The sequence below is a fragment of the Neopusillimonas maritima genome (assembly GCF_003576595.1).
In the GTDB taxonomy this organism is placed as follows: domain Bacteria; phylum Pseudomonadota; class Gammaproteobacteria; order Burkholderiales; family Burkholderiaceae_B; genus Neopusillimonas; species Neopusillimonas maritima.
In genome coordinates, this window is sequence record NZ_NQOU01000001.1 from 818,392 (window position 1) to 875,297 (window position 56,906).

General features: G+C 53.9%; 55 protein-coding genes and 1 tRNA gene (2 of these 56 only partly in view). 29 read left to right on the forward strand and 27 right to left on the reverse strand.

Annotation, left to right across the window (positions count from 1 at the left end):
- Positions 1–777 carry the 5' portion of a substrate-binding domain-containing protein gene (locus CJO09_RS04025; protein ID WP_119441159.1) on the reverse strand. 330 nt of this gene lie to the left of the window's left edge, so only the first 777 of its 1,107 coding nucleotides appear in the window; its start codon is at positions 775–777; the stop codon falls past the left edge of the window.
- 138 nt (positions 778–915) lie between these two features.
- Between CJO09_RS04025 and CJO09_RS04030 the strand changes: the two genes are divergently transcribed.
- The 5 genes from CJO09_RS04030 to CJO09_RS04050 are packed head-to-tail and all read left to right on the forward strand — an operon-like array spanning position 916 to position 6,979.
- Complete coding sequence (locus CJO09_RS04030) at positions 916–1,413, forward strand: formate dehydrogenase subunit gamma (protein ID WP_119441160.1); 498 nt, start codon at positions 916–918, stop codon at positions 1,411–1,413.
- A gap of 2 nt (positions 1,414–1,415) precedes the next feature.
- Positions 1,416–2,981, forward strand: coding sequence for a formate dehydrogenase beta subunit (locus tag CJO09_RS04035; RefSeq protein ID WP_119441161.1), 1,566 nt, complete (start codon positions 1,416–1,418; stop codon positions 2,979–2,981).
- 14 nt (positions 2,982–2,995) lie between these two features.
- The gene (fdhF, locus tag CJO09_RS04040) at positions 2,996–5,863 is read left to right on the forward strand and encodes a formate dehydrogenase subunit alpha (RefSeq protein ID WP_119441162.1); all 2,868 of its coding nucleotides are present in this window, start codon (positions 2,996–2,998) and stop codon (positions 5,861–5,863) included.
- Between the two features lie 10 nt (positions 5,864–5,873).
- Positions 5,874–6,734 carry a formate dehydrogenase accessory sulfurtransferase FdhD gene (gene fdhD / locus CJO09_RS04045; RefSeq protein ID WP_119441163.1) on the forward strand — a complete coding sequence of 287 codons (861 nt, stop codon included), beginning with the start codon at positions 5,874–5,876 and terminating at the stop codon, positions 6,732–6,734.
- Complete coding sequence (locus tag CJO09_RS04050; RefSeq protein WP_119441164.1) at positions 6,731–6,979, forward strand: formate dehydrogenase subunit delta; 249 nt, start codon at positions 6,731–6,733, stop codon at positions 6,977–6,979. The genes fdhD and CJO09_RS04050 overlap by 4 nt, the downstream gene beginning before the upstream one ends.
- Here CJO09_RS04050 and CJO09_RS04055 read toward each other — a convergent pair.
- The 3 genes from CJO09_RS04055 to CJO09_RS04065 all read right to left on the reverse strand — a co-directional run bounded on the left by CJO09_RS04055 (position 6,976) and on the right by CJO09_RS04065 (position 8,740).
- Positions 6,976–7,443 carry a universal stress protein gene (locus CJO09_RS04055; RefSeq protein ID WP_119441165.1) on the reverse strand — a complete coding sequence of 156 codons (468 nt, stop codon included), beginning with the start codon at positions 7,441–7,443 and terminating at the stop codon, positions 6,976–6,978. The genes CJO09_RS04050 and CJO09_RS04055 overlap by 4 nt on opposite strands.
- A 90-nt stretch (positions 7,444–7,533) precedes the next feature.
- Positions 7,534–7,875 carry a protein tyrosine phosphatase family protein gene (locus tag CJO09_RS04060; protein ID WP_119441377.1) on the reverse strand — a complete coding sequence of 114 codons (342 nt, stop codon included), beginning with the start codon at positions 7,873–7,875 and terminating at the stop codon, positions 7,534–7,536.
- A gap of 70 nt (positions 7,876–7,945) precedes the next feature.
- A complete protein-coding gene (locus tag CJO09_RS04065) occupies positions 7,946–8,740 on the reverse strand; it encodes a ChbG/HpnK family deacetylase (protein ID WP_158582705.1) in 795 nt (264 codons plus the stop codon).
- A gap of 22 nt (positions 8,741–8,762) precedes the next feature.
- Between CJO09_RS04065 and CJO09_RS04070 the strand changes: the two genes are divergently transcribed.
- On the forward strand, positions 8,763–9,161 hold the full coding sequence (locus CJO09_RS04070) for a GtrA family protein (RefSeq protein WP_119441167.1): 399 nt from the start codon (positions 8,763–8,765) through the stop codon (positions 9,159–9,161).
- A gap of 129 nt (positions 9,162–9,290) precedes the next feature.
- Here CJO09_RS04070 and CJO09_RS04075 read toward each other — a convergent pair whose 3' ends face one another.
- Positions 9,291–10,127, reverse strand: a complete 837-nt coding sequence (locus CJO09_RS04075; RefSeq protein WP_342772179.1) for a glycosyltransferase family 2 protein — start codon at positions 10,125–10,127, stop codon at positions 9,291–9,293.
- Between the two features lie 176 nt (positions 10,128–10,303).
- Here CJO09_RS04075 and CJO09_RS04080 point away from each other — a divergent pair, with 176 nt between their 5' ends.
- Genes CJO09_RS04080 through CJO09_RS04090 form a run of 3 tightly spaced genes read left to right on the forward strand, consistent with a single transcriptional unit; the run spans position 10,304 to position 12,404 of the window.
- A complete protein-coding gene (locus tag CJO09_RS04080; protein WP_119441168.1) occupies positions 10,304–10,711 on the forward strand; it encodes a group III truncated hemoglobin in 408 nt (135 codons plus the stop codon).
- Entirely contained in the window at positions 10,704–11,912 is a 1,209-nt protein-coding gene (locus CJO09_RS04085) for an NnrS family protein (RefSeq protein ID WP_119441169.1), read from the forward strand. The genes CJO09_RS04080 and CJO09_RS04085 overlap by 8 nt, the downstream gene beginning before the upstream one ends.
- 48 nt (positions 11,913–11,960) lie before the next feature.
- Positions 11,961–12,404 carry an RrF2 family transcriptional regulator gene (locus CJO09_RS04090; protein WP_119441170.1) on the forward strand — a complete coding sequence of 148 codons (444 nt, stop codon included), beginning with the start codon at positions 11,961–11,963 and terminating at the stop codon, positions 12,402–12,404.
- Here the strand turns inward: CJO09_RS04090 and serA are convergent.
- Positions 12,370–13,578 carry a phosphoglycerate dehydrogenase gene (gene serA, locus CJO09_RS04095; RefSeq protein WP_114421203.1) on the reverse strand — a complete coding sequence of 403 codons (1,209 nt, stop codon included), beginning with the start codon at positions 13,576–13,578 and terminating at the stop codon, positions 12,370–12,372. The genes CJO09_RS04090 and serA overlap by 35 nt on opposite strands.
- A gap of 180 nt (positions 13,579–13,758) precedes the next feature.
- Between serA and CJO09_RS04100 the strand changes: the two genes are divergently transcribed.
- Positions 13,759–13,950 carry a hypothetical protein gene (locus tag CJO09_RS04100; RefSeq protein ID WP_119441171.1) on the forward strand — a complete coding sequence of 64 codons (192 nt, stop codon included), beginning with the start codon at positions 13,759–13,761 and terminating at the stop codon, positions 13,948–13,950.
- Positions 13,951–13,993: 43 nt separating this feature from the next.
- Here CJO09_RS04100 and dnaQ read toward each other — a convergent pair whose 3' ends face one another.
- The 5 genes from dnaQ to CJO09_RS04125 form a co-directional block, all read right to left on the reverse strand.
- Positions 13,994–14,722, reverse strand: a complete 729-nt coding sequence (gene dnaQ / locus CJO09_RS04105) for a DNA polymerase III subunit epsilon (protein ID WP_119441172.1) — start codon at positions 14,720–14,722, stop codon at positions 13,994–13,996.
- 3 nt (positions 14,723–14,725) lie between these two features.
- On the reverse strand, positions 14,726–17,797 hold the full coding sequence (locus CJO09_RS04110) for an efflux RND transporter permease subunit (RefSeq protein ID WP_119441173.1): 3,072 nt from the start codon (positions 17,795–17,797) through the stop codon (positions 14,726–14,728).
- A 15-nt stretch (positions 17,798–17,812) separates the two neighbouring features.
- Entirely contained in the window at positions 17,813–18,928 is a 1,116-nt protein-coding gene (locus CJO09_RS04115; RefSeq protein WP_119441174.1) for an efflux RND transporter periplasmic adaptor subunit, read from the reverse strand.
- A 67-nt stretch (positions 18,929–18,995) separates the two neighbouring features.
- The gene (gene rnhA / locus CJO09_RS04120; RefSeq protein ID WP_119441175.1) at positions 18,996–19,445 is read right to left on the reverse strand and encodes a ribonuclease HI; all 450 of its coding nucleotides are present in this window, start codon (positions 19,443–19,445) and stop codon (positions 18,996–18,998) included.
- Positions 19,446–19,492: 47 nt separating this feature from the next.
- Complete coding sequence (locus CJO09_RS04125; RefSeq protein ID WP_119441176.1) at positions 19,493–20,266, reverse strand: class I SAM-dependent methyltransferase; 774 nt, start codon at positions 20,264–20,266, stop codon at positions 19,493–19,495.
- Between the two features lie 28 nt (positions 20,267–20,294).
- Between CJO09_RS04125 and gloB the strand changes: the two genes are divergently transcribed.
- From gloB to fabI, 3 genes are read left to right on the forward strand one after another with little or no spacing between them, the layout of a single operon-like run.
- Positions 20,295–21,098, forward strand: coding sequence for a hydroxyacylglutathione hydrolase (gloB, locus tag CJO09_RS04130; RefSeq protein WP_119441177.1), 804 nt, complete (start codon positions 20,295–20,297; stop codon positions 21,096–21,098).
- Positions 21,099–21,107: 9 nt separating this feature from the next.
- Positions 21,108–22,379 (forward strand): transglycosylase SLT domain-containing protein, encoded by a 1,272-nt coding sequence (locus CJO09_RS04135; protein WP_119441178.1) that lies wholly within the window; start codon positions 21,108–21,110, stop codon positions 22,377–22,379.
- A gap of 34 nt (positions 22,380–22,413) precedes the next feature.
- On the forward strand, positions 22,414–23,196 hold the full coding sequence (gene fabI / locus CJO09_RS04140) for an enoyl-ACP reductase FabI (protein ID WP_114421212.1): 783 nt from the start codon (positions 22,414–22,416) through the stop codon (positions 23,194–23,196).
- 13 nt (positions 23,197–23,209) lie between these two features.
- Here fabI and CJO09_RS04145 read toward each other — a convergent pair whose 3' ends face one another.
- The 4 genes from CJO09_RS04145 to CJO09_RS04155 all read right to left on the reverse strand — a co-directional run bounded on the left by CJO09_RS04145 (position 23,210) and on the right by CJO09_RS04155 (position 26,570).
- A complete protein-coding gene (locus CJO09_RS04145) occupies positions 23,210–23,878 on the reverse strand; it encodes a glutathione S-transferase (RefSeq protein ID WP_119441179.1) in 669 nt (222 codons plus the stop codon).
- A 5-nt stretch (positions 23,879–23,883) separates the two neighbouring features.
- Positions 23,884–24,903, reverse strand: a complete 1,020-nt coding sequence (gene trhO, locus CJO09_RS04150) for an oxygen-dependent tRNA uridine(34) hydroxylase TrhO (protein WP_119441180.1) — start codon at positions 24,901–24,903, stop codon at positions 23,884–23,886.
- A 147-nt stretch (positions 24,904–25,050) separates the two neighbouring features.
- Positions 25,051–25,209, reverse strand: coding sequence for a hypothetical protein (locus CJO09_RS15585; RefSeq protein ID WP_158536701.1), 159 nt, complete (start codon positions 25,207–25,209; stop codon positions 25,051–25,053).
- 167 nt (positions 25,210–25,376) lie between these two features.
- Positions 25,377–26,570 (reverse strand): amino acid aminotransferase, encoded by a 1,194-nt coding sequence (locus tag CJO09_RS04155; RefSeq protein ID WP_119441181.1) that lies wholly within the window; start codon positions 26,568–26,570, stop codon positions 25,377–25,379.
- Positions 26,571–26,730: 160 nt separating this feature from the next.
- Here CJO09_RS04155 and CJO09_RS04160 point away from each other — a divergent pair, with 160 nt between their 5' ends.
- Positions 26,731–27,774, forward strand: a complete 1,044-nt coding sequence (locus CJO09_RS04160; RefSeq protein ID WP_119441182.1) for a metal-dependent hydrolase — start codon at positions 26,731–26,733, stop codon at positions 27,772–27,774.
- Here CJO09_RS04160 and CJO09_RS04165 read toward each other — a convergent pair.
- A complete protein-coding gene (locus CJO09_RS04165; protein ID WP_119441183.1) occupies positions 27,723–28,622 on the reverse strand; it encodes a LysR family transcriptional regulator in 900 nt (299 codons plus the stop codon). The two genes, CJO09_RS04160 and CJO09_RS04165, sit on opposite strands and share 52 nt — an antisense overlap.
- 139 nt (positions 28,623–28,761) lie before the next feature.
- Between CJO09_RS04165 and CJO09_RS04170 the strand changes: the two genes are divergently transcribed.
- The 6 genes from CJO09_RS04170 to CJO09_RS04195 all read left to right on the forward strand — a co-directional run bounded on the left by CJO09_RS04170 (position 28,762) and on the right by CJO09_RS04195 (position 38,571).
- On the forward strand, positions 28,762–29,742 hold the full coding sequence (locus CJO09_RS04170) for a TerC family protein (RefSeq protein ID WP_245961212.1): 981 nt from the start codon (positions 28,762–28,764) through the stop codon (positions 29,740–29,742).
- A gap of 43 nt (positions 29,743–29,785) precedes the next feature.
- A complete protein-coding gene (locus tag CJO09_RS04175) occupies positions 29,786–30,844 on the forward strand; it encodes an efflux RND transporter periplasmic adaptor subunit (protein WP_119441185.1) in 1,059 nt (352 codons plus the stop codon).
- A complete protein-coding gene (locus CJO09_RS04180) occupies positions 30,841–33,930 on the forward strand; it encodes an efflux RND transporter permease subunit (protein ID WP_119441186.1) in 3,090 nt (1,029 codons plus the stop codon). The genes CJO09_RS04175 and CJO09_RS04180 overlap by 4 nt, the downstream gene beginning before the upstream one ends.
- The gene (locus CJO09_RS04185; protein WP_119441187.1) at positions 33,927–36,290 is read left to right on the forward strand and encodes a membrane-bound PQQ-dependent dehydrogenase, glucose/quinate/shikimate family; all 2,364 of its coding nucleotides are present in this window, start codon (positions 33,927–33,929) and stop codon (positions 36,288–36,290) included. The genes CJO09_RS04180 and CJO09_RS04185 overlap by 4 nt, the downstream gene beginning before the upstream one ends.
- Positions 36,291–36,309: 19 nt before the next feature.
- A complete protein-coding gene (locus CJO09_RS04190; RefSeq protein ID WP_119441188.1) occupies positions 36,310–36,855 on the forward strand; it encodes a hemerythrin domain-containing protein in 546 nt (181 codons plus the stop codon).
- A 150-nt stretch (positions 36,856–37,005) separates the two neighbouring features.
- The gene (locus CJO09_RS04195) at positions 37,006–38,571 is read left to right on the forward strand and encodes an inorganic phosphate transporter (protein WP_119441189.1); all 1,566 of its coding nucleotides are present in this window, start codon (positions 37,006–37,008) and stop codon (positions 38,569–38,571) included.
- 7 nt (positions 38,572–38,578) lie between these two features.
- Here the strand turns inward: CJO09_RS04195 and CJO09_RS04200 are convergent, their stop codons facing one another.
- Entirely contained in the window at positions 38,579–39,175 is a 597-nt protein-coding gene (locus CJO09_RS04200; protein WP_119441190.1) for a tRNA-uridine aminocarboxypropyltransferase, read from the reverse strand.
- 5 nt (positions 39,176–39,180) lie between these two features.
- On the reverse strand, positions 39,181–40,092 hold the full coding sequence (locus tag CJO09_RS04205; RefSeq protein WP_119441191.1) for a LysR family transcriptional regulator: 912 nt from the start codon (positions 40,090–40,092) through the stop codon (positions 39,181–39,183).
- A 131-nt stretch (positions 40,093–40,223) separates the two neighbouring features.
- Between CJO09_RS04205 and CJO09_RS04210 the strand changes: the two genes are divergently transcribed.
- The 5 genes from CJO09_RS04210 to CJO09_RS04230 are packed head-to-tail and all read left to right on the forward strand — an operon-like array spanning position 40,224 to position 45,305.
- Complete coding sequence (locus CJO09_RS04210; protein WP_119441192.1) at positions 40,224–41,912, forward strand: alkaline phosphatase family protein; 1,689 nt, start codon at positions 40,224–40,226, stop codon at positions 41,910–41,912.
- A gap of 16 nt (positions 41,913–41,928) precedes the next feature.
- A complete protein-coding gene (locus CJO09_RS04215; protein ID WP_119441193.1) occupies positions 41,929–42,429 on the forward strand; it encodes a cupin domain-containing protein in 501 nt (166 codons plus the stop codon).
- A gap of 46 nt (positions 42,430–42,475) precedes the next feature.
- Positions 42,476–43,495, forward strand: coding sequence for a TRAP transporter substrate-binding protein DctP (gene dctP / locus CJO09_RS04220; RefSeq protein WP_119441194.1), 1,020 nt, complete (start codon positions 42,476–42,478; stop codon positions 43,493–43,495).
- A 17-nt stretch (positions 43,496–43,512) separates the two neighbouring features.
- Positions 43,513–44,016: a TRAP transporter small permease gene (locus CJO09_RS04225; RefSeq protein WP_119441195.1), complete on the forward strand. Its 504-nt coding sequence runs from the start codon at positions 43,513–43,515 to the stop codon at positions 44,014–44,016.
- Complete coding sequence (locus tag CJO09_RS04230) at positions 44,013–45,305, forward strand: TRAP transporter large permease (RefSeq protein ID WP_119441196.1); 1,293 nt, start codon at positions 44,013–44,015, stop codon at positions 45,303–45,305. Before CJO09_RS04225 ends, CJO09_RS04230 begins: the two co-directional genes overlap by 4 nt.
- On the opposite strand, the gene CJO09_RS04235 is transcribed toward CJO09_RS04230, so the two are convergent.
- On the reverse strand, positions 45,274–45,780 hold the full coding sequence (locus tag CJO09_RS04235; RefSeq protein WP_158582706.1) for a c-type cytochrome: 507 nt from the start codon (positions 45,778–45,780) through the stop codon (positions 45,274–45,276). The genes CJO09_RS04230 and CJO09_RS04235 overlap by 32 nt on opposite strands.
- Between CJO09_RS04235 and CJO09_RS04240 the strand changes: the two genes are divergently transcribed.
- Positions 45,763–46,650 (forward strand): type ISP restriction/modification enzyme, encoded by an 888-nt coding sequence (locus CJO09_RS04240; protein ID WP_158582707.1) that lies wholly within the window; start codon positions 45,763–45,765, stop codon positions 46,648–46,650. The genes CJO09_RS04235 and CJO09_RS04240 overlap by 18 nt on opposite strands.
- A gap of 362 nt (positions 46,651–47,012) precedes the next feature.
- Positions 47,013–48,149 carry a Fic family protein gene (locus tag CJO09_RS04245; RefSeq protein ID WP_119441198.1) on the forward strand — a complete coding sequence of 379 codons (1,137 nt, stop codon included), beginning with the start codon at positions 47,013–47,015 and terminating at the stop codon, positions 48,147–48,149.
- 47 nt (positions 48,150–48,196) lie between these two features.
- Here the strand turns inward: CJO09_RS04245 and CJO09_RS04250 are convergent.
- The 7 genes from CJO09_RS04250 to tyrS form a co-directional block, all read right to left on the reverse strand.
- Positions 48,197–48,287: transfer RNA gene (locus CJO09_RS04250), tRNA-Ser, on the reverse strand.
- 63 nt (positions 48,288–48,350) lie between these two features.
- Positions 48,351–48,977, reverse strand: coding sequence for a riboflavin synthase (locus tag CJO09_RS04255; protein ID WP_119441199.1), 627 nt, complete (start codon positions 48,975–48,977; stop codon positions 48,351–48,353).
- A 52-nt stretch (positions 48,978–49,029) separates the two neighbouring features.
- Positions 49,030–50,202: a bifunctional diaminohydroxyphosphoribosylaminopyrimidine deaminase/5-amino-6-(5-phosphoribosylamino)uracil reductase RibD gene (gene ribD / locus CJO09_RS04260; protein ID WP_245961213.1), complete on the reverse strand. Its 1,173-nt coding sequence runs from the start codon at positions 50,200–50,202 to the stop codon at positions 49,030–49,032.
- 20 nt (positions 50,203–50,222) lie between these two features.
- Positions 50,223–50,672, reverse strand: a complete 450-nt coding sequence (gene nrdR / locus CJO09_RS04265; RefSeq protein ID WP_119441200.1) for a transcriptional regulator NrdR — start codon at positions 50,670–50,672, stop codon at positions 50,223–50,225.
- Positions 50,673–50,725: 53 nt separating this feature from the next.
- The gene (gene glyA, locus CJO09_RS04270) at positions 50,726–51,970 is read right to left on the reverse strand and encodes a serine hydroxymethyltransferase (protein ID WP_114421234.1); all 1,245 of its coding nucleotides are present in this window, start codon (positions 51,968–51,970) and stop codon (positions 50,726–50,728) included.
- A 67-nt stretch (positions 51,971–52,037) separates the two neighbouring features.
- A complete protein-coding gene (locus CJO09_RS04275; RefSeq protein WP_119441201.1) occupies positions 52,038–52,676 on the reverse strand; it encodes a YbhB/YbcL family Raf kinase inhibitor-like protein in 639 nt (212 codons plus the stop codon).
- Positions 52,677–52,709: 33 nt separating this feature from the next.
- Positions 52,710–53,936: a tyrosine--tRNA ligase gene (tyrS, locus tag CJO09_RS04280; RefSeq protein WP_119441379.1), complete on the reverse strand. Its 1,227-nt coding sequence runs from the start codon at positions 53,934–53,936 to the stop codon at positions 52,710–52,712.
- A 46-nt stretch (positions 53,937–53,982) separates the two neighbouring features.
- Here tyrS and CJO09_RS04285 point away from each other — a divergent pair, with 46 nt between their 5' ends.
- A complete protein-coding gene (locus CJO09_RS04285) occupies positions 53,983–55,575 on the forward strand; it encodes a M23 family metallopeptidase (RefSeq protein WP_391523621.1) in 1,593 nt (530 codons plus the stop codon).
- Positions 55,576–55,587: 12 nt separating this feature from the next.
- Complete coding sequence (locus tag CJO09_RS04290; protein ID WP_119441202.1) at positions 55,588–56,706, forward strand: anhydro-N-acetylmuramic acid kinase; 1,119 nt, start codon at positions 55,588–55,590, stop codon at positions 56,704–56,706.
- Positions 56,707–56,721: 15 nt separating this feature from the next.
- On the opposite strand, the gene erpA is transcribed toward CJO09_RS04290, so the two are convergent.
- Positions 56,722–56,906, reverse strand: the 3' portion of a protein-coding gene (erpA, locus tag CJO09_RS04295; protein ID WP_114421370.1) for an iron-sulfur cluster insertion protein ErpA. It continues 184 nt past the right edge of the window; only the last 185 of its 369 coding nucleotides appear in the window; its start codon lies off the right edge, out of view — the gene reads right to left on this strand; the stop codon is at positions 56,722–56,724.

Sequence of the window (56,906 nt, forward strand, 5' to 3'; positions counted from 1 at the left end):
TTGCGCCGTATCGATACCTAACCGGGACAGCATCAAACCAACCAACAAACGCGTACTGGAACCGGTTTGCCGGTTCACGAAACGCACATCGGGCTTAACCAGATCGGCAATGGTATGAATGCCTTTGGGGTTATCGGGGTGAACAAACATGCCGGTATCGCGCTGCGCCAGGTACACCAGGCAATGACGATCCGTATCGAGCCAAGGGTTGTAATGCGCCAGAATCGGTTGCTCGAACTCTCCTGTAGGCACCTGAAAGCCCGCTAAATCGCACTCGCCCCGATTCAATGAAGCCAAAGCCTCGATGGCGGTGCGGTAACGCAACTCGATAGAAAGCGTGTCGTGCTGCCCCGCCTGCTGAATGAGCCCTTCTACCGCAAAACCATGGCTGGCGTGCAAACGCAAGCGAGGCCGGCTTTCCGGATACAGACTGTCGAGCTCTTCCTGCAATTCCGACGACATGCTTTGTAAAGTAGGCGCCAAACGCGCATCAACGCGCCGGTTTGCCCATAACAAATGCTGGGCAAACGGTGTTAAACGGGTACCCTGACGGCGACTGGTTTCCAGTAAACTGGTGTCGAACTCTTTCTCGGCCCGGCGCAACAAGCCCCAGCCATGCCGATACGACAAACCGCTTTCACGGCACGCACCGGCAATGTGGCCCAAGGTATCAATGGCCGACAACAGGCGCAGAATATCGCCCAGGGCGAATGTCTCGCCACCTGGCTTTTCGAGCACCCATTCAGATCGCAGTCGTGCCTGGAACTTATATGTCATTTAGTTCATATTGAAACCAAGTGGTTTCCGCAGTAGATTATGGCTATACAAGACTTTTATTATGCACGTATACACATAATAAGTCATCAATTCAGACGTACTTCAGGTTTCGCGAACCTGGCTTAACAAGGATTTTCCATGACCACCCCAGCCTCTCCTGCCGCGGCGCAGCCCGCTTCAGACGCTGTGAAACAGGCCGCCCTCAATGCGGTTAACCGCTACGCCGGCCAAAAAGGCAACCTGCTTCCCGTATTGCACGATATCCAACACACGTTGGGTTACATCCCCGACGATGCCGTGCCCGTGCTGTCGGAAGCCTTGCAGTTGTCGCGCGCGGAAATTCATGGGGTGATTACTTTTTACCCCCACTTCCACCCGAAACCCATGGCGCCCACCGTACTGGAAATGTGCCGTGCGGAATCCTGTCAGGCCATGGGCGCAAACCGCCTTATCGACCACGCCCGACAAAAACTGGGGTGCGATTTTCACGAAACCAGCCAAAACGGGCAGGTTTCCCTTGAACCTGTTTATTGTCTGGGCTTGTGCGCGCAATCACCCGCCGTCATGGTGAACGGGCAGCCACATGCACGTGTGACCCCCGCCAAACTCGACAAATTGCTGGATAAGGGGGCCTGATCATGACAAACATCACTTTTTACGTTCCCCAAGATGCAGCCGCATTGGCGGTAGGCGCAAACGACGTCGCTGCCGCCATTCAGGCCGAAGCCAAGAAGCGTCAGCTTATCGTGAACATTATTCGCAATGGCTCACGCGGCATGCTGTGGCTGGAAACCCTGGTAGAGGTGGTTACCCCTGAAGGGCGGGTTGCTTACGGTCCGGTCGAGGCTGACGACGTTCCAGGTCTGTTCGATGCGGGCTGGCACGAAGGCAAGCCCGAACACTCGCTTTACCATGGTCTTACTGAAGAAATTCCTTACCTGAAAAAGCAGCAGCGCCTAACCTTCGCACGCGTTGGCATCATTAACCCGCTAAGCCTGGAAGACTACCAGGCGCACGGGGGCTATGAAGGTCTGAAAAAAGCCTTGGCCATGACACCGGAAAAAATCGTGGAAGAGGTTACCGAGTCGGGCTTGCGGGGTCGGGGCGGTGCAGCTTTCCCCACCGGCATCAAATGGAATACCGTCCTGAAAGCCCAGGCCGATCAGAAGTACATTGCCTGTAACGCCGACGAAGGCGATTCCGGCACGTTTTCCGATCGCATGGTCATGGAAGGCGACCCCTTTACGTTAATCGAAGGGATGACCATCGCCGGTGTTGCGGTAGGCGCAACCTATGGCTATATCTACTTGCGGTCGGAATATCCCCAGGCCGCCGACGTCCTGAACAGGGCCATCGCCATCGCACGCGAAACGGGTTGGCTGGGCAACGATATTCAAGGTAGCGGCCAAGCATTCGACCTGGAAGTGCGTATTGGCGCCGGTGCGTATATTTGCGGTGAAGAAACCTCCATGCTTGACAGCCTGGAAGGCAAGCGGGGCCAGGTGCGCTACAAGCCTCCCCTGCCCGCCCTGAAGGGTTTGTTTGGCAAGCCCACCGTCATCAACAACGTCATTTCACTGGCTTCAGTACCCATTATTCTGGCCAAAGGCGGCGACTATTACCGTGATTTCGGCATGGGCCGCTCCAAAGGGACGCTCCCCTTCCAACTGGCGGGCAACCTGAAACAAGGCGGCCTGGTCGAGCTGGCCTTCGGCGTAACCTTGCGCGAATTGTTGTACGACTTTGGTGGCGGCAGCGCCTCGGGGCGCCCCTTGCGGGCCGTGCAGGTTGGCGGGCCGCTGGGTGCCTATCTGCCGGAATCCCAATGGGACATCCCGCTGGATTACGAGTCGTACATGAAGGTGAGTGCCATGGTGGGCCACGGCGGCATCGTGGCCTTCGACGACACCGTCGACATGGCACACATGGCCGAGTACGCCATGGAGTTCTGTGCGGTCGAATCCTGTGGCAAATGTACGCCCTGTCGTATCGGCGCCGTTCGCGGCACCGAAGTCATTCAGAAAATCCGTCAGGATCACCAACGCGAACAACAGGTTCACCTGCTGCGCGACCTATGCGACACTATGTTAAGCGGGTCTTTATGTGCCCTGGGCGGCATGACCCCTTACCCCGTGCTGTCGGCACTTGAACACTTCCCGCAGGACTTCGGCCTTGAAGCCGCCCCTGCCGCCAGCCAAGCCTGATTCCGGAGCCCATTATGTTAGAAACTATCGCCAAACGTGAACGTGATTTCGGCACCCCCGCCCGGGTCAGCGCCGAAATGATTAATGTCACCATCGACGGCAATGCCTATCAAGTTCCTGTCGGCACGTCCGTTATGCGGGCTGCCGCCGAAATGGGCATTAACATTCCCAAACTCTGCGCCACCGACAGCCTGGAAGCTTTTGGCTCCTGTCGCCTGTGCCTGGTGGAAATTGAGGGCCGCCGTGGCTATCCGGCGTCGTGCACCACGCCGGTGGAAGAAGGGATGGTTATCCGTACGGAAACCCCCAAGTTGCACGACCTGCGTCGCAACGTCATGGAACTGTACATTTCCGACCACCCGCTCGACTGCCTGACCTGCCCCGCCAACGGCGACTGCGAATTGCAGGATATGGCCGGCGTGGTGGGCTTGCGCAACGTACGCTATGGCTACGAAGGCCAGAACCATCTGAATGACGCGACCGACGAGTCGAACCCCTATTTCTCTTACGACCCCTCGAAATGCATTGTATGCAGCCGCTGTGTGCGCGCGTGCGAAGACATTCAGGGTACGTTTGCCCTCACCATCGACGGCAAAGGCTTCGAGTCGCGTATTGCCGCCGGGCAAAACGAAGACTTTCTGGGCAGCGAATGCGTTTCATGCGGGGCCTGTGTTCAAGCCTGCCCCACCAGCACGCTAACCGAAAAAACCGTCATCATGATGGGCCAGCCTGAACACTCGGTTGTTACCACTTGCGCCTACTGCGGTGTGGGTTGCGGCTTTAAAGCCGACATGAAAGGCGAAGAAGTCGTGCGTATGGTGCCCTGGAAAGACGGCAAAGCCAATCGCGGCCATTCTTGCGTGAAAGGCCGTTTTGCCTGGGGTTACGCCACGCACAAAGATCGCGTGCTCAAGCCCATGATTCGCAAGAAAATTACCGACCCCTGGCAAGAAGTCAGCTGGGACGAAGCCATTAACTACGCCGCGGGTGAAATCAAACGCATTCAGGAGCAATACGGTCGTGATGCGGTAGGGGGTATTACCTCTTCGCGCTGCACGAACGAAGAAACCTACCTGGTTCAAAAGCTGGTGCGCGCCGCATTCGGTACTAACAACGTTGACACCTGCGCGCGGGTTTGCCACTCTCCCACCGGCTATGGCCTGAAAACCACGCTGGGTGAGTCGGCCGGGACACAAACCTTCGATTCGGTCATGCACAGCGACGTCATTATCGTGATGGGCGCCAACCCCAGCGCCGCGCACCCGGTTTTTGCCTCACGTATGAAGCAGCGCTTGCGCGAAGGTGCCAAGCTTATCGTAATTGACCCGCGCCAAATCGAACTGGTGAGCTCGGCGCATATCAAGGCCGATTACCACCTGCCTGTGCGCCCCGGGACCAACACCGCCTTACTGACCTCGATGGCGCACGTCATTGCCACAGAGAACCTGATCGACGAACAGTTCGTTGCCGAGCGCTGCGAAGAAAAAGCATTCCGCGAATGGCGCGAATTTGTTTCTTTGCCGGAAAACTCACCCGAGGCCATGGAATCAGTCACCGGTGTACCCGCTGCCGACTTGCGCGGCGCCGCACGCCTGTATGCCACGCAAGGCAATGGTGCCATTTACTACGGTTTAGGTGTCACAGAACACAGCCAGGGTTCCACCACCGTTATGGCGATTGCCAACCTGGCCATGGCCACAGGTAACGTAGGCCGCGAAGGTGTGGGCGTGAACCCGTTACGGGGCCAAAACAACGTGCAAGGTTCCTGCGATATGGGCTCTTTCCCGCACGAACTGCCCGGCTATCGTCATATTTCCGATGTGGCCACCCGCACCGAGTTCGAACAGGCCTGGGGCGTAACGTTACAACCTGAGCCCGGCCTGCGTATTCCCAACATGTTCGACGCCGCGCTAGACGGCTCGTTCAAAGCCTTGTACTGCCAAGGTGAAGACATTGTTCAGTCGGATCCCAACACGCAGCATGTTATTGCCGCCATGAGCGCAATGGAATGCGTCATTGTGCAAGACATCTTCCTGAACGAAACCGCCAAGTACGCCCATGTGTTCCTGCCCGGCTCTTCATTCCTGGAAAAAGACGGTACGTTCACGAATGCCGAGCGCCGTATTTCCCGTGTTCGCAAAGTCATGGAGCCCAAAGCCGGTATGGGCGACTGGGAAGCCACTTGCGCGTTGTCCAACGCACTGGGCTACCCCATGAACTACAAGCACCCCAGCGAGATCATGGACGAAATCGCCCGCCTGACGCCTACGTTCAAAGGCGTTTCGTTCAAGAAGATCGACGAGTTGGGCAGTATTCAATGGCCATGCAACGATGAAGCCCCCGAGGGCACCCCAACCATGCACGTGAATGAATTTGTGCGCGGCAAGGGTAAATTCGTGATTACCAAATATGTTCCAAGCGACGAGCGCAGCACGCGCAAATTCCCGCTGTTACTCACCACAGGTCGTATCCTGTCGCAGTACAACGTGGGGGCGCAAACCCGTCGCACCGAGAACGTGGTTTGGCACAATGAAGACGTATTGGAAATTCACCCGCAAGACGCCGAAGATCGCGGCGTCAGTACGGGCGATTGGGTGGCTATTCAAAGCCGCGCAGGTGAAACTGTCTTACGTGCCGACGTAACAGACCGTGTTCAGCCCGGCGTCATCTACACCACCTTCCACTTCCCGGAGTCGGGTGCAAACGTCGTTACAACCGACTCTTCCGACTGGGCCACTAACTGCCCGGAATACAAGGTCACGGCAGTTCAGGTGAAACGCGTTACGCAGCCTTCTGAGTGGCAAGCCAACTGGGCGGCGTTTTCCGACATGCAGCACAAGTTGCTCGACGAACGGATTCAGGACACCGCAACAGAAAACTGATCAGCCCTTTATGGCGTCGTTGAAATCCGCCCCCTCCTGGTGTCCGGCCGAACTATCAGCCGGACACCTTCGCGCGACTGTCTGGCGCCGGCACCCCGACAGTCATGTTCTATTGGCGGAACCCGACGAACTGGTCAACGAAGTGCCGGTTGCCCTGGAATACAACGGCATCGCACATGCCACATTATTGGCGACCCCCAACGACCTGGAAGACTTCGCTTATGGCTTTTCGTATACCGAAGGCCTGATTCGCTCGGCGTCCGATGTTTATGATATTGAGCTGAAAGAAACGGAAAACGGAATTATTGTGGCGGTGACCATTGCCAGTGCGTGTTTAGACAGCCTGAAGCGCAGACGGCGCGCCATGGCAGGACGCACCGGTTGTGGTTTGTGCGGCATTGAAAACCTGGAAGAAGTGGTTCGCCCGCTTCAACCCGTTGCCGCGCGACACGAGCGCCTTGCAACGTTTGCCATTATTCGGGCCGCGCAACAGTTGCGCAACGCGCAGCCTGTGCACAGTACAACCGGTGCATCTCATGCGGCGGCTTGGGCTGACGCCGACGGAACCCTGAAAGCGGTACGAGAAGACGTCGGTCGACACAACGCGTTGGACAAACTCATCGGCAGCCTGATTCGCAAACCTTTCGATCCGCAATGTGGATTTGCCGTTATTTCAAGCCGCGCCAGTTTTGAAATGGTGCAAAAATCGGCGGCAGCCGGTATTAACGCCCTGATCGCCGTGTCGGCCCCTACGGCTTACGCGGCACGTATGGCACAGAATTTAAATCTTTTTTTAGCGGGCTTCATGCGAGGTGAGTCTTTCACCGTCTACGCCCACCCGGAATATCTCAGCAAGGAAATATCGTCGTGAATATCGATCAACTCATTCATTTGGCCAACCGCATCGGAGACTTTTTCGACGCCATGCCCAACCGGGCAGAAGGTGTTGAAGGTGTCGCCAACCATATCGAGAAATTCTGGGAGCCCCGTATGCGGCGCCAAATACTTGAGTTTCTGGTAAGCAACCCCGAAGGCCGTACGGCCGAATCGGAACTTAGCCCGATTACGCTGGAGGCCCTGAATCAACATCGGGATCGCTTAATGCCCAAAACTTAAGCGTCTTTTTCTTCCTTCACGCGGTACACCAATACCGCCGTTTTAGCCAGGCTCAATACTTTGGCCGTGACACTACCCAGAAGCAACCGGGACAGACCACTGCGACCATGACTGCCGATAAAAATCAAATCGCAATCATGCTCTTCCGCTGCCTGAACAACGCCATCCGCCACATTGAAATTGGTTGCTGAAACGGCATGTGCCTTCACACCCGCGGTTTCAGCGCGATCGGTAACCGCTTTCAAATACTTGTGGGCTTGTTCAGCGGCTGTCTTATCATAGTCTTCATCGGTGATGGCATAAGCCGCAGCCATACCGTCGAAGCCGACCGTTGCTGCAAAGGGTTGCGTAACGTGCAAGGCCACCACTTCAGCACCGACCTTTTTGGCAAAACAAATACCTTTGTTTGCAGACTGGGTGGACAGTACGGAACCATCGGTAGGAATAAGAACTTTTTTAAACATGATTTTTAAGCCTCTGGTTTATGGTTAACGTAATGCTACGCATACCCTGTAAAAAAATAAAGCCTGTTTGCGACGCTTGTTTGCGTTACATCAAGAAATGCTCGCAGCCTGAAACAATTGTGTGCACCGCGCACCGCTGCGGCAATACGCCAAAATAGGTTTTGGCATAGTTTTGAGTAACTCGGCGAACTGAGTGACGTCTTGAGCGGTAATGGCACCGCTAACCACAGGCTGATAAACCACTTCCAGGCCGGCCGCCTTCGCCGCCGTTATAACTTCGCTCGAGGCAGGCTGATCGGGGCCGCCTTCGAAGTCGGGCCGGTTAATAATCACGCTTTTATACCCTGCCTGAGCCACTGCCGACATATCGCCGGCAGACAACTGAGGGGCAACAGAAAAAGAGTCGGTTAAAGGATTAACAGGAACCGCCATTTGAGTCTCCGCAATAAGGCGCCGGGCGCTGCCCAACATATTAACTTGATGTCTACAGTGTACTACTGTACTACCCCAGGCGAATTGAATTTGCCTCTAACCACGCCGTAAAGTCGTGGCTACTTAACACATGGTACTCGGCGCAGCGTTGGGCATCCCGGGCCTCGTCTCCGCACTCAGGGTGGCACATCAACACATCGCCGTCCTGCACAGCACCCAACCAGGCTTGCATATACTTCGAATAAGCCGACTCGCCACCCGTAAACCCATACACCCCTAAAAATCCGGCATTGGTCGCAAAGCGCTTTGCGGCAGCAAGACGAACCAGCTTTGCCGAACCCAGCGCTTGAATAGTCCTGGCTTTTAAAGCTAACCGAGTGGGAAGCCCCGGCGCATTTCTGAATCGGGTATTGCGCAGCCATGGTTGTGTCGACATACGCCCATACCGCTTGGTCATCTCTGCCAGCAGAGCATCACGAATAATGGGTAGCTGATGAACATGCAAGTGTCCGTCAATGTAGTCGGGCGTACGCCCCATCAGGTTTTCAAAACGATCCAGCTGACGCGCCACGGCAGTTTGAACAACCGACACCTTCAGCCGATGCAAATAAGCCGCTAAAACGAGTTGATTAATAGGCATGACTGAATCGGGTTGGCCAAAATCATCAGTGAAATTAAGGTGCAGGCCCGTTTGCAGTTGCGTTGCATGCAACAAAGAAACATCGCGGCCAAAGGTCGGGCCGTCAACCAGGCAACTGGTGGCGCTTAAACGCCCGCATTGCGCGAGCGCTAGAATAGCCGCATTTGCCGCCGAGTTTGCACCAAAGTCGTCGGCGCACAGAATCAAGGTTTTGTTTTTTTCCATTGAACCCGCATTGTGAAGCATGATGAAAAATACCTTAAAGCAACTCGCCTGTTTTATTGGAGTGGGCTGCGGTGCCGCCGCCACACATTGGCTGGTTGTCGTTGCGCTTGTTTCCACTTTGCACATCGCCCCGCTTTTTGCCAATGTCCTGGGTTGGCTCGTTGCATTCGTCGTTTCATTTACAGGCCACTTTCAACTCACTTTTCGCCACCAGCATGCCCCCATGTGGCGGGCGGCAAGACGTTTTTTTCTTGTGTCGGCCCTGGGTTTTGCCGTTAACGAAGTAAGTTATGCCTTGCTTTTAGCAACCACGACAATTCGCTACGATATTTTATTGGGTTCGATATTAATTGCGATTGCAGTCATGACATTTATTCTTGGCCGCTTCTGGGCATTTCGCGGGGCGACTCAGCGAGGGTAGGTTTATTTGACTCTGTCACGGACTCAAGCCCACGGCCCGCTTGTTTTCGCACAATATATACCGGCCGCCCTTTTACTTCACCAAAAATACGGCCAATGTACTCACCCAGCACGCCAACCGAAATCAAATTCACCCCGGCAAAAACAAAATAACCGTGGCCAGCGTGGTAAAACCCTGAACCGGATCACCGTACAGCAAATGCTTAATAACGGTGAAAAGACCATACGCAAAGGAAAGCAATGAAATAATAATGCCGACCACGCTTAACAAGCGCAACGGCCACGTTGTAAAGGCAGTTAACCCATCGATGGCGAAACCAAATAGTTTGAAAGGATGGAAGCTGGTCCTTCCATGCAAACGTTCGGGTGGGTGGTAATACAAAGGCTCCGACCTAAACCCCACCCAAGCAAACAAGCCCTTCATAAAGCGGTTCCGCTCTGGAAGCATCATCAGGGCGTCGACTACCGCACGATCCATTAAACGAAAATCGCCCGCGTTCTCCGGCACGCGCACCCCACCCGGCGTGCGCATAAGCTGATAAAAAAGCTTGCTGCCGAATCGCTTGAAAGCGGATTCATCGTTGCGACTGGCCCGGACGGCATAAACCATGTCGGCCCCTTCCTCCCAACGCAGCAACATCTCAGATATTAAGGCGGGGGGATGTTGGAGGTCGGCATCCATACTGACCACCACCTGACCTTTGGCCGCAGCCAAGCCCGCACTTAAGGCCGCTTCCTTGCCGAAATTACGCGATAGTTGCAAATAAACAATTTCAGGGTGATCGTTTGCCCAACCCGACAGCAGACCGGCAGTGCCATCGGTACTACCATCATCGACCACGATGATTTCGCACGCGGGGGCCAATTTTTTCAGAACAGCCAGCAAACCTGGGAGCAACACCCCCAGATTCGCTTCTTCATTCAGGCACGGCACCACGCAGCTTATTGACTGTAAACGAGACTTCATTTGCAATGACATGACACATTACCGCGCTGGGTGACCCCGGCGCTGCGCTTGTCTCCAAAAAATTGTCAGGAAATTGTTCGGAGTGTACCTGCTATCGGAATACTTAAAAACCGATTGACAACGCTATGGAACAATTAATAAGATATTAATAATATATATCTTTAAGGGAGTACGTCATGACGGCGCGAGAAAACCTGGGAACCGTCGACGAAATACGCGACTTTGTTTATCGTTTCTACGATCGCGTGCGTGACGACGAACAACTGGGGCCCATTTTCAATAGCCATATTCAAAATTGGGACACCCACCTCGAGAAAATGGTGCAGTTTTGGTCGTCGATGCTGCTGGGTACCGGCACCTACAACGGCACGCCTATGCCCAAACACGTTGCCTTACCCAGTTTAAGCGGGGAGCTGTTCGGGCGTTGGCTTAAGCTTTTCAATGAAACAATGAACACATTGGAAAACCAGGCGCTGGCACAACGGGCAGACATGTTTGCCCAACGTATCGCCCGCAGCCTCTGGTATGGATATCAATTGCATCACAACCCCGACAAACCCCTTACCGAGGTTGTCCATGGCTAACGTCATGTTCATTCAGGAGCCGGGAAAGCAAAAACCCGCCAAACCCAGCATGCGCGCATTCCTGGAACTGGGTTTTCGCCCCTTGTACATTGCGGGATGTGCCTGGGCGCTTATCTCCGTAGCGCTCTGGGTTTTCACGCCGCAATGGCTCAATATGCACATGGGCGCATTGGCCTGGCACGCCCATGAAATGCTGTGGGGGTTTATTGCCACTATTGCCGTTGGCTTTCTGCTCACCGCCAGCGCCACCTGGACCGGGCTTAACCCTATTAAGGGCACTCCGCTGGCAGTACTGGCGCTGCTATGGGCAACGGCTCGATTGCTTTACCTTTTCAGCGAACCAGTGCTGTTCATATTAGCGGGCGCCGCTGAAACCCTGTTTTTTTTATCGACATTTATCGCTCTTTGGCGCGTTATCAACCGTACGCAAAATCGGCGCAACTATGGGCTACCCTGGCTGGCCCTGGGCTTGGGTATAGCCAACGTATTCTATCTGTACGCAGCCTGGCACCAAGACTACGCCGCCTTAATGCATTATTTCACTATCGGGCTTATTGGCATGGCCATTATCGCCCTTCTGGTTGCACGCCGGGTTATACCCTTTTTTGCCATGCGCGCCCTGCCGGGTTTGTCGCTACCCATGCTAACCGGCTGGGGGCAAGCCCAATTGGGCCTGGGTTTGCTTGCCATTGCCACGGGGCTGGTGAATCTGCCGCGCCTGACAGCCCTTTTACTGGCTGCCGCAGGGCTCATTAGCCTGTATCAGGTTATACGCTGGAAGCCTGGCGCAGTATTAAGCGAACCCATACTTTGGATTCTCTATTTGGGTTATGCGTTTCTGGGTTTGGGTTTGGTGATTGCCGGCCTGTGGCTGGCCGGCTGGACACCCAATATCTTATCGCGCACCGCGTTGCCTGCGCACGTGATCGGCATGGGTGGGTTTGCCCTCTTGATTATTGGCATGGTTACCCGCACGGCTCTCGGGCATTTGGGGCGGCCGCTTAAGCTTGATCACAGTATGATCGCAAGCTACTGGCTTATGGTTTTTGCCGTTGTTTTTCGAATGACTGCGTTATGGCCCAGTTCGCTTGTTCCGTTTCTTGTGCATGCCGCAGCCGCTTGCTGGGTATTGAGCCTTGCACTCTATCTGTGGCGCTTTGTTCCCATGTTGATACGCCCCCGCCCCAATGCCATACCTTAATTTTTAGGGTAAAACCGTGTTTATCCTTTTACCGTTATTATTTGCGTCATGCGCTTAACCACCCTAACCGATTACGCCATGCGCCTGCTTATGTATGTAGGCCAGAACCCCGATCGCCTCTGCACAATCGCCGAGATCGCGTCAGCCTACAACATTTCCGAACCACACTTGATGAAGGTCACGCACCGACTTAGCGTAAAAGGTTGGCTCACTACCGTACGGGGGAAAAACGGCGGCATGAAACTTTCCAAATCGCCGTCTGAAATCAACCTTGGCGCGGTGGTGCGCGATACGGAAAACGATTTCCACGTGGTTGAATGCCTGGGCACTGAAAGCGCCTGCACACTAGGCGGCTATTGCGCCCTGACAGGCATCATGGAAGGGGCGCTGCAGCAGTTTCTTCAGCACCTCGATCAGTACACACTGGCCGACATTCTGCCGGCCAGTGAAAAAGTCATCATGTTGATGCAATCTGATCGCATCGAATCGTAATTGGGTCCTGTCGCAAAGCCTGCATGACCGCCTCGTTTACTTCGCCCTCAACATCGGAAATAACGTAGCCTACCGGCCCTTTGGTTTGCAATTGTTGTCGCACAATATTCAAACCATGTCGCGCCATCAAGCTGCTTAATGCGCCCATTGCCCCAGGCTCATTGCGATGAACGTGCAAAATACGTGTTGCGCCGGCAGCGTCTTGATACGGTACTTCGGGGAAATTCACCGCGCCTTTGGTTGTACCGCTTAAAGCAAAGCGCACCAGTTTCTCGGCGACTTCACGCCCGATGTTCTCTTGCGATTCCTGGGTACTGCCACCAATATGTGGCGTAAGGATGACGTTTCGCATTCCAATCAAAGGACTCTGCAAGGGCTCATCCCGACCCTTAGGCTCGCTCGGGAATACGTCGATCGCGGCACCCGACAAATGCGACATCTGTAACGCATCGTGCAAGGCATCGATATCCACCACTGTGCCGCGCGAGGCATTAATAAGTATCGCCCCTTTTTTCATGTAGGAAAGTGTCTTGGCGTTGATTATGTTTTCAGTGGCGCGGCCACCCGGCACATGCAGTGTAACCACGTCGGATTGCTCGAGTAATTGCTTTAACGAGGTGCATGGGCGCGCATTACCCAAGGGCAATTTGGCCTCAAGATCGTGAAAAACCACCCGCATGCCGGCGGCCTCCGCCAAAATTCCCACTTGTGAGCCAATATTGCCATACCCCACGATACCTAACGTTTTGCCACGCGCCTCATAAGCCCCTTCGGCTGTTTTATCCCAGTGGCCATGATGCACGCGATCATTTTTCTCGGGAATGCGACGCAACAATAATATGGTTTCACCCAGCACCAGCTCTGCCACCGAACGCGTGTTGGAAAACGGCGCATTGAATACCGGAATGCCCCTGAGCATGGCGGTTTCCAGGTCAACCTGATTGGTGCCGATACAAAAGCATCCCACCGCACGCAAAGACGACGCACTGGAAAGCACCGTTTCGTCGAGGTGCGTACGAGACCGAATGCCCAGCAACTCAACCCCTTCAAGCGCCTCTCGCAACTGATTGGGGGGCAACGCCGATGCATAAGTTGTCACGTCAGTTAAACCTGCAGCCTCGAATACTTCCAGGGCACTGGGATGAATATTCTCGAACAAAACAATACGCGTCATCGTGTCTTCCAATACGAACAAGTGCAAAACCGCATTGTGACTCAAGCTGGGGAAATACGTTGGCACAGCCCTGCTATCGATAGGGGTAAACCCGATATCAAAACTGGCATGAAGTTTGCTTCATATGAAGAGAAGGCATGAAGCCCGAATGCATTTTCTTTTCTAAAAGGAAGCAAGGTCATGAAAAGCGCTTATTATTCTTATCGCCGCATCAACACTCACCAGGTCGCGCCGCAGTTCGCTACGCAGCACAGCGCCGCGCCCGTGCTGCCCTCGCTTATGAATTGTTATTTACCGGCGCAAACGGAATCGAGCCTGCGTTTTACACTGCGTCGACTGCTCAAAAAACTGCCACGCATTGCCTCACATTGATGCATTTTGGGTGCACCGCAAATGCACCCAAAAACATGAACCCCTATTCCTTGCCGGAGGTGCCGGTCGTTTCATACTGACGCCAGACACAAGGCCCGCCTGAGGTTTTATCAAGTGCCTCAAGATATTCACGATGTCGCTCAGCTTCTTCCGGTCCCGCAAGCAATACTTTCAAAGACGAGGCGTCGAATGAGGTATTGCCGGCGATGCCTGCAGCCGAAAATGATTTGTCATCGATATCCATTAACAGGCTGTCTTGCCCCCGCGTCATCGATAACCAAACTTCGGCTAACAATTCGGAATCAAGCAAGGCCCCGTGCAGCGTGCGGTGCGCGTTGGATATACCGTAGCGCTCGCATAAAGCGTCCAGCGAGTTGCGTTTACCGGGGTGCAATTCGCGGGCATACAGCAACGAATCGGTAATCTTCTCGCACAGCGTACCGAACCGAGGGAGCCCGGCCCGCTCAAGTTCGGCATTCAGAAATTTCACATCGAATGCCGCATTGTGAATAATGACCTCGGCACCACGCACGTACTCGACCAGTTGATCCGCCACCTCATGAAAGCGGGGATGCGAAGTCAAAAAATCGGTAGTGAGCCCGTGAACCGCGAGCGCCTCAGGGTCGGAGTCGCGATCCGGATTCAAATATAAATGCAAATGGCGTCCGGTAAGGCTGCGGTTCACCATTTCAACGCAGGCCAATTCAACCACCCTGTGCCCTTGCGCAGGGTCCAGGCCGGTGGTTTCCGTATCTAAAATAATTTGACGCATCGCTTATCCGTGTTCGTGCGTTGGTTGAGTATGCTCTGTGGAATTGCCCGCAACTGAGCGCTTGGCAATTAAAGAATACGCAACCGGTACGACATATAAAGTGAGTAATGTACCAAACGTTAATCCGCCAACCAGCACCCACCCGATTTGTTCACGCGATTCAGCCCCGGCGCCGGTTGCCAGCGCCAGCGGCACGGCCCCCAGCACCATGGCACCCGTCGTCATCAAAATGGGGCGTAACCGCAACACACTGGCTTCCATGACGGCCTCCATCACATTGAGCCCCTGACGCCTGAGCTGCGTGGCAAACTCAACAATCAGAATACCGTGCTTGGTAATAAGCCCTACCAAGGTAATTAAGCCAATCTGGCTGTAAATAGAAAGCGTGCCTCCGCTTAACCATAATGCCAAAAGCGCGCCGGTAATGGCCAACGGCACCGACAGCATGATTACAAAGGGATTGCGCCAACTCTCAAACTGAGCCGCCAGCACAAGATAAATAAATACCAGCGCCATCACGAAAACCAGATAAATGCTGCTGGACGATTCACGGAACTCGCGCGATTGCCCATCCAGATCGGTTTGCACCGTAGGCGGCAAGACCTCAAGCGCAACGGCGCTCATGTGCTCAAGAACCTCACCCAATGCATAACCGGGCGCCACCGACGCCTCAACTTCAACCGCCCTTAAACGATTGAAATGGTTCAATGATTGCGGTGCCACGCTTTCGGTTACATCGAGGAAGTTGGCTAACTGCACCATGCCGCCCTGATCCGTTCTGATATAAATATTGGAAATATCAGCAGGTTCGGCGCGATCTTGTTTGTCGACCTGTACGATCACGTCGTATTGCTCACCACTATCGCGGAATCGCGTCACCTGACGCCCCCCCAGCATCGACTCAAGTGTGCGCCCGACAGTACCGACATCCACACCAACATCGGCCAGTTTGTCGCGGTTCACCGATACTGTTAACTCGGGGGTGTTCAAGCGTAAATCCGTTTCAATATTCTGCAAACCGGGATAATCGGACAAGCGTTCTACAAAGGTGTCCACCAACTTGCCGATTTCTTCATAAGGCGCCTGACTCATAATGACAAACTCTACCGGCTTTGAAGTGGCACGTAACCCAAACGACGGAGGGTTGGTTGGGAACGCTCGCACCCCCGGCAAAGCCCGGAATTGAGACTGCAACGAAGCGGCAATGCTCTGTTGAGTTCGATCACGCTCATCCCACGGCTTCAAACGCAAAATGGCAAAAGCATCGGTTACCGTGGGAAAGCCAACAACCGATTGGTTACCGCTGGCCTCAGAGATATTGGCATACATGGCTTCTATCTCTTTCACGCTATCAAGGGTGTAGTCGAGCGTTGCTCCATCGGGGGCGGAAACCACACCAAACACCACGCCACGATCCTCAAGTGGTGCGAGCTCGCTTTTAATCGTGCTGAACAACGCGCCACTGCCCAGGGCGACCACCACACCCAGCAACACCACCAGCCATCGGGCACGCAAAGCCATCGCCAGGCTGCGCCGATAGGCACCGGTAAGCCAGACCAAAAAATTTTCAATAAGACGATACAGCCAACCATGCGAAGACTGATGGCGCAACAAGGTTGAACACATCATGGGAGTTAGCGTTAGGGCCACAAAACCGGATACCAGCACCGCGCCGGCAAGCGTCAGCGCAAACTCAATAAACAACCTGCCCGTGCGACCCGTGGCAAACGCCAATGGTGCGTACACTGCCACCAGGGTAAGCGTCATTGCGATGACCGGAAAAGCGATTTCACGAATGCCGATAAACGATGCCTCAAGACGCGACTTGCCCTCTTCAATGTGTCGGTAAATGTTTTCCAGCACCACGATTGCATCGTCAACCACCAGGCCAATAGCCAGCACCATGGCCAGCAAAGTCAATGTGTTAATGGAAAAACCGAACAAAAACATAATGCCGAACGCCCCGATGAGCGAAACCGGGATCGTGACAATCGGTATCAAACTGGCTCTGACACTGCGCAGAAAAAAGAAAATCACCAACACCACCAGAACCAGGGCTTCCAGAATGGTGTAGTAAACGGAATTAATCGACTCTTGAATAAAAACCGAACTGTCGTAAGCAACCGTCAGACGCATGCCGGCAGGCAGGTTTTGGTTGATCTGCTCCACTTCCGCACGCACCGCCTTCGATAAATCCAGCGGATTGGCCGTAGACTGCTTGGTTACCCCGATGTTCAGGCCGTCCTGTCCGTTATAGCGCGACAAAATTCTTTCGTTGGCCGGGCCTATTTCCACACGGGCAACGTCACTTAAACGTACCGAGTAACCATTCACGCTGGCCACAATGACGTCGCGAAACTGATCGACCGATTGAAGGTCGGTTGTGGATACCACTGAAAACTCACGCATCGCCGACTCAATGCGGCCGGCCGGGATAAGCACGTTTTGCTGTCGCAATGCGTTTTCAACGTCTTGAACGGTAAGCTGATATGCCGCCAACTTGTTGCGATCCACATATACCCGCATCGCCGGTTGGCGCTCGCCAAAAATACGAATTTCGGCCGCCCCTGGCAACACCGACAAACGTGTTTTGACGTAGCGATTAATGTAGTCGGAGGCCTCCATGGTGTTCAGGCTACCGGCCTGCACGGCGATATACATGATGGGGGTTGCGTCGGCCTCCACCTTGCTGACGACGGGTTCGTCAATTTCATCCGGCATGAAACGACGCGCACGCGAGACCTTATCGCGCACCTCGGCGGCAGCGGCGTCCGGGTCGCGATCCATATTGAATTTAATGCTGATCCAGCTGCGCTCCGAGCGGCTGCGCGACGTCATGACATCGACGCCCTCGATTCCGGAAAGTTGATCTTCCAAAGGCTTGGTGACCTGCGACTCAACCACCTCGGGCGAAGCCCCTTTGTATTCCGTCAAGACCGAAACGACGGGCTCGTCGATGGCGGGATATTCTCGAACCGTTAAACGGTCGTACGAAATAAGACCAACCAACACCACAAGTAACGACAACACCGTGGCGAAGACAGGACGCTTGATGCAGATTTCGGAAAGAACCATGACACCGCCCCGGGGTTAAGAAGCACTATTACCTGCGGCAGGCAACACCCGGACAGGCGTACCATCATTAATTTTTTGCAAGCCGGCGATAACCACCTGGTCACCTTGCGCCAGACCCGACACCACTTCAACCGTGCCCGCGCGACGCTGACCGATTTCCACGACAACCCGCCTCACTACACCGTTTTCAAGGCGAAAAACATACCGCTCGGCCCCCGCCGACTGCAAAGCCGTTTCCGGTATCACCAATGCTTGCGCATCCGTCAGTTGCAGGCGAACACGAGCAAACATGCCAGGACGCAAAGCCAAATCGGCATTCGGGATATCGGCACGCAATAAAACCGACCGCCCCCCTACATCAACCTGAGGGCTAATCGCTTTAACCTGACCCTGACGCGACTGGCCCGGCATAGCGTCAAACTCCACCGATATCGGCATGCCCGGATCCAACGCCCCCACAAAACTCTCGGGCACGCGAAAATCAACCTGCAAGGGATCAATGGATTCAATCGGCACCAAATCAGCCCCCGGGCTCACGTAGTCGCCCAGTGATACTTGCCGCAAACCAATCAAACCATCGAAAGGCGCCAAAATAGCCGTTTTTTCCAGCTGGGCCTGCGCCAGCGCGACGGCTGCCTGTTGCACTTTCAACTGATTAAACGCCTCGTCGCGGGCCTGTCCACTAATAAACCCTTCTTTGGTCAATTGTTCCGAGCGACGATACTGACTTTGCGCCAGCGCCAGATTTGCCTGCGCCTGTTGCAATTGAGCGCGTGTGACGCCATCGTCGAGCCTGACCAGTAAATCGCCTTGTTTAACCCGCCCCCCTTCCTCGAAGCGAATCTCAGCAATACGGCCGGTAATTTCAGGCCGCAACATCACAGCACTTTCCGAACGCAGCGTTCCAACTGCCGAAACCACCCGGGGCATGGCAACCAATTGCACCGGAGCAACCTCGACGCCGACCCCCTGAGGCTTGGCGGCAGGCGGAGCTACAGAGGCGGCACCCCCAAGGGCTGACGGTACCGAAGAGCCCGCACCAAACCACTGGTCAGGCAGCCAGCGCGATGCAACAACCCCCAGCAGCACACCGACGATCAGGACCAGCGGCCATAACACTCGATTCTTCATTACTCTTCCGTCATTGACTTATTGATGTATTGCCGCAAATTTACCCTAAAGTGTCGCCACATGGGGCTTAAGCCACTGATTCCACACCCTGATTGGCAAGCGCGTCGGCGCGCTCATTTCCCGGGTCACCGGAATGACCCCTTACCCATTGCCAACTCACATTGTGCGCCTGCGTTAAAGAATCCAGGGTCTGCCACAAGTCGGCATTTTTCACCGGCTTTCGGTCGGCCGTTTTCCAGCCGCGCTGTTTCCAGCCTGGCAACCATTCCGTCATCCCTTTTTGTACATACTGGGAGTCTGTGTGAATAACGACATCGCAAGGGCGCTTCAACGCCTGCAACGCCTGTATCACAGCCATCAGTTCCATACGGTTGTTGGTTGTTTCAAGTTCACCGCCACACAAGCTTTTCTCGTGCCGACCCTGTTTCAGAAATGCGCCCCAGCCACCCCGACCAGGATTACCCTTGCACGCACCATCCGTCCAGATATGCACCGTTTTTGTCACACTTTGGCCCATTCAATCAATATCCACTTATTATTCAACGCAAACCACACAACCAAAACTCACCAAGGTGATGATCGGCGCGGACTTGCAGCCACCGCCGCCCGCCGCACCCGCTTTTTGTCTTTTTCCTTCCATGCAGGACCCACCAGACGCACGGCAGCCACACGCTTTACGGCCGCAACAACATAAGCTGCGCCGCAAACCGGCCACCAACGATCGCCGGCAGACTCCATAAACGACCAGCGATCCAGCCAGCGCTGGGAAAAACAAGGTGGCGCATAACAACCGAAATGACCGCGATCAATTTCCAGCGCCAGTAACTTGAACCAGTCTTTCAAACGCGGCAAAGATACTTGTAACGGTGCAGGAACCGGCGTAACAGGATCCAACGCCGGCAATCTGCCGTGCGCACCCCACAAACTCCATGGGTTAAAGCCCGAAATCACGAGCCGCCCTTCGGGAACCAGCACCCGCTCTGCTTCGCGCAAGACTAAATGCGGGTTGTTGGAACACTCCAGCACATGCGGTAATATCAAAAGATCAACCGACTGACTTTCGAACGGCAAATATTCTGGTTCGGCGTAAAGTGAAAGGGTCCCACCTGAAGAAGATACGCCCTCAAGGCTTTGATGCGTAAAAATTTTATGGGGTATCCGGTTCGCCTCAAGCAAGTTCCATTGTGGCAAACCAAGCTGAACAGCATGATAGCCGAACGCATTGGCAACCATGGCGCTTATTTTTTGCTGTTCCCAGTTTCGCACATACTGGCCAACCGGCGTTTCCAGCCAATCGGCCAGTTCGAAAATCAGGGGTTGGTCAGATGATCCAAGCACATAAACTCCTTAATGGGTGGCTTAAGTTATGACTACGCACGCTGATTCCGGTTCAACGCGGCTCATTCCCGTTCCAGCCTTTTCCGACAACTATATCTGGTTATTGCGAAAAGGAAACCATGCCGTTGTGGTCGACCCCGGCGACGCGAAGCCGATTCTTGAACAATTGAAAAAACACCAGCTCACGCTCGACGCCATTCTTGTTACGCATCACCACCCCGATCACGTTGGCGGTGTGCAAGCGCTAAAAGACGCGACCGGCGCAACAGTTTACGGCCCATTGGGTGAAAAAATACCCGCATGCGACATCCGCCTGAAAGAAGGCGACGAAGCGCCGTTAGACAAGCTTAACCTTACTTTGTCAGTCCTTGATATCCCCGGCCACACCGCCGGCCATATTGCCTATTTCGGCTATCTCGACAACGACCAGCCGGTGGTTTTCTGTGGTGATACACTCTTTGCTGCCGGTTGCGGACGACTGTTCGAAGGCACGCCCTCGGAAATGGTGAATTCATTAGCCAAGCTTCAGGCGCTTCCCCTGAACACGTTGGTTTGTTGCGCGCATGAATATACGCTGTCGAACCTGAAATGGGCGCTGGAGGTGGAACCGGGTAATGCGGTTCTTAAAAAGCGATGGGAAACCTGTCGGCAGCAACGCGAGCAAGGTCAGCCAACCTTGCCTTCCACTATCGGCATAGAAATGGAAACCAATCCTTTCCTGCGGCCTTTGCAACAGCCTGTTATCGACTCGGCGCAACGCTATGCCGGTAAACCACTGAGCTCAGCGGTTAACGTCTTCGCGTCGCTGCGGGAATGGAAAAATAATTTTTAGTTTTGACTCATGAATTTTCTGCGCCTCTTTGTGCTTCTGCTGGTTACGCTGGTTGCCGGATGTGCCACGCAAAACGCCAACAAGGACGCAGGTCGCAATCCTTACGCGGCAGTTGATACGTCGCGTACCATCGACCTGACTCATCCTGCTCACGATATTTGGGACCGCATCCGACGGGGATTCGCCATTCCCAACCTGCAAGACCCTTTGGTTGACGAATGGACCCAATACTACGCATCACACCCCGAATCGATGTACCGCATGAGCGAGCGGGCCAAGCGATACCTTTATTTCGTGCTCGATGAGCTGGAGCGCAATCAACTGCCCACCGAGCTTGCGTTGCTGCCCTTCGTGGAAAGTGCCTATGACCCACAGGCCTTATCGCGCTCACGCGCCTCGGGTTTATGGCAATTTATTCCCAGTACGGGGCGCCATTTCAACCTGAAACAGGATGCCTCGCTTGACCAGCGCCGCGACCCCATTGCATCAACGCGGGCTGCCGTGGAGTACCTGTCGTATTTGTACGATTTTCAGGGTGACTGGTACCTTGCTTTGGCCTCGTATAACTGGGGTGAAGGGTCGGTAAAGCGCGCGATGGAACGCAATGAAGACGCCGGCATCCCCACCGACTACCTGTCGTTGAAACTACCAGACGAAACCCGCAACTACGTGCCAAAACTGCAGGCCATCAAAAATATTATTGCCGACCCAAAACGATATGGGGTGAAGCTCCCTCCGGTCAGCAATACACCTTACTTCACCGCCATCCGTAAAACGCACCCACTGGAAGTAGCGGTTGCCGCAAAACTGGCGGAAATACCCATTGAAGAATTCAAGGCCCTGAATGCAGCGGTCAATCACCCTGTCATGATGCCGGAAATTGTGCCCACAATTCTGCTGCCGGCCAACCGGGTCGATATTTTTAAAGCCAATCTTGAAGCTTATTTGAAGGGGAAAAACGGGCCGGGGTCGGGCAGCGAGCCCGGCTTGCATCTGGTGGCAATGGAACTGGACCCAACCAGTGCAACCACTTCCGCCAACGCAACAACAGCAGCACCAACCCGGCTGCGCACCCGCACCAACGCAACAACCCGCGACGTTATCGTGCGCCGGGGTCCTAATTTACGCACCCATGTCGTTCGAAAAGGCGATACGCTATACGATCTGGCCCGACGTTATAGTACGTCGGTAGGGGAATTGCGACGCCTCAACAATTTAAAAAGCACTCACCTTAAGCTCGGTCAACGCCTGCGGGTTCCCGGTACCGATGTTCAGGGTTAATGTCTAAACTTATTGCTCAAACAAGGTTAAAAAAATGGGTTTTTTGAAAAACAAACGCATCCTGATTACCGGTGTTCTTTCTAACCGGTCAATCGCCTACGGCATTGCCAAAGCGTGTCACGAACAAGGTGCCGAACTGGCATTTACCTATGTTGGCGATCGCTTCAAAGACCGCATTACCGGCTTTGCCGACGATTTCGGCAGCAAAATCATTATTCCCTGCGATGTGGGTGAAGACGCCCAAATCGACGGTGCCATTACGGAATTGCAAAAGCACTGGGACAGCCTCGATGGTCTGGTTCATGCCATTGGGTTCGCCCCGCGTGAAGCCATTGCCGGCGACTTCCTCGAAGGGATGTCACGCGAAGGCTTTCGCATTGCTCACGACATTTCCGCCTATAGCTTCCCGGCACTGGCCAAGGCCGCCTTCCCCATGATGAAAGACCGCAACGCGTCTTTACTCACGTTAACATACCTGGGCGCGGAAAAAGTAGTGCCCAACTACAACACCATGGGCCTGGCAAAAGCATCGCTGGAAGCCAGCGTGCGCTATCTGGCCAATTCTCTGGGGCCGCACGGCATTCGCGCCAACGGCATTTCAGCCGGACCCATTAAAACACTGGCGGCCAGTGGCATTAAAGACTTTGGTTCAATTTTGAAATTTGTAGAAGCGCATGCGCCACTGCGTCGCAACGTAACCATTAACGACGTCGGTAACGTGGCTGCTTTTCTGTTGTCGGATCTGGCTGCCGGTGTTACCGGCGAGATCACGCATGTTGATGCCGGTTTCTCAACCGTCATTCCCGGGATGGAGTAAACGGCAACTCGCTTTAGGAGGGCTCGGATGGGGCTGGAAACACAACCGGCGGGTCCCCTTCCTCCCATGGCTTGTACTTATGCATAATTTGCATGAACAACGGCGACTCAAGCCACGCGCTCAACCAGGCGTTAACGCGTGTTAAAGGTTGAGCGTTGAACCAGCCCATGTCGGTACGCGCGAACTGACGCACAAACGGCATAATGGCCGTATCGGCCAAACACGGCCTTTCACCAAACAAGTAACGCGACGACTGCAAACGGGTTTCAAGTTGCTCCAACCAGGCCACACCGGCCTGCCCATGGGGCGCAGACTCGGTATCTTCATAACGCTGGGGATATTTGTAGCGATCAAGGTGATACTTGAATACCTGATCACATGACGCAATTAACGCCATCATTGTTTCAACATCTTCACGTTCAGGCCGAAGCCACTGGCCGGGGTCTTTTTGCCGCAACGCCCACAACATAATATCGAAGCTTTCGTCAACAACTTCGTTATCGGGCAAAACAAGAACCGGTACCGTTCCTTTCGGTGAAGCGTCAAGCATCGGCTGCGGCTTGTTGCGCAACACCACTTCGCGTAATTGACACGACAACCCGCTGGCCGCCACTGCCAAACGTGCCCGCATGGCATACGGACAACGTCGGAACGAATACAAAATAGGTAAGAAATCAGTCACAACACTTAGGCCTGTTTTTTAGTCACTACCTGCGCCTGACGAGCCAACGCGGCTTGTCGCGCCTTCTCTTTCATTGCCTGTTTAGCCGCCTTTTGCTCCTCAATGGGCGCCCCAATATGGCGTTCGCGACGTTTGCGCGCCAATTCAATTTGCTTTTGACGCTCACGGAACCGTCCAATTTGCTCCGGCGTATGTTGGTCGTGACAATGCGGGCAACTGACTCCCAGCTCGAAATAAACGGATGTTTTATCTTCCGGCGCCAAAGGTTGGCGACACGCACGGCACAACTCGTACTCACCAGGCGTTAAGCCATGGCCCACCGAAACACGTTCGTCGAACACAAAACACTCACCTTTCCACAAACTTTTCTCCGGCGGAACCGTTTCCAGGTATTTGAGAATGCCGCCTTCCAAATGATAAACCTCGTCAAAACCCTGCGAGCGCAAATAGGCTGTGGATTTTTCACAGCGAATGCCGCCGGTGCAGAACATTGCCACTTTTTTCTTTTTGCGTAAAAGGCCTGTGTCGGAGGACTGCGCCTGAACCCACTCGGGAAACTCGGTAAAACTTTCCGTCTTGGGATTCACAGCCCCTTGAAAACTGCCAATAGTCACTTCGTAATCGTTACGCACGTCGACAACGACCACCTCCGGATCGGAAATCAGATCATTCCATTTCTCGGGCGTAACATACTGGCCGGCCATGGTTTCCGGATCGATATCCGGAACACCCATGGTGACAATTTCACGTTTCAGTTTCACCTTGAGCCGGTAGAACGGCATAGTGTCGGCCCAAGATTCTTTATGCGTGAGCGTAGCCAGGCGGGCATCAGAACGTAAATAGTCGAGCACGGCCCGAATACCCGCTGCCGAGCCGGCAATGGTGCCATTGATTCCCTCTTTGGCCAACAGTAACGTACCCATCACACCGTGGCTTTCACACACCTGCTGAATAGGCGCCTGCAGGGCCTGGAAATCATCCAGGCGAACAAACTTGTAAAGCGCCGCAACCAAAATCTGAGACATAAACTTTCAACAAAAAATAAATTTAATCTTTAATTTTAACGCTTTACCCAATGCCAATCATCGTGCCGCCAACCATAACCCTAAAAATAGCGCCCACAAAAAAGCCAGGCTCGAGACCTGGCTTTTCGATATTGGAAACGCTGTGAATCAGCTGTCGCGTTTTCTCCCGTAACGATCGTTGCCAATGCTGCCAATACTGATAATGCGTTTGGCGGATGCCTGTTTGGCGCGCTCGTGATTGACCATTAGCTGCGAGCTGGCCTTGAAAGGACGGAATGGAGCGGGAGTACGCGGTTTCACCAACATCTTGTATAACCTCTTGAAAGTTACGGTTAGCACAAAAGTTCTGTACTGCACCAAGAGCGTACCCCAAAAACAAGTCAAAGAGATGACACTTCGCTGAATTTAGGGGTTATTCCCGATAATTTATGAGCATGTTGGCAAAAAATATGCGAAATTCGCTTAATTTCGCCCTATTTCAGCACTGCAGCAAAAGCATGCGCCACACGATCTACATTGGCGTCATTCAAACCCGCCACACAAATGCGGCCCGACTCAATGATATAAACCGCATGTTCATTTCTTAAACGCATCATGTGTTGCGCCAAAACCGGTGCATAACCGAACATGCCTTTCTGGGCCATTAGAAACGCCCAGTCAACGTCCGGTTGTTGCACACACAAGCCCTCGTAGAGTCGTGACCGCATCGTTTGGATGCGCGTGCGCATTTCAGCCAATTCGCTGCGCCACAGCGCCGCCAGTTCAGCATCGTTCAAAACGGTTTCCACCAGGCTTGCCCCAAACGCCGGTGGGCTGGAGTAATTACGACGTACCGCCTGTTGCATTTGGCCAAGCGCACGGCCCGCTTCATCGGCATTTGCGCACACCATGCTTAACGACCCACAACGTTCGCCGTAAAGTGAGAACGTTTTGGAATACGAATTCGCCACCAGGAACGATGCATTCGCACGAACCAGCGCGCGAACCAGATAAGCATCGTCATCAAGGCCATCGCCGAAGCCCTGGTATGCCATATCCAAAAAAGCAATTAAGCGGCGGCTCACCACAATATCTACGACCTGATCCCACTGCGCCTGACTTAAATCCGCACCAGTCGGGTTATGGCAACTGGGGTGAAACAATACAACCGTTTCTTGCTGCAACGCTTTCAAATCCGCCACCATGCGATCAAAATCCAGGCGTTGCGTGTCACGATTGAAATAGGGATAGGTTTCAACCACAAACCCCGCCCCTTCCAGAATGGCACGGTGATTATCCCAACTGGGGTCGCTGATACGTGCCTGGGATCCCGGGAAAAATTTACGAAGAACGTCGGCTCCTACTTTCAACGCACCCGAACCGCCGACGGTTTGAATGGTAGCGATACGACCTTCATGCAATGCGGGGGCGTCGGCCCCGAATACCAGGACCTGACTCGCCTTGCAGTAGGCGGGGTTTCCGCTCATGGGCAAATACATACTGGGATCTGTAGAACGCAACACCCGTTCCCGTGCCTGCTGCACCGAGTTTAGGCGAGGGATACGCCCTTGATCGTCGTAATACAAACCGATACTTAAATTGGTTTTCTCGGGGCGGGCGTCATCGCGGTACGCCAGTTGCATGGACAAAATAGGGTCGCCGGCATAGGCGGACAGTACATTGAACAAGAGCATTCCTTTAGCGCCCCCGACGCATGCACGGGCGGCAAGAAGTTGAATGAAAAGTGCATTTTAACGCGCCCGGCGACCCGGAAAAACGCAGCCCCACGCACCGCAAATGCAAGACGCCTGTGGTAGTATCAGGCGACTTCAAAACGCGACACTCCCCATGGACTCAGTTACGCAAGCGGTACTAGGCGCAAGTGTTACCGGTGTGATGCTGGGGCGCTTTCACGGTCGCAAAGCCTATGTGGCCGGCGCCGTTCTGGCCACCCTGCCCGATCTAGACGTTATTATTGATTACGGCAATCCCATTGCCAACATGATCTATCACCGTGGGTTTTCCCATTCGGTGTTCGTCCTTACCCTGTTTTCCTTATTGCTGACCTGGCTGTTCCGGCTTTGGCCGCCGACGCATCAATACAGCAAAGGACGCCTGTTTTTAACCCTCTGGTTAATCTTCATGACGCACGTCCTTCTGGATGCGCTCACCAGCTACGGCACCCAACTGTTCTGGCCCTGGCACCCCACCCCCACCAGTGTGTCCAGCATATTTATTATCGACCCTTTCTTTACGCTTCCCCTGCTGATTGCCGCTATTGCGGGCATTGCGGCGGGTGCACGCCCCGGCGTGCAGCGTTTCAATGGCTGGGTTCTGGGTTATTGCGCGCTTTATTTAGCAGCGTCGGTGATCGCCAAAAACGTCACTGAAGCCCGCGTGCGCGCCGAATTCGCAGAATCGAATATTGAAATCACCGACATGTTCTCAACACCCGCGCCCTTCAATATTTTGCTTTGGCGCGTGATGGCAAAAACCCCTGATGATCATTACTATGAAATGATCACGGGCTTTCTAGACGACAAGCCCGGGGAACGAATTCGTTTACCGCTGAATAGCAAGCCCGCTCACAAGTTAACGGACAATCCAATGCTTGATGGTTTACGCTGGTTCAGCGGCGATTGGTTGCGTTACGATGAAATCGACAACCAACTTGTTGCCACTGATTTACGCATGGGCCTGGGCACCGGCTATTACTCCTTCCGGTTCAAAGTCGCGCAGCGCGACCCGGTTACCGGGCAATGGCGCTCCACCCCGCCGGAAAGGTGGCGTTCAGAGCGCGGCGTTGATGCACTGGGTAACGTGCTTACCCGCATCATTCATCAGAACCCTCCCTTGCCCCTTGCCATTTGGGAAACGCGCATGACGCGCTGAAGCAAAGGATGTGCATCACTGCGACGGTGGCGAACGGCATAAATATCCTCATGCACGCCTATGCATTGCCCCAAACGGCGTAGCCGGGGTAATAGATCCCAATCCGACGCCCCCAACCTGCTTGTTGGAAAGACGCCCATTCCTTTCGCTCCGAACACCGCCATTAATGCACTGTCTTCGAACTCGCCCACAACGTTGGGTTTAATGCCGCACGTTTCAAACCAACGATCCAGCGACAAACGCAACATAGAGTGCCGAGTGGGCAACAAGACGGGAAGCGTGGCCAGAATCTCGGGGAATGCCTGTTGCGCCTCTTTACTAACCCATTTCCTGGGACCAAACCAATCAATCTCACTGGAAGCAATCCGGTCGGACAACAGGCGCAGATTAGGGTTCGGTGGCGCGGGCTGACTGGCCAACACAACATCAAGCCGATATTGCGCCAGCTCCGACAGCAACGCCTCCAACTCTCCCTCATGGCATAAAAGCTGCAGGCCACTTTCTTCCAAAACGGGTTGCAACAAGGTATGGGCAGCCAACTTCGACAACCCGTCAGAAAGGCCAACGGAAAATCGCATCAACGGACGCGAAGCTATCTGTGCAACCTCATCTTGCAATACTTTACCCAACTGAAAGATTTCATCGGCACGAACCAGCGCACGCCGGCCGGCATCGGTTAGAACCACACCGCGGCCATCCGGCTTGAGCAACTCATGCCCCAAATCCTTTTCCAGCGCCCGCACTTGCGCAGATACGGTCTGCACCGCTACTCCCAGGCGACTCGCCGCACGTGCAAAGCCCCCTTCCTTACCCACAATCCAAAAATAATAAAGATGGCGATAATTCATTTGAACGCCCTGTGCCGTCTAAGCCAAAACTTCGTTTTTTTCGAAGTATTAGTCAGTTTATTCAGTATTTATACATATTGAAAGAAAAGGCATGATAGCGTCGTTTCAACATTCACCCTTTTTACGGAATCGCATTGCCATGAATGGATTTGATTTTCTGTTTCAAACCGTCGCGGGCGTGCCGGCGTGGACCTGGGTCGTTTTTTTTGTTGTTGTGATCTCGTTACTGGCATTCGACCTGGGCGTACTTCATAAAGAAGAACGCGAAATCGGCATCCGTGAGAGCCTTTTTCTTTCCGCCGGCTACATTCTGGCTGCCGTCATTTTTGGCGGCTGGGTCTGGTGGTTCTTCGGACCTGAAGACGGCATGCATTACTACACCGGGTTTCTTATTGAAAAATCCCTGTCGATGGACAATATTTTTGTCATTGCGCTGATCTTTACGTTTTTCGCCATTCCACGCAAATATCAACACCGGGTTCTGTTCTGGGGCATCATGGGCGTGATCGTGCTGCGTGCCATCATGATTGGTGTGGGCGCAGGCCTGATTCACGAATTCGAATGGATACTCTACATATTCGGCGCTTTCCTGGTGTTTACCGGCGTCAAAATGTGGTTTATGGTCGACCACACCCCCGACATTTCCAAAAACCTGTTGCTGAAAATTCTAAAGCGCTACATCCCGTTCACTGACGGTTTGCGCGGCAATGCTTTCTGGGTGAAAGAGTCCGACCCACAATCGGGGCGCGTAATGCGAAAAGCCACCCCCCTGTTTTTGGCGCTCATTCTGGTGGAATTCACCGACGTGGTATTTGCAGTTGACTCCATTCCAGCCATTTTCGCCATCACGACCGATCCATTTATTGTTTACACCAGCAATATTTTCGCTATTCTGGGGCTGCGCGCACTGTATTTCGCCCTGGCCGCAATCATTCACCGTTTCCATTATCTGAAATACGCACTGGCCTTGATCCTTGTGTTCATTGGCGGCAAGGTGTTCCTGGTCAATATAATCGGCAAGGTTCCTCCCTCCATCTCGTTGGGCGTCACGATCACGCTTCTTGCCGGCGGGGTTATCTTGTCGTTGTATAAAACGGCGGGGACTAAAACCCAGGCATAAGAATGCGGTACGATCTCGCTGATCATCATCACGAGAACGTACCATGCGCGCATTTGTTGCTTGCTTTGCCACGGCTACAGCGTTGTTGCTTACCGGATGCAACAACGCCGCCACTTCCACGTCTCAATCGCAAGCGCCCATCGTCAAGCCATGGGTATTGGAAACAGACAACCAGTCTTCAATAAGCTTGTCCGGCATCGTACGTGCGCGTACCGAGTCTCCCCTGGCTTTTCAAATAGCCGGCCGGATTGCCAAGCGTTTCGTTGATGCAGGGCAAACCGTTACCCAGGGACAACCCTTGCTCGAGCTGGACCCTCGTGACTTTCAGGAACGCGTTCAAGGTGCCCAGGCCGATTTAGCCGCCGCAAACGCCGCCTTGCGCATTGCGCAGGCAGATCTGACTCGACACCAGGAATTATTGCGGCACAACGCAGTGAGCAAACAAGCGGCGGAACAGGCCGAATTAATGTTGCGCGAAGCACGTGCACGACGCGAAGTGGCGCAAACACAACTGAGCCAGGCAAAGAATGCGCTGGATTACGCGCAACTTAATGCCCCTGCCAACGGCGTATTAATTGAGGTTAGCGCTGACGAAGGGCAAGTCGTGGCGTCGGGCTATACCGTGGCCCGCTTGGCCCACGCCGGCAAACGAGAAGTCGAAGTATATTTCCCCGAAAGCACGACACCGCCTGAAAAGGGCGCGCTGCTGCTTAACGAACAATCGCTTGCGTTAACGCTGCGGGAAACCGCCGGCGCGGTCGACCCGCAAAGCCGCACACTGCGTGCGCGCTACGCCCTCGTTGAACAAGATGGCAATAATTCTGACCTGCAGTTAGGCAGTGTGGTGCGTACCCGGTTTAACGCCCCCCCATCAAATGAAACGTCTTTTGTCGTGCCGCTGGGCGCAATCAACGAGCGGGGTAACGGCCCCCAGGTGTGGCGGATTCAAGAGGGAAAAGTCAACCCTGTACCCGTCTCCATTATCAGCATTGAAACGGAAACCGCTCATGTGAACGGACCGCTTGAAAGCGGCGAACAGATTGTTGCAGTCGGCACACACCTGTTGCAAAACGACATGTCCGTTCGGGTGCAAGACGAATGAGCTTTCCAAACCTGTCGGCGCTGGCGGTTAAGGAACGCGCCATTACCCTGTTTTTTCTTATTCTGGCGGTTATTGCGGGCATCTATGCTTTTTTGTCGTTAGGCCGCGCCGAAGACCCTCCCTTCACGGTCCGCGCGCTCGTGGTCTCGGCCAACTGGCCCGGAGCCACGCCGCAGGAAATGCAAGAACAGGTGGCGGACCGACTGGAAAAACGCATTCAGGAAGTGCCCCACCTGCACGAAATTGAAACCACCGTGCGTCCCGGGCAGGCCAACCTAATGGTGGAGTTTCAAGACAACACACCCAAAGAAATCGTACCGGACCTGTTTTACGAAGTGCGCAAACGCATGCAGGAAGAGGCCGGCAGCCTGCCTGAAGGGGTCATCGGCCCAATTGTGAATGATGATTTTGCCGACGTTTACTTCAACCTGATTGCCCTGACCGCGCCCGGCCTGCCCATGCGCCTGATCACACGAGACGCGGAAAACATTCGCGACCGTATCCACCAAGTGCCGGGCGTGCGTAAAGCTTTGATACTGGGCGAACGCAGCGAACGTGTGTTCATCGAGTTCGATCCGATACGCCTGAATAACCTGGGGCTCTCACCCACGGCAATTTTCGAAGCCATCGACGCGCATAACCGCCTGGTGCCGGCCGGGCGCATTGAAACCGAGGGGCCGCGTCTGTACTTGCGCCTGGACAGCGACCTGTCTGAGCCGGAAGAACTCGCGAACGTTCCATTACGCATTGGCGATCGCCTGATTCGTCTGGCCGATATCGCTACGGTTCACCGGGGCTACGAAGACCCGCCCAGTTACCTGGTTCGCTCAAAAGGGGAAGACGCCGTTTTAATTGGCGTTGTCATGGAAAGCGGCGTGAACGGCCTGGAACTGGGTGAACGGCTGGAAAATTTTATTGAGGAAGAACGTACGCGTTTACCGCTTGGCATGTCGTTGAATGTGTTAACCAATCAAGCCGACGCGATTGCCGGCGCAGTGAATCTGTTTCAAATCAAATTTTTTATCGCTGTGGCTGTCGTTGTTGCCGTCAGCATACTCGCCATCGGCTTACGTGCAGGCCTTATCGTAGGCATTGCCGTGCCCGTTACGCTGGGCATTACCTTTTTGATCATGCTTATGATGCGTATCAATCTGGATCGCGTGACCTTGGGCGCCCTGATTCTGGCTCTGGGTTTATTGGTGGACGACGCGATCATCTCGGTTGAGATGATGCTGGTAAAAATGGAGGAAGGATGGGACCGCGTTAAAGCTGCGGCGCATGCCTGGACAGTAACCGCTGCGCCTATGCTGTTCGGCACGCTAGTCACCGTTGCCGGCTTCATCCCCATTGGTTTTGCGCAGTCGGCCGTAGGCGAATACACGGGCAACATTTTCTGGGTGCTGGGCATTTCACTCATCGTATCGTGGCTGGTTGCCGTCATTTTCGTGCCGTACCTGGGCGTTAAGATGCTGCCGGCCCAACACAAGACCCATACGCAGGGCCAAGACCCGGCACAATCAAACCATCAGCCCTATCAGTCTTCACGATATCAACGCCTGCGTTCACTCATTTCCTGGTGTGTCGTCCACCGCAAAACCGTTGTGTTTATCACGATTGGGCTACTGCTTTTGGCTATTGCAGGCATGGCCACCGTAGTGCAGAAACAATTCTTTCCCACGTCCGACCGACCCGAGGTGCTGATTAGCGTTTACATGCCGCAAGGTACCAGTATCGAAGCCACGGATCGCACCGTTCAAAAACTTGAGGAATTGTTAACGCCCATGGAGGAAATTGAATCGTTGTCGGCTTACATTGGTGCAGGCGCCCCGCGATTCTTCATTTCCGCCAGCCCCGAAATGCCCGACCCAGGGTTTGCTAAATTGATTGCTGTAGCAACGGACGCACAAGCACGCGACCGAATCATCGAGCAGGTGAACCAGGCTATTGATCGTGGCCGCTTCCCCGAAGCTCGTGTACGGGCAACAGGCTTGTTGTATGGCCCACCTGTTACGTGGCCGGTTGCCTTTCGTATCTTGGGGCCTAATCCAGATACGCTGCGCAGCATTGCCTACGATATCCGCAACGTAATGGAACAAAACCCGCATGTTCGCGGCGCCCACCTCGACTGGAATGAACGTGCCCCCATTCTGCATCTGAACATGGATAAAGAGCGTCTGCGCCTACTGGGCATGACGCCGCTCGACGTTTCGCGCCAGCTTCAATTCCAACTGGAAGGCGTCACCGTCACCCAGCTTCGTCAGGACATTCGCAGTGTGAACGTCGTCGCGCGCATGGCGGGATTGAACCACGACGCACGCAGCAATGCCGACATACTGAGTCGCATTGAAATTGTCACGCCAGAAGGGCGCAAACTCCCCTTTTCACAATTGGGGGAAATAGAAACCCGCTTTGAAGAGCCCGTTATTAAAAGACACAATCGCGAACGCGTGCTGATGGTGCAGGGCGATGTTGAAGGCGCGCAACCCAATGATGTTAGCCTGGCCTTGTGGGACAACCTTAAAACGTTACGCAGCAACCTGCCCCCGGGATATCATCTGGAGTTGGCCGGTTCGGTTGAGGAATCGACCAAAGGCGAGTCCTCCATTCAAAAAATGCAACCCATTATGTTTGCAGTGATGTTGATTTTCATCATGCTGCAAATGCGTTCTTTCTCCGGCACATTTATGGTCATCGCCACCGCCCCTCTTGGGCTTATTGGCGCGGTACTGGCTTTACTGATGTTCCAGCAGCCTTTTGGCTTTGTCGCCCTGCTTGGGCTCACCGGTCTGGCAGGCATTCTCATGCGCAACACACTGATTCTTACGCAACAAGTGACCGACAACTTCAAAGCCGGCATGAGTCAATTTGAAGGCGTTGTAGAGGCGGCCGTGCAACGTGCACGTCCGGTCATACTCACCGCGTTGGCCGCGGTATTTGCATTTGTGCCGTTAACCCTGGACACCTTCTGGGGGCCACTTGCCTTCGTACTCATCGGAGGGGTAGCCGTAGGCACCGCTATTACTCTATTATTTGTACCAGCCCTTTACGGGCTTTGGTTCCGAATCAAGCCACAGGAAAGCGAATGAACTTAACCAGACGCCCGTTACTTCTTACCTTTACCGCATTTGTGCTGTTACTGGCCGGGTTAGCGTTATCAGCCGGCGGGCTCTGGCTTTTCATACTGGGCGACACCCCACTTTATATCGCTTTTGGCTTGGCATTAATGCTCGTCGCCGTTCTGCTGTTCAAGCAAAAAGCCCTGGCTTTTTTCTGGTACGCCTTACTGCTGGGCGGCTTGCTATGGTGGTCTATTCACGAACAAGGGTTCGATTGGTGGCCACTGGCGGCAAGGGTCGGGCTGTTTTTCGTGGTGGGCTTATGGCTGCTGGTGCCATGGGTTAACCGGTCGCTGCAAGGCGCACCTGGGCTGAACAAAGGCTTGCTGTGGCTGGCGTTGCTGGGCACACTGGTTGTGTCCGCCGCCAGCTGGATCAACGACCCGCATCGCATCGATGGCACACTTGCCATGCGCACCACACCCGACACCTATCGCGGACCCAACGTCCCCAAAGAAGAGTGGCAGGCCTATGGCCGTACCGGCTTTGGTCAACGTTATTCACCGCTGGAACAAATTACACCGGAGAACATCGGGCAGTTGGAAGTGGCCTGGCACTATAAAACAGGCGATATGCGTGGGCAACCAGGCGACCCGGTTGAAACCACCTTCCAGGTCACGCCCCTGAACGTGGGCAACCGTTTGTTCCTGTGCACCCCACACCAGAACGTGATTGCACTGGATGCCACCTCGGGTGAAGAGCTCTGGCGCTTCGACCCGGAAATCGAAGGCGATATGGCCTTGCAACACCTTACCTGCCGCGGTGTTTCATATCAGGCCGAAGTAGATAAAACGGTGCTGGAAGGGTTTACCGACAACTGCAGTTCACGTTTATTCATGCCTACTTCCGATGGCCGCATTATTGCGCTGAACCCCGAAAACGGCGAGGTCTGCTCTGCCTTCGGACAAGGTAAAGGTGAAATCGATCTGTGGAAAAACATGCCCAACAAACGCGTGGGCGGCTATTACTCAACTTCGCCGGCAGTAGTCACTGACGATCTGCTAATTGTGGGTGGCACCGTACTCGACAATGTCTCCACCAGCGAACCCTCAGGCGTTATTCGTGCTTTCAATGTCAATACCGGCGAACTGGTCTGGAATTGGGATGCCGCCAACCCCGAACAAACCGAACCGATAGCACCAGGCGAAACCTACACGCCGAATTCGCCCAATAGCTGGAGCATCAGCAGTGTAGACGAAGAGTTTGGGCTAATTTACGTTCCCATGGGCAACCAGCCACCCGACCAGTGGGGTGGTAACCGCAGCCCTGAAGTCGAGAAATATTCCACCTCGATTGTCGCACTGGAACTGGATACTGGCCGGGTTCGCTGGCACTACCAAACCGTTCATCACGACTTGTGGGATTACGATGTACCCTCGCAACCCAGCTTGCTGGACCTGACGGTTAACGGCGAAACCGTGCCCGCACTGGTTCAACCCACCAAACAAGGTGAACTGTTTGTGCTGAACCGGCTTACCGGCGAACCTATTTTGCCGATTAAAGAAGAACCCGCCCCCCAAGGCGCCGTACCAGGCGACTTCACCGCCCCCACCCAACCTGTTTCAAAACTGTCGTTCAACCCACCAGAACTTACGGGTGCCGACATGTGGGGGGCCACCCTGTTCGACCAACTGGCCTGCCGCATCCAGTTCCATCGTTATCGTTATGATGGCCGGTTCACCCCGCCGTCGCTGGAAGGGTCTCTTATTTACCCGGGCAATTTTGGCGTATTCAATTGGGGCAGCATCGCGGTTGACCCTCAACGTCAGGTTGCTTTCACCACACCAACGTACCTTGCCTTTGTATCGCAACTTATTCCCCGTAACGACGATACCTCATTGGTGGTTAACAAAGCACCACCAGAGCACGGCTTACCCGCACTGAACGAAAACTTTGGCGCGCCCTACGCGGTTAAACTCTTTCCCTTCTTGTCGTTGCTGGGCATACCGTGCCAGGCCCCGCCATGGGGTTATGTGGCCGGCGCCGACCTGGTCACCGGCGAGATTGTCTGGAAACACAAAAACGGCACCGTTATCGACAGTTCACCGTTGCCGCTTCCCTTCAAAATGGGTGTTCCCAATCTTGGAGGCCCGCTCATGACAGCGGGCGGCGTCGCTTTCCTTTCGGGCACTATCGATAATTACGTACGCGGATACGATGTTTCTACCGGCAAACAACTGTGGGAGCAGCGCTTGCCCGCAGGTGGTCAGGCTACACCCATGAGTTTCATGGGTAAAAACGGCAAGCAGTATCTGGTGGTCGTTGCAGGCGGCCATGGTTCACTGGACACCACCGCAGGTGATGATGTCATTGCATATACGTTGCCCTAATTCTTAAAGGAGTCGGACGATGTCAGACCACCCCATTCAACAACTTGTTGACGACCATCGCTATATTCTGATGGTTGTAAATCATTTAAACAGCCTTGCGCCTGGTATTGCCGGCTCCGAACCCGTTAATGCATCCGTCCTGCGCCAAGCCGTTCAATTCATGCGGGAATTTGCCGACCACTGCCATCACGGCAAAGAGGAAGACCTGCTCTTTCCCGCACTGGTCGACGCCAATGTCCCGGAAAGCGGGTGCCCCATTGGTGGTTTAAAAGGCGAACACGTGAAAGGACGAAAACTGGTCGGCCAATTGGAAGAGGGGATTAACTTATTAGGCGAAAATGAAACACAAGCCCGTCAAACCATTTGCGAAGCCATTCGGGGCATTGCCCTTCTTTACCCCGACCACATCTGGAAAGAAGACGCCATGGTGTTCCCCATGGCGGAACGCTTATTAAGTGATGCACAAGTCAATGCGCTGAAAGTGGGCTTTGCAGAGGTCGAGCGAATCCACGCCCACCACCATCAGCACCATATGCAATTTGCCCTGAGCCTGCAAACAGCCTAATCCGCAATAACGGTTAAAATACACCCCGCCCATGCATGCAACACATGGGCTTTTTCATGTGCGAAATATGACAAAAAAAAGAAATCTCATAATTTGCACTGTTTATTTAAACGCTGTTTTCCTTAACCCAGAACAAGCCCTAATTTACCCATGAAGCTCCAAAACGTGAACGACCTGCAACAAGGTACCAAACGCAGCCGACGCGAGTTCTTCCGCTACGGACTGGCACTACTGTTTGTTGCCGGCATCATGATTTACTCTTCTCTAGGCTTGGGTATCACCGGGCAACAAGGCATCTTGCTGGTGGTTGCCGCCATGATTGGTGGTTACATGGCCATGAATATTGGTGCCAACGATGTCGCCAACAATGTCGGTCCTGCCGTGGGGTCTCAATCTATCTCCATGGGGTGGGCCATTGTCATTGCGGCCATATTCGAAATGGCCGGCGCCATCATCGCGGGGGGCGACGTCATTTCCACGGTACGCGGTGACATTATCGACATGTCGTATGTACCCGACAGCGACCATTTCATCGCACTCATGACGGCGGCGCTACTTGCCGGCGCACTCTGGCTGAACCTTGCGACCGCGTTAGGTGCCCCGGTCTCCACCACCCACTCTATTGTGGGTGCCGTTCTGGGCGCAGGCCTGGCTGCCGGTGGTTTCGCCGCCGCCAACTGGCCCGTTATGGGAAAAATCGCTGCCAGTTGGGTCATCTCACCCGTCATGGGTGGGCTCATTGCCGCCGGCTTCCTGCTATGGATTAAACGCGCTATTACCTATAAAACCGACATGGTGGAAGCCGCCCGCCGCACGGTACCAATCCTTATTGGTGTGATGGCATTTTCGTTTACCACTTACCTGATGCTGAAAGGGTTAAGCAAGGTATGGAAGGTTGATTTCTACACCGCAGCGGCCATTGGCCTTGTTATGGGCCTGGTGTTATGGCTACTCATGCGTAAGTTACTTACACGCCGGGCCAGCCAGCTGAACAACACCAAGAAGGCCATCAATTCGCTGTTTATTGTTCCCCTTATTTTTGCAGCCGCGTTGTTAAGTTTCGCCCACGGCGCCAACGATGTTGCCAATGCTATCGGCCCGTTGGCCGCCATTGCCGACACTGTTCTACGCGGCGGTGTATCCGACCAGGCCGGTATTCCATTATGGGTATTGTTAATCGGCGCATTCGGTATTGCGCTGGGTCTGGCCTTATACGGCCCCAAACTGATTCGTACCGTAGGCGGCGAAATTACCGACCTCGACCAAATGCGCGCGTTTTCAGTGGCAATGGCTGCCGCCATTACCGTTATTATCGCTTCGCAGTTAGGCTTGCCGGTCAGCTCCACCCATATTGCCATTGGTGGCATTTTTGGCGTGGGCTTCCTGCGTGAACGTTTGAAATCTAACTACTCACGCATGCTGGAAGAAATAAAGCACCACCACTCCGGTGCCGACAAGGAAATTGTTGAAGCCTTCCTCGACCGCTTTGCGGCCGCCGACGTCGCCACCAAACAAACCATGCTGAAAGAGCTGAAAGCCCATGAAGCCGACATTGAACTGAGCAAAAAAGAATATAAGAAGATTCGAAAGGTTTACAAAAACGAACTGGTGAAGCGTACTGCCGTTACCAAGATCGTAGCTGCCTGGATTATTACCGTGCCCGCATCGGCACTACTTGCCGCTATTATTTACTGGTTGATGGCGTCGTTGTTGTAATAGGCGTTTAACTATTTGGGGGTGTCGAGGTTTTCCGCAAAGGACGCTTTGCCAGTTGCTGTTCCACCAACACCTCAAACGGTTTTAAAACCGGCAAGAAATCACGCTCGGGCTCCCAAACTTCCAAGGTGCGCACAATTGCTTCGATGGTCGCGACGGCTTCGGGTTTTGGCGCTTTGCGAATGCGATAACGCGAAGGGTTACCCGGCCCCAACTTAACGCGCGGCAAACTTTCAAGCTCCGGGTTTGCATAAAGAATCTTACCGGCTTTCCGCCAAGTACCGTCCGGCACTATTAATAAAGTTGGCTTGTCGGCTACGTGTTCAGCCAACGTCGGGGGCGTTTTTGCCGATTCGCCGGGAAACAACAAATACACAGATGAAAACTTTGCCAGCTCTGCGCTAAGACCAGAAAACTGTTCACCTACCCAAAGATCGCAATTCTTCAGGCTTAATGCAGCCAGGCGGCCGGTATTAAACGGGTGTCGATCTTCCTCCGGATGCTGCAAAATAAGAACCCGCGTGGTGCTGGTTACCTTTGTAATGTACTGGCAAACGCAGTACGGTTCGGGACGCCGACATTGTGGGCAATTGATGCGAAACATAAACGTTATTTTAATTGGCTATTCACAACCTCACGGGCCTCTTGCATGAAAGCCTCAAGCAGGTCTTGTGCCGGCAGGCTTAGGGGCGCGTCGCTGCGCGAGACCGCATAAATTGTGGTGATGGGCAAAGGGTCTTCAATCGGTAAAGACACCAGACCTGCCCGGCGGCCGTGACGGCTAAGAAAACTGCGCGGCATAATGCCAATGACGTCTTGTGTAGGCATCAGGCTGAGCAGAGAAAAAAAAGATTCACACTCAAGGGGCACCTTGGGTGGTGGCATGCCGCGCTCTTCCAGGTGCAGATGCTGGGGGTCACCCGGCCCACGCGCCGGCCCAACCAGTATCCATGAAGCATCAGACAAATCCTTCAATTTACGCACCTTGGCCAGTGGGTGACCTCGTCTTGCTCCGATCACCTCCTGGCTGTGAAACAGCACCTGACAAAGCAGGTCAGCCCCAACCCCGGTTGCCGGTACCGGCCCTAAGACAAAATCCAAATCACCACGCCGCAGCTGATGCAAAGCTTGCGGATACAGTACATCGCGGATGCAAACCCTGGCATGGGGCCAGCGCCTGCGAATGCGCGCTACCGCCCCCGGCGAAAAAAGCACCGCCACCGCAGGTGATAACCCAACCGTAACCCGACCGGTTGTATTCCCCAGGTGTGAGGAAACGTCTTCATGCGCGCGTGCCACTTCCCGTATAACGGTGACCGCCCGGGCGGCCAGAAGCTCGCCAACCTGCGTCAGCCGAACCCCTTTGGCGCTGCGCTGCACTAACGCGGCACCAAACTCTTCTTCCAGTCGGCGTAGTGACTTGCTTAAAGCAGGTTGAGTGATGTTCAGCACTTCCGCCGCAGCCCGAAGACTACCCTGCTCGGCCAGGGTAACCAACAGTTCAAGTTGCTGTAGACGCATACGTTAACTCCATTCGAGCGATAACCAATGGTAATCGACATGAAAAGAAAGCACTACTCGAATAAATGACGGCTCCCTAGAATTGGTTTACAGAATTATTAATCCCCATGACACAAGTATCAGGAGGAGACATGAGTAAGCGCAAAGTGAAGAACATCCTCTTCATTATGTGTGACCAACTGCGCGCCGATTATCTGTCGTGCTTTGGCCACCCCACTTTGAAAACCCCCAATCTCGACGCACTGGCCGCGAAAGGCGTTTTATTTGAGCGTGCCTATGTGCAATCGCCGGTCTGCGGCCCATCCCGCATGAGCTATTACACCGGCCGGTATGTTCATTCACACGGTGCCAGCTGGAATTTTGTTCCGCTCAAAGTCGGCGAAATGACCATAGGTGATCACCTGCGTCCACTTGGCGTGCAGTCGGCCATTGTGGGTAAAACCCACATGAGGGCCGACCTTTCCGGCATGGCCAGATTGGGCATTGACCCGAACTCGAAAATCGGACGCCGTATTGGCGAATGTGGTTTCGACCCCTACGAGCGAGACGACGGTATTCACCCCTATTCGGGTCATGACCCCGAACCTGCCTATAACCAATATTTAAGGGAGCAGGGTTTTGAAGGTGATAACCCCTGGGAAGAGTGGGCAAATGCAACCGTCGATGATGAAGGGAATATTCGATCGGGCTGGTTTCTGAAATATTCAAACAAGGCGGCCCGCATACCCGACGAACACTCGGAAACGCCCTACATTACCCGCCGCGCCATGGACTTTATCAACGAAGCCGGTAATCAGCCGTGGTGCATGCACTTGTCTTACATCAAGCCCCATTGGCCTTATATTGCACCCGAGCCTTATGCCGGCATGTTCAAGCCGTCGGATGCCTTGCCGGTGGTGCGATCGGAAGAAGAAAAACACAACCCTCACCCCGTTTATGAAGCCATGATGCATCATCGCGTTTCACAGACATTCTCGCGCGACGAGGTACGCGAAACGGTGCTCTGCGGTTACATGGGCCTCATTAAACAAATCGACGACCAGTTGGGTCTGCTGTTCTCATTCATGGAAGAGCGCGACCTGATGGACAACACCATGATCGTCTTCACCTCAGACCATGGCGATTACATGGGCGACCATTGGATGGGTGAAAAAGACCTTTTCCACGAACCGGTGATCCGCGTGCCGCTGATTGTGTACGACCCGGACCCCAGGGCCGATTGCACCCGCAACACACGCAACAAAGCACTGGTTGAGGCGGTAGATTTGGCCCCCACTTTTCTTGATGCTTACGGCGGCCCCGCCGTGCCCCACATTATGGATGGACGTTCTTTGCGCCCCCTGCTTTTTGGCGAGCAACCGAAAGACTGGCGCCAGACAGTCATTTGCGAGTACGACTACGCCTTCCAGGATTCTCGTATTGAACTGAACACGAAGGCGCGCCAGGCCTGGATGCGCATGATTTTTGATGGGCGTTGGAAGTACGTCTTGTTTGAAAACTATCGTCCGATGCTTTTTGACCTGCAAAAGGATCCCAACGAATTTCATGATTTGGGTGAGTCTCAAGAACACGAACACATTGAAGCGCGTGCGCGGCTTCACGAAGCGCTGTTCCAGTGGGCCAGGGCGCCGCGTCAACGCGTCACCGTTACCGACGATGCGATCGAGTCGGTCGAGGTGCAGCCACGCATTTCAGAAGGGGGCATCTTGATTGGTTACTGGGACGAGGAAGAGTTGGCAACGGCTCGACAAGGATTCAAGCCCAGATTTGCTTCCACCAACCCCTTAGTGAAATCCACTTTAGACCGCCTAACGGCGTAACCAGGAGCCATTCATCATGACTGAGACTTCATCCACCACCCTTGAACTCCCCGATATCACCCCGGCCAATGTTGGCCTGGATGGTGTGGCGTGGAATGTGATGGGACAAGTTTATGTCCCTAAACAAGTAAGTGAAGAGAGCATCGCGTGGCATGCAACGTTTCCCATTGAAACGTTTGTTCCACCGCATACACACCCGTTTCAGGACGAATATATTTTTGTTATTGACGGCCGTATCGACCTGCTGCTGGACGGCAAAAAAAGAACCGCCTCCAGTGGCGACCTGGTGCGCATGCCGCGAGGCTTGCCCCATGCCTTCTTTAATAACTCAGGTGAAGCCGTCACAGCCCTGTTCTGGGCCGCCCCGGCCGGAAAACTACTAGAGCTTTATCAGCGTTTGCACAACGTCACCAACCCGGCAGAGGCGACTCGAATCGCGCGTGACTACGACGTTATTTTCGCGCCGCCGGTATCGTCGGCTTCCACAACAAGAGCAGAGCCCAAACCTGCCGCATAACTGCCCAAGCAGTTTCAAAATATACAAACACCAAAGGAGACAAATCATGAATATCAAGAACTTGCTGGGTGCTGGCGTACTGGCACTCGCGGCTGTCGGAACGGCCGCTCAAGCGGAAACCAAACTACTGTTTAATATGTTCATGGCACCGCAAGACCCATTCAACACCCTGGTGTTGAAACCTTGGGCGGAGGACGTCATCAAGGCAACCGATGGGCGTGTCAAAATTGATTTCGCCCCGGCCAGTATGGCCTCACCCCAGGCGCAGATGGATGCGGTTGAAAAAGGGGTTTTTGACGGCGCCTACATGTACCACGGCTTTCTGCAAGGCAGGGTAAAGCTTTCCCAAATCGCGCATCTACCATTCATTAACGTCAACGCAAAGGGCAGTTCCATTGCCCTATGGCGCACCTACGAGAAATACTTCGCCGACGCCAACGAATATAAAGACGTTCAGTTGCTGTCGCTTTTCACCTTTCCGGGTGGGCCCATTTACGGCATGAGTGACCCCGTCAAATCCACCGCCGACCTTGACGGCATCAAAATTTATTCTGTTGCCGGTAATGTGGCCGACATGCTAACCGCAACCGGCGCAGGTGTCGTGGTTGCGCCGGCCGCCCGCAGTTACGAAATTATCTCGGGTGGCACGGTCGATGCGTTTGCAGGCTACCCGCTCTATAGCGCTACCGCGTTTCACACCGCCCAGTACGCCAAAGCCGTTACCGACATACCGGGGCAAATGTCGGCGCCCAGCTTTGCGCTGTTCGTCAACAAAAAACGCTGGCAAGCCATTTCCGAGGCCGATCGAAAGATCGTCATGGATTTATCCGGCGAGGCTTTTGCCGCTCGCCTGGAAGCCATTGATCAGCTTGAAGCCAAATTACGCAAAGATGTTGCAGACCAAGGCATACCGTTCATCGAGGCAGACGAAAGTTTGATGACTGCTTTTCGTACTTACGGCAAGAAGTTGCGCGGTGACTGGATAACGACAGCCGCTGAGTTGGACGTCGACGGTGAGGCTGCACTTAAGTTCTACGAGCAGGAAGCCAAAGCGAACGCGCAGTAAACCAACCGGACACGACCATGACTACAAGAGCATTTGGTTTCAGCTATTTTGCTCGCGTATTGGGTTACGTCAGTGCATTGCCTTTGGCATTAATTGTTGTGCTGACGTTCTCCGACGTATTTGCCCGTTACGTTTTCGCTCATCCTATTCCGGGTGCTTCGGAAATTATCCAGTTCGCGATGGCAATGGCCATTTTTACAGCCCTGCCGCTGGTTACCCAGGCCGGCGGCCACATAACCGTTGATCTTTTTACCAGTGGTGTCAGCAACCGCAGGAAAGCCTGTTTGCAAGTGCCGGCTGAACTGCTTAGTGGCGTTGCACTGGCCGTTATAGCCTGGCGATTGTGGGTACAGGCCGGTGAATACGCAGGAAACAACACCGCAACAATCGTACTCGACTTAAACATGGCGCCTCTGGCCTATGCAATGTCGATTTTCTCGGCGGTGTCCGTTGTCGTTGCCGGCGTGCGCACCATTGAAGCCATGCGGGCCGTCGCAACGCCAACGGAGGTCCCCCAATGATTGCATCTCTGATTGGCTTCGGCATCCTGTTTTTGTTGGCCTTCGCGGGGGTACCGCTTGCTTTCGCAATGTTAATCGTTGGCACGATTGGCTTTGCGCTGCTGCGCGGCAGCTTCGAGTCGGCTTATTCCATGCTGGCACAACAGGTTGTCGATGCATCTGCCAACGACGGCATGGCGGTTCTGCCCATGTTTATTTTAATGGGCTTATTCGTGCACAAGTCAGACCTGTCGGAAGATTTGTACAAAGCGGCCAATGCCTGGCTAGGTCATCTTCGTGGCGGTTTGGCGCATGCAACGGTTGCAGCGTGCGCGATATTTGCTGCGATCTCGGGCAGCTCTATTGCCACGGCCGCCACCATGAGCAAAGTTGCTATTCCTCCCATGCGCCGCCTGGGCTACCACGATGCGCTGTCGTGCGGCTCCGTCGCTTCGGCGGGCGTGCTTGGCGTTTTAATACCGCCCTCTGTGCCGTTGGTGGTTTACGGACTGTTAACCAACACCGACATTCGACAATTGTTTATTGCCGCCATTGTGCCAGGCCTGATGCTGGCTCTGCTGTTCGTTATTGCGGTTGTAGGCGTTGTTACGCTGCGTCCTGAATGGGGCCCCACCGGAGAGCGCAAAAGCTGGCAAGAACGGTTCGCGTCGTTGAAAAGTGTGTGGATGGTTCTTGTGTTGTTCGTCGCTATTATTGGTGGTTTGTACGCCGGAATTTTCACGGCAACCGAATCTGCCGGTATCGGGGCAAGCGGCGCCTTATTAATCGGCGTGCTCAGACGCAAAATGACCTGGCCGACCCTGTTCGAATGCCTGAAAGACACGGCCCGTACCACCGCAATGATCTTCACCATTGTGTTCGGTGCATTCGTGTTCGCAAATTTCATCACGTTATCCGGCCTTACTGCAGCATTGATCGACATGCTTCAGCAACAGAATATGGGTACGCTTGGATTGCTGTTGATGATGATGGTGATCTACCTGATATTGGGTGCGCTAATGGAAAGTCTGAGCTTGTTGATTCTGACTGCACCCATTTTTCATGCCATTGCAACGTCTGTCGGCATCCACCCGATTTGGTTTGGTATTTTTGTGGTGATGATGATTGAAATCGGCCTGTTAACACCCCCGGTCGGCATGAATGTTTTCACGGTGAAAACGATGAACCCGGATGTTCCGATTCGCACGATTTTCAAAGGCAGCATGCCTTTCGTAGCGGCAAATATGGTGGGGGTTGGCGTATTTATTGCATTCCCGATTATCGGCGTGTTTCTACTGCGCTGGTTTTAGGGTAGGTTTCACCATTTAAAAAATCAGGCATCGCGTACATACGTTGCCCATTCGCAAACACCTGAGTGGGGATACCCTCGCCTTTTGCACCGTGGCAACCAGCACATGCAGAGGCATAAGTGAAGCGCCCGACAGTGCGATCAGACTGGTCCGCGTCGGGTGATGTACCGTTACTTGGCGCGGAGGCACCCGGTAACGGCTGCGGTGCCGGCGCCGCCGGGGCAATCTTGCCATTAGGCCCGGTTAACAAGTACGTAGCAATAGCTTCAATGTCGGTCGACTGCATGGCGCTGGTAGAAAAATGCACCACGGTATACATATCGGCATAGGCCGTACCCTGAGGCGCCATGCCGGTACTTAAATACTGGCTTAATGTCGCCACGTTAAAACCGCGTTCACTTAATGCTTGCGCAGTAATATCGGGGCGCTTCAATACCGACCATTCACTAAGCAATGGATGTATTACAACCGTCACTTGAATGAGCGGGTGTACCAGATGCCGCGCATCTTCCCGGAAGCGCGGGCGGAGAATTTGGTGATTCAGGCTACAGGGGTCGGCGCAAAGTCCTTCTCGGTCCTCATATCTGATAAGTTGCCCTGTTTGGACAACATTGAAAAGGGCCAGTGTTTCCCGCTGTACCTCTATGACGAAGCCGCCCAGCAATCCGAAGCAGCTGACCTATTTACTAAACAGGGTGCCGCCTCCACCAAAGGGCTGCGCCGCCGTGATGCCATCACCGGCAAAGGTTTAGCACACTTCCAGGAAGCCCATCCCAACGAGCAAATCAGCAAGGAAGATCTCTTCTACTACGTCTACGGGCTACTGCACTCGGAAGACTACCGCGAGAAATACTCCGACAACCTTTCCAAAGAACTGCCGCGCATTCCCCGCGTCAAAACCGCGACTGACTTCTGGGCGTTCAGCAAAGCTGGCCGTGCGCTGGCTGACCTTCATCTGAACTACGAAACCGTGGACATGTACCCGGCCACCATTGTCGGCAATCCTTCAACCGACGATGACTACCGCGTCGAAAAGAAGAAGTACGGGGCGGAGAAAGACCGGACCACACTGCACTACAACAGCAAGATCACCATCAAGGGCATCCCGCTGGAAGCCTATGAATACGTCGTGAATGGTAAGCCGGCACTGGATTGGGTGGTGGAACGTCAGGCAGTCACAACCCACAAGGCTAGTGGCATCATCAACGATGCCAACGACTGGGCTATCGAAACGATGCACAACCCTAAGTATCCTCTCGAACTCTTCCTGCGCGAGATTACGGTCAGCCTCGAAACAATGAAAATCGTGCGATCACTGCCGAGCCTCGTGCTGCTGGACTCATAAGGATGTCGCCAGGACGAATATCCGTAGCGGGGTTGAAACGGCGCTGGCGGCGACGTTAACAAAATGGAAATGCTCTCACGCCGTGCGTATGGGTATTGACTGCCAGTGGCCACCATCTTGGCGATGTAAGGTTTGCTAGTCACATCCTCCCACTTTTGATTGACAAGGATATTTGACCTCGCTTCGTTAACGACAAGTTAGATTGTCGTTAACCTTTAGGACAATTTGAGAAACAACGGGCTTTGAAGTGCATGGATGATACATAAACGCTGTTGTTCATCAAATTACTAAATTTATTGCTGACAATTAATTTTGATATTAAAATTAATTAAATTATTCACAACAAAACTAGCGCAAACGCCATGCAAGCTCAAGCCTCGGGACTCAACCTCGACAACGCTGTGAACTATCACTACGGCGAGTTCCCTCCAAATTCTATCAACTATGCATCTTTAGTTGCTCAACTGGTCAGTGCCACCGATGCCCTAGCCAGGTACGACCAAATGCTAAAGAACATGCACAACAGTGAGATTCTACTGGCTCCGCTGCGGAACCAAGAGGCAGTCATTTCATCCCGAATGGAAGGCACAGTAAGCACAATGGATGAGATTTTAAAGTACGAGGCTGATTTCGAAGCTGAGGGAGTTGGGGCGCCTAACGCTAGGTCAGAGGTCGTCGAAACATTCTTATATCAGCGTGCGCTGAAAGGGGCCCAGCAAGCAATTGAATCTGGGCAACCCTTAAGTCAACAATTAATCAGAATGGCCCATCAAACATTGTTGTCTTGGGGCCGGGGAGCAACCAAATCGCCAGGTCAATTCAAGACAGAACAGAACTACCTTGCCGACCGTCAGAAAAAGAACATTCTGTTCGTTCCAATCAGCCCGGAACGGCTACAAGACGGCATGGATTTATTGTTCGATTATATTGAGAACAGTAAGGATGTGCCCCTGATAAAAGCAGCTTTATCGCATGTCGAGTTTGAAGCCCTCCACCCTTTCAAGGATGGAAACGGCCGTATAGGACGCATGATTATCACCCTACTTCTGTGGCGCTCGGAAGTTATATCCGCGCCACATTTCTACATTAGTGGTTTCCTGGAAGAGCATAAAGACGAGTATATAGACAGGCTACGGGATGTATCGAAGAGCGGAGAGTGGACCGGGTGGTGCGCATTCTTTCTTGAAGCGGTTGAGAAGCAAGCCTACAGAAACCTGGAGATCTCCGAGAACATACGCACTCTCTACGAAACTATGAAACAGGAGTTCAGTGAGGTACTTGCATCGAAGTGGAGCGTCAATGCCCTAGACTTCGTTTTCACAAACCCAGTATTTCGAAACAGCCGATTCACCCGAACAAGCGGTATACCTTCGGCCACTGCCGCGCGGTTTACTCGGGTACTAGTGGAGAAAAATCTTCTTAGCGTCATTGAGGAACCAGCTGGGCGCCGCCCGGCCCTGTATGCATTCGAGCCATTACTCAAACTGGTACGCGTGTAGGTACGATAAAAAAGCCCTTGGTTCCTAAAAACCAAGGGCTTATATCCTGGCGGACAGAGGGGGATTCGAACCCCCGATACGCTTTGAACGTATACACGCTTTCCAGGCGTGCGCCTTCAACCACTCGGCCACCTGTCCTTTTTCACTATCAACCACCAAAGTGAAGTCCGCCATTCTAACAGAAAAATGACTTCTGCTGCATCAGCCGGCCTTCTGAACGCTTAACATCCGCTCAACATAACGGGCAATGGTATCCACTTCCAGGTTCACCGAATAGCCCGGTTTCAGGTGCTTTAACGTGGTGACCTGCACCGTATGCGGAATTAAATTAATACTAATCCGGCATCCGCCTTGGGCGTCGTCTTGCACGCTGTTCACCGTTAAGCTCACGCCGTTAACGGTAATTGAACCTTTATAGGCCAAATACTTTGCCAGGTGCGGGGGCACGTCAATGCGCAAATCCCACGACTCGCCCACCGGGGAAAACTTTGCCACAGTACCCAGGCCGTCTACATGGCCGGACACCAGGTGGCCGTCCAACGAATCGCCCACGCGCAAAGCGTGTTCCAGGTTCACTTCACCCGGTTTGTCCAACCCGGCTGTTTTATTCAAACTTTCACGAGACACATCCACGTCGAAGCTACTGTCGGTTAAAGACACCACCGTCATGCACGCGCCTTGAATGGCAATGGAATCGCCCAGCTTGGTTTCTTTCAACGGTAAGTCACCGGCGGAAATAGTTAGCCGCACACCCGCATTTTCATTACCTTCCTGCAACGGGGTTACCTGGGTAATGGCCCCAACAGCGGCCACAATGCCTGTAAACATAACTACTCCTGTTACCTGCTAACGAAACGGTGTCGTTAGCTTTACGGTTAATCTAAGTTTGTGGAACTTGGGAAACGCTATGCACCAAGGCCTGCCAGTGCCCCTGGTGCCGCAAACGCAGGCGGATGTCGTCACCCAACGCCGCCTGCTCTACAAACCGGAAATCATCTTGATCGGCTAACGATTGACGCATGGGAATGGTAAACATCCCGCGCCCAGCTCCCAGAATTTTTGGGGCCATATACACCAGCAACTCATCGGCCAGCCCGGCTTCCAGCAACGCACCATGCAAACTGGCACCGCCTTCCACATGCACTTCATTCACGTCGTTATGCCCCATCCATTGCAGCACCGCGGCCAAATCAACACGGCCGTCACGCTCGGGCATCACAACTGTTTGCACTTGCCGCTCGGCTAAACGTTGCGCCTTGTCGGCATCGTGGTGACACGTAAAAATCCAGGTGGGTGAACCGTTTAGAATACGTGCCGTTTCAGGTATTTCGAAACGGGTGTCCACAACGGCACGGATGGGTTGACGTGGGGTTTCAACATCGCGCACCGTCATTTGCGGGTCGTCGGCCAGCACGGTGCGCAAGCCGGTTAACACCACGCTGCTTCGCGCACGCCAATGGTGGCCGTCGGCCCGTGCCTGCGGCCCGGTAATCCATTGCGACAGCCCGTTGGCCAAAGCAATTTGCCCGTCTATCGAAACGGCCGACTTCAACCATACCCAAGGCCTGTTGCGCGTCATGCGCGACACAAACCCTGGGTTCACCTCAAGCGCCTGTTCTGCGCATATAGGCGCTTGCACCTGTATGCCCGCTTCACGCAAGCGACCAAAGCCCTGCCCTGCCACCAGCGGGTTGGGATCCGGCATAGCCACGACCACGCGCGCCGGCTGAGCCTGAACGAGCGCATCCACACAAGGCGGGGTACGACCATAATGACTGCAGGGTTCCAGCGTAACGTAAATGGTGGTACCGGCCACGTTGTGCCCGCGTGTTTGAGCCTGACGCAACGCCATGACCTCGGCATGGGGCCCACCGGCCTGCTGCGTCACACCCGCAGCAAGCAGTTGGTTGTCTTTAACAATTAAACACGCCACACGGGGGTTGGGGGCGGTTAAGTACAACACCTCACGACTTAGCTCAATAGCCAGCAGCATCCAATAGGCGTCGTCGGCGCCGGGGGGGGCCTGATGTTCGGTAAGGGAAGGCTCAACCATAGTGCAAGACGGTACCGGAATTAGCCTTTGATTTCATCAATGGCTTTTACGAATTCGTTAATGTCTTCAAAGCTCTTGTACACCGACGCAAAACGCACGTAAGCAACCTGGTCCAATTTAATTAGTTCATTCATGACCAGTTCACCCAGGAAACCCGAGGGTACTTCACGCTTGCCGCTGGTGAGCAAAGATTCTTCAATACGGGCTACCGCTGCATCAACCTCTTCGGTGCTAACCGGCCGTTTGCGTAAAGCCAGCTTCAAGCTGGCCCGCAACTTTTCAATATCGAATTCCGACCTTGTACCGTTGCGTTTCACCACGGCCGGCATGGTGAGCTCCACCCGCTCATAAGTGGTAAAACGACGGTCACAGGCCGAACAACGGCGACGCCGACGGATGGTGTCGCCTTCTTCCGAAACACGGGAGTCAATAACCTGTGTGTCGGCGCTGTGACAGAACGGGCATTTCATGGTGTGTAACGGCTTGCCCTACCCGCAACAAGCCGACCTTTCCTTGATAAGGTTTAACGATAAACCGGCAAACGCGCAGTAAGCTCGTTCACACGGGCACGTACGTCGGAAATAACGGTTTCATTTTCGGGGTTGTCGAGCACATCGGCAATTAAATGGCCGGTGAGTTCGGCTTCGGCTTCTTTGAAACCACGGGTGGTCATCGCCGGTGTGCCCAGACGAACACCGCTGGTCACAAAAGGTTTTTCCGGATCGTTCGGAATGGCATTCTTGTTAACCGTAATATGCGCTTCGCCCAAAGCTGCCTCAGCCAGTTTGCCGGTAATGCCTTTGGCACGCAAATCAACCAGCATGACATGACTTTCGGTACGGCCGGACACAATACGCAGACCACGTTCCACCAGGGTTTTCGCCAGCACATCGGCGTTTTTCACAACCTGGGCGGCATACGTTTTGAATTCCGGTTGCAAGGCTTCCTGGAAAGCCACTGCCTTACCGGCAATAACGTGCATCAGCGGGCCGCCTTGAATGCCGGGGAAAATGGCCGAATTGATGATTTTTTCGTACTCGGCCTTCATCATAATGACGCCGCCACGAGGACCGCGCAGCGATTTATGCGTGGTTGAGGTGACGAAGTCGGCATGAGGGCACGGGTTGGGATACGCGCCACCGGCCACCAAACCGGCGTAATGGGCAATGTCGACCATGAACAAAGCGCCGTTGTCGTGTGCGATACGCGCCATGCGCTCGAAATCGATACGCAAAGCATAAGCCGACGCGCCACCAACCAGCAACTTGGGTTTATGTTCTTTGGCCAGCGCTTCCAGCTTGTCGTAGTCGATTTCCTCTTTTTCATTCAAACCATAAGGAATGAAGTTATACAGCTTGCCCGACGCATTCACCGGTGAACCATGGGTTAGGTGACCCCCTTCCGCCAAATTCATACCCAGCACGGTATCACCGGGTTTAAGCACCGCCATGTACACACCCTGGTTGGCCTGCGAGCCGGAGTTGGGCTGTACGTTTGCCGCTTCCGCACCGAACAGCGCTTTCAGCCGGTCGATGGCCATTTGCTCCACGATGTCAACATACTCGCAACCGCCGTAATAGCGCTTGCCCGGGTAACCCTCAGCATATTTATTGGTCAGCTGCGAACCCTGCGCCTGCATGACGGCCGGGCTGGTGTAGTTCTCGGAAGCGATCAGCTCGATATGCTGTTCCTGACGAACATTCTCTTTTTGAATCGCGGCCCACAAATCGGGGTCAACTTGATCAAGCGTACGGGAGCGGTCAAACATGAATCAATCCTAAAGGCGCGCAATAAATTGCGATCAGTAAAAGCCGAAATTGTACCGTGGTTTGGCTTTAAGCCGCCGCCTCACGTAACTTCGGGTTAAGGCTGTACAGACCTGTCGTGCTGGCTTTGCCAAGCACATGGCCCTCAATGGCCTGCAGAACGTCGGGACCGGTAAAAGCGTTATCAACCGGAACGGTTTCGATATCCAGCGCGTACACGGTAAAAACATAACGATGCACAATAGCATCGTTCCAGGGCGGGCAAGGGCCGTCGTAACCAAAGTAGTCGCCATTCATGTCACGGTCTTCCGCGAACCATTGCGTGTAGTTATTGGTACCCTGACGTGTATTGTTCGGCGCCACGGGGCCGCCTTTACCGCGCGGTGTAATGCTGTCGCAATACTCCCCCTCTTTAATCTCGCGCACGTTCGAAGCAATATCCACCAACACCCAATGGTAGAAATCAACGCGCGGCAAATCGGCCGGCACTTCGCGGCCTTCCTGATTGACGTCGTCGGGTTTGCTGGGTACGTCGGGGTCGTGACAAATTAAAACAAAAGAACGCGTACCTTCAGGTACATCGGCCCACGCCAACTGCGGATTAACATTGTCGGACAGCGCAATGGGGGCGTTGCTATCGACCTTGCAAAAGGCGTAACGCTCGGGAATCCACTTTTGATCGGCAAATGATGTGCTGCTCAGTTTCATGCAAACCTCCTTGCTTTTGTACCTTGCTTCAGATTAAGCCAGGGTAACGCGTGCGAACTTGCGCTTACCTACTTGAATAACATATGTGCCGGCGCTCAGTTGTAAGGCTTTGTCGTCCACGCGGCTACCGTCAACCTTCACGCCGCCTTGCTCAACATTGCGCTGGGCCTCCGACCCCGATGCCACCAAACCAGCTTCACGCAATACCTTCAAAATACCTTTGGGCGCCCCATCCAGACCCACCTCCGGCATATCGTCGGGTATGACGCCGTCTCGAAAGCGCGCCTCGAAGCGGGCGAGCGCTTCGTGTGCATCCGTTTGCGTGTGAAAGCGGGTCACAATTTCCTGCGCCAGCATCACCTTTATATTGCGCGGATTGGCGCCTTCTTCAACCTGTTTTTGCAACAAACTGATTTCGTCTTCAGAGCGGAAAGACAATAATTCAAAATAACGCCACATAAGGGTGTCGGAAATCGACATAAGCTTGCCGAACATGGAGTCGGGTGATTCAGAAATACCAATGTAATTCCCTTTGGATTTCGACATCTTGTCGACACCATCGGTTCCTTCCAGCAAAGGCATGGTGAGAATGCATTGGGCCTCTTGCCCATACTCTTTCTGCAACTCGCGACCCACCAACAGGTTGAACTTCTGATCGGTGCCCCCCAATTCCAGATCGGCCTTCAACGCCACCGAATCATAGCCCTGCATCAGCGGGTACAAAAATTCGTGCACGGAAATGGGAATACCCGATTTGAACCGCCGGGTGAAGTCTTCCCGTTCCATCATCCGGGCTACGGTATAGCGCGAGGCAAGCTGAATCATGCCGCGCGCACCCAACGGATCGCACCATTCAGAGTTGTAGCGAACTTCCGTGCGCTCCGGGTCCAGCACCAGGCTGGCCTGGGCGTAATAAGTTTGGGCGTTTTCCTGAATTTGCTCGGCCGTTAGAGGCGGGCGGGTGGCATTGCGACCACTGGGATCGCCAATCATGGACGTAAAGTCGCCAATGAGAAAAATAACGGTGTGCCCCAAGTCTTGCAACTGGCGAAGTTTATTCAAGACCACTGTATGGCCCAGGTGAATATCAGGTGCGGTGGGGTCCAAACCTAACTTGATCCGTAATGGCTGGCCCGTTTCACGACTGCGTGCCAATTTTTTTACAAATTCGCTTTCTACCAACAACTCATCGCATCCTCGCTTAACTACGCGCAAATCTTCTTCTAATTCAGGGGATAAAGTGACTTCTGTGGATGACATGACGTTACCGTAAAAAAATTTGCAAAAAAATACTCGAAAAAAGCAAGTGAATGCGATAGCATATCGTGTTAATACAACACGCATCCGTTGCAAACCCACCACGCTCTTTCCATTGCTGGCCAAGCACCCAGTTGAGGCTCTGTTGCGAGCCCCCTATTTTCTTGGCCCGCACGCTTTCTTGCAGGGTTTGCAAACTGCATTAATACCTATTTTAAGCTTTGATTCGCGCAACTTGCGCTGGAACAAACCTTACCTGAAGCCGAATATGCCCAGAAAGCACGCAGACAAACCCACGCATCATTACATTACCGGTGGCCTTGTGCTTGTAGCACTAGGCCTTTTTGCCGCCGCCGGGGCACTGGCCGTCGTGAAGCCTATCAGCGAATCAACGCCGCCAGTATATCAAGCCCGCGAAACGCTCAGCCTTCCCTCCCCTTTCCCTGAACCCGGCCAAATTGCCAATTCAGCGCCTTTTATCGATGAAACACGCATTCAACCGGGCGATACCTTGGCTGCTTTATTGCAACGCCTGAATGTTCAGGAAGCCAATCTGCAGCAGTTCCTTATCCAGAACAAAGATGCTCGCTCTATTTACAAGTTGTATCCCGGGCGTACGGTACAGGCTGCGCTGAATGCCGATGGCAGCATGAAATGGCTGCGCTATTACCATACCCCAGGCACCAAAGACAACGGGGAATTCGTTTCAAAATGGCTGGAAATCCGCCCCGACAACGACAACGGCTTTGTGGCCCTTGAGCTGGCGGAAGCCACCGAAACCCAAATGCGAATTGCGGAAGGGGAAATTGTTTCATCGCTGTTTGGCGCAACCGATGCGGCCGACATCCCCGATGCCATCACATTCCAAATGGCCGAAATTCTGGGCAGCAAAATCGACTTTATTCGCGACCTGCGTAAAGGCGATCGTTTCCGTCTGGTGTATGAAACCCATTCCCATCAAGGCAAGGAAGTGGGTTCCGGCCGTATTTTGGCGCTGGAGTTCAACAACGGCAAAAAAACCTATGACGCCATTTGGTTCGAACCCGAAAATGGCTCGGGCGGCTATTATGATTTCGACGGCAAAAGCCTGAAAGGCGCGTTCTTGCGCAACGCACTGAAGTTTTCACGCGTCAGTTCCAATTTCGGCAAGCGACGCCACCCCATTCACGGTAGCTGGCGCAGCCACAATGGGGTCGATTACGCCGCGCCCACCGGAACCCCCATTCATGCCACCGCCGACGGCGTTGTGCAGTTTGCCGGCAAACAGCGCGGCTTTGGCAACATTATTATTCTGAAGCACAAAAACAATATCACAACGTATTACGCCCACCAGCACCGTATTGCCAAAGGCATTCGCAAGGGTACACGTGTTGAACAAGGCCAACTAATTGGCTATGTAGGTTCAACGGGTTGGGCCACCGGGCCGCACCTTCACTACGAGTTTCGTGTGAACGGCAAACCGGTTGATCCCTTATCCATCGACCTTCCCGTTGCTGAAGCACTTACCAAAACTCAAATGGCGGCTTTCCAGTCGACCCTGGATAACTATCGCAACCACTTCACTTTACTGGCCGCACTGCAAGACGCAGGCCAAAGCGGTATCGACAGCGAAATGCAGGTTGCCCAAGCTGGAAATAACTAAGGTTTGAAACCAGTGGCCGGGCATTTGTATATTGGCCTAATGTCCGGCACCAGCACCGACGGCGTCGATGCGGTGCTGGCGGATTTCGCCACCCCCTCCCAACCCAAGCTCATCAAAGCAGTTGCGCTGGCCATGCCGCCCAGCCTTCGCACCACACTGCTTGCGCTTAACTCCCCCGGAGACAATGAATTGCATCGGGCGGCTGAAGCAAGCCTGGCGTTAGCAAAGCTTTACCACACCGCGTGCGTACAACTGTTGCAGGCGACACATTTCACCGCAACCGACATCCGCGCAATTGGCGCCCATGGGCAAACCGTGCGACACCGACCCGACTTGGGCTTCACAATCCAGCTCAACGCTCCCGCCCATCTGGCTGAAGCAACAGATATCGATGTCATTGCCGACTTCCGCTCTCGTGATATTGCTGCGGGCGGGCATGGAGCACCACTGGTTCCCGCCTTCCATCAGGCGCTACTTTCGAATGCCACCCGACGCACAATCGTTAACCTGGGGGGCATCGCCAATATCACTCGACTACACCCGGGCAAACCCGTAACAGGCTTCGACACGGGGCCCGCCAATGTTTTAATGGACTACTGGTGTGAGCGCCATATGAAACAACCTTTCGACGCCCATGGGGCGTGGGCGGCGCAAGGCATGGTATCGAACGATCTACTTGAATATTTAATAGGTAGCGAACCGTGGTTTGCCAAAGCACCGCCGAAATCAACCGGTCGTGATTTGTTTAACGCAAATTGGCTTACCCAGCGGCTGGAAGAATGGACGGGCTCAAATAATAACGTTTCTTTGCGCCCAGTCGATGTTCAGGCCACATTGTTGGCTCTAACAGCAAAAACCGTCGCCACTTCCATTGAGTGTTACGCATCCGCCACGCAAGAGGTATTAGTGTGTGGAGGCGGCGCCTTAAATGACACGCTGATGCAGGTATTACAAGCCCAATTAAAATGCCCAGTTCGAAGCACCTCGGAACTGGGCATAGATGCGCAACATGTAGAGGCTCTGGCTTTTGCATGGCTGGCCTGGGCCTATGACACAGGCCACAAAGCCGCTTTACCCGACGTAACGGGCGCGCGGCACCCCACTATTCTGGGCTGCCGCTACTACGCTTAACGCAACCTGCCCGGCTTAAGCCGCGAACGAAGAGCCGCAGCCACAAGTTGACGTGGCATTCGGATTACGAATAACAAACTGAGCCCCTTCGAGATCGTCTTTGTAATCGATTTCAGCGCCAAACAAATACTGGAAGCTCATGGGGTCGATTAATAACTGCACGCCTTCCTTGTCGATTGCGGTGTCATCTTCGTTGATCA

Excerpts from the sequence above, each read along its gene's own strand:
- CJO09_RS04030 (WP_119441160.1), top strand. The coding sequence starts at position 916 with ATGACCACCCCAGCCTCTCCTGCCGCGGCGCAGCCCGCTTCAGACGCT.
- CJO09_RS04035 (WP_119441161.1), top strand. The coding sequence starts at position 1,416 with ATGACAAACATCACTTTTTACGTTCCCCAAGATGCAGCCGCATTGGCG.
- fdhF (WP_119441162.1), top strand. The coding sequence starts at position 2,996 with ATGTTAGAAACTATCGCCAAACGTGAACGTGATTTCGGCACCCCCGCC.
- fdhD (WP_119441163.1), top strand. The coding sequence starts at position 5,874 with ATGGCGTCGTTGAAATCCGCCCCCTCCTGGTGTCCGGCCGAACTATCA.
- CJO09_RS04055 (WP_119441165.1), bottom strand. The coding sequence starts at position 7,443 with ATGTTTAAAAAAGTTCTTATTCCTACCGATGGTTCCGTACTGTCCACC.
- CJO09_RS04060 (WP_119441377.1), bottom strand. The coding sequence starts at position 7,875 with ATGGCGGTTCCTGTTAATCCTTTAACCGACTCTTTTTCTGTTGCCCCT.
- CJO09_RS04065 (WP_158582705.1), bottom strand. The coding sequence starts at position 8,740 with ATGGAAAAAAACAAAACCTTGATTCTGTGCGCCGACGACTTTGGTGCA.
- CJO09_RS04070 (WP_119441167.1), top strand. The coding sequence starts at position 8,763 with ATGAAAAATACCTTAAAGCAACTCGCCTGTTTTATTGGAGTGGGCTGC.
- CJO09_RS04075 (WP_342772179.1), bottom strand. The coding sequence starts at position 10,127 with ATGAAGTCTCGTTTACAGTCAATAAGCTGCGTGGTGCCGTGCCTGAAT.
- CJO09_RS04080 (WP_119441168.1), top strand. The coding sequence starts at position 10,304 with ATGACGGCGCGAGAAAACCTGGGAACCGTCGACGAAATACGCGACTTT.
- CJO09_RS04085 (WP_119441169.1), top strand. The coding sequence starts at position 10,704 with ATGGCTAACGTCATGTTCATTCAGGAGCCGGGAAAGCAAAAACCCGCC.
- CJO09_RS04090 (WP_119441170.1), top strand. The coding sequence starts at position 11,961 with ATGCGCTTAACCACCCTAACCGATTACGCCATGCGCCTGCTTATGTAT.
- serA (WP_114421203.1), bottom strand. The coding sequence starts at position 13,578 with ATGACGCGTATTGTTTTGTTCGAGAATATTCATCCCAGTGCCCTGGAA.
- CJO09_RS04100 (WP_119441171.1), top strand. The coding sequence starts at position 13,759 with ATGAAAAGCGCTTATTATTCTTATCGCCGCATCAACACTCACCAGGTC.
- dnaQ (WP_119441172.1), bottom strand. The coding sequence starts at position 14,722 with ATGCGTCAAATTATTTTAGATACGGAAACCACCGGCCTGGACCCTGCG.
- CJO09_RS04110 (WP_119441173.1), bottom strand. The coding sequence starts at position 17,797 with ATGGTTCTTTCCGAAATCTGCATCAAGCGTCCTGTCTTCGCCACGGTG.
- CJO09_RS04115 (WP_119441174.1), bottom strand. The coding sequence starts at position 18,928 with ATGAAGAATCGAGTGTTATGGCCGCTGGTCCTGATCGTCGGTGTGCTG.
- rnhA (WP_119441175.1), bottom strand. The coding sequence starts at position 19,445 with ATGGGCCAAAGTGTGACAAAAACGGTGCATATCTGGACGGATGGTGCG.
- gloB (WP_119441177.1), top strand. The coding sequence starts at position 20,295 with ATGACTACGCACGCTGATTCCGGTTCAACGCGGCTCATTCCCGTTCCA.
- CJO09_RS04135 (WP_119441178.1), top strand. The coding sequence starts at position 21,108 with ATGAATTTTCTGCGCCTCTTTGTGCTTCTGCTGGTTACGCTGGTTGCC.
- fabI (WP_114421212.1), top strand. The coding sequence starts at position 22,414 with ATGGGTTTTTTGAAAAACAAACGCATCCTGATTACCGGTGTTCTTTCT.
- trhO (WP_119441180.1), bottom strand. The coding sequence starts at position 24,903 with ATGTCTCAGATTTTGGTTGCGGCGCTTTACAAGTTTGTTCGCCTGGAT.
- CJO09_RS15585 (WP_158536701.1), bottom strand. The coding sequence starts at position 25,209 with ATGTTGGTGAAACCGCGTACTCCCGCTCCATTCCGTCCTTTCAAGGCC.
- CJO09_RS04160 (WP_119441182.1), top strand. The coding sequence starts at position 26,731 with ATGGACTCAGTTACGCAAGCGGTACTAGGCGCAAGTGTTACCGGTGTG.
- CJO09_RS04165 (WP_119441183.1), bottom strand. The coding sequence starts at position 28,622 with ATGAATTATCGCCATCTTTATTATTTTTGGATTGTGGGTAAGGAAGGG.
- CJO09_RS04170 (WP_245961212.1), top strand. The coding sequence starts at position 28,762 with ATGAATGGATTTGATTTTCTGTTTCAAACCGTCGCGGGCGTGCCGGCG.
- CJO09_RS04175 (WP_119441185.1), top strand. The coding sequence starts at position 29,786 with ATGCGCGCATTTGTTGCTTGCTTTGCCACGGCTACAGCGTTGTTGCTT.
- CJO09_RS04180 (WP_119441186.1), top strand. The coding sequence starts at position 30,841 with ATGAGCTTTCCAAACCTGTCGGCGCTGGCGGTTAAGGAACGCGCCATT.
- CJO09_RS04185 (WP_119441187.1), top strand. The coding sequence starts at position 33,927 with ATGAACTTAACCAGACGCCCGTTACTTCTTACCTTTACCGCATTTGTG.
- CJO09_RS04190 (WP_119441188.1), top strand. The coding sequence starts at position 36,310 with ATGTCAGACCACCCCATTCAACAACTTGTTGACGACCATCGCTATATT.
- CJO09_RS04195 (WP_119441189.1), top strand. The coding sequence starts at position 37,006 with ATGAAGCTCCAAAACGTGAACGACCTGCAACAAGGTACCAAACGCAGC.
- CJO09_RS04200 (WP_119441190.1), bottom strand. The coding sequence starts at position 39,175 with ATGTTTCGCATCAATTGCCCACAATGTCGGCGTCCCGAACCGTACTGC.
- CJO09_RS04205 (WP_119441191.1), bottom strand. The coding sequence starts at position 40,092 with ATGCGTCTACAGCAACTTGAACTGTTGGTTACCCTGGCCGAGCAGGGT.
- CJO09_RS04210 (WP_119441192.1), top strand. The coding sequence starts at position 40,224 with ATGAGTAAGCGCAAAGTGAAGAACATCCTCTTCATTATGTGTGACCAA.
- CJO09_RS04215 (WP_119441193.1), top strand. The coding sequence starts at position 41,929 with ATGACTGAGACTTCATCCACCACCCTTGAACTCCCCGATATCACCCCG.
- dctP (WP_119441194.1), top strand. The coding sequence starts at position 42,476 with ATGAATATCAAGAACTTGCTGGGTGCTGGCGTACTGGCACTCGCGGCT.
- CJO09_RS04225 (WP_119441195.1), top strand. The coding sequence starts at position 43,513 with ATGACTACAAGAGCATTTGGTTTCAGCTATTTTGCTCGCGTATTGGGT.
- CJO09_RS04230 (WP_119441196.1), top strand. The coding sequence starts at position 44,013 with ATGATTGCATCTCTGATTGGCTTCGGCATCCTGTTTTTGTTGGCCTTC.
- CJO09_RS04240 (WP_158582707.1), top strand. The coding sequence starts at position 45,763 with ATGTATTACAACCGTCACTTGAATGAGCGGGTGTACCAGATGCCGCGC.
- CJO09_RS04245 (WP_119441198.1), top strand. The coding sequence starts at position 47,013 with ATGCAAGCTCAAGCCTCGGGACTCAACCTCGACAACGCTGTGAACTAT.
- CJO09_RS04255 (WP_119441199.1), bottom strand. The coding sequence starts at position 48,977 with ATGTTTACAGGCATTGTGGCCGCTGTTGGGGCCATTACCCAGGTAACC.
- ribD (WP_245961213.1), bottom strand. The coding sequence starts at position 50,202 with ATGGTTGAGCCTTCCCTTACCGAACATCAGGCCCCCCCCGGCGCCGAC.
- nrdR (WP_119441200.1), bottom strand. The coding sequence starts at position 50,672 with ATGAAATGCCCGTTCTGTCACAGCGCCGACACACAGGTTATTGACTCC.
- glyA (WP_114421234.1), bottom strand. The coding sequence starts at position 51,970 with ATGTTTGACCGCTCCCGTACGCTTGATCAAGTTGACCCCGATTTGTGG.
- CJO09_RS04275 (WP_119441201.1), bottom strand. The coding sequence starts at position 52,676 with ATGAAACTGAGCAGCACATCATTTGCCGATCAAAAGTGGATTCCCGAG.
- tyrS (WP_119441379.1), bottom strand. The coding sequence starts at position 53,936 with ATGTCATCCACAGAAGTCACTTTATCCCCTGAATTAGAAGAAGATTTG.